This is a genomic window from Hymenobacter gummosus (genome assembly GCF_003970915.1).
Taxonomy (GTDB): Bacteria; Bacteroidota; Bacteroidia; order Cytophagales; family Hymenobacteraceae; genus Solirubrum; species Solirubrum gummosum.
The window spans coordinates 170128-222410 of record NZ_RXOF01000009.1; the positions used below are offsets into that span (position 1 = coordinate 170128).

Here is a 52283-nt window from a genome sequence, read left to right on the forward strand (position 1 = left end):
CAGGCTCTTTTTCTTCTCGTACTTCACGCCGTTGCGGGCCGCAATGCGCTTGTCGTTTTTCTTGGCCTTGCGCGAGGCTTTGCGCAGGGTGCGGCGCCGCTTGTAGTTGCCGCCGTGCGGGCGGCGAATCAGCTGCGCCACGCCGAGGACACTTTCGGCCCCGGGCGGCTGTAGCAGGGCATCTGAGGCAGCTTCAGCATCGGGCAGCAGCAGGCTGAAGCAAAAGAACAGAAGTAAAAGCCGGACCATACGCTGTGACGAAAAAGGGGTGACAGAAAAGATGAGTAGGCATCTGAATAATAAATAAAAAATATATTTAATGCAATTGTGTATTGGTTAAATTCATTTTTGCTTCCTCCAGTGCTATTGTCGAGCAGCTGGGGCTGACAACTGAAGCACGCCTGCCGTCAACGCGCGGACGCCCGGCCCGGCGCCCGCGAGGAACTGCCAGACCGGGCGCCGGAAGAAAACGGAGGAGCAAGAGGCTGGCGGCTACTGCCCCGCCGGCCCGACGGCGGGCTGCTGAGCCTGGAGCCGGGCTACCTGCTGCTTGAGCACGAGCAGGTCGGCGTGGTCGGCCTGCAGGGCGCTGTTCTGGTGGCGCAGCTGCTCAATCTGCCGCTGCTGCTCTTTCAGGGCCTCGATGAGCACGGGCGCGAGCTGGGCGTAGTTGACGGCCTTGTAGCCCTGCGCGTCGGTGCTGACCAGCTCGGGAAATACCGTTTCTACTTCCTGCGCCAGCAGGCCAATCTGCTCCCCCTGGGGCAGGTTCAGGGCCGGGTACTGGGCGTGGCGGAAGGTGTAGCGCACCCCGCGCAGGGCCTGCACCCGCGCCAGCGCCCCGCCCAGCGGCCGGATTTGCTCTTTCAGGCGCTGGTCGGAAGTCGTGTTGACGGCGCCCACGCAGCGGATGGCCCCGTTCACATCCAGCTTGAAGCCGGGCGTGGTGGTGCCGATGCCCACGTTGCCGCTGCTGCTGGCGTACAGGGCCTGCGAGCCGGCCCCCACCCGGTACGCCACCGAAAAGGCCATATCGTAATTCGAGCTGGAGAATCCGTCGCGCCACTCCTGCCCGCCGCTGTACGGATTGCTGGTGGAGAGCTGCAGCGGGCACTGGCCGCTCAGGTCGAACAGGAAGGTGTACGTACCGGCGGCTACGGTCAGCGGCGTGCTGAGCGCCACGGCAAATTCGCCGGTGTTGTTGGCCGGCAGCGTAAAGCTCTGGGTGTAGAGCTGGGTGCCAGCGGTGCCATTGCCCTGGTACACGCGCAGCGTCCCGGTCAGGGCGTTGTTGGCGTAGGGCTGGAAGCCAATGCTGGTAAGGGCGCCGGCGCTGGGCATGGTGAACGACTGCCCCAGTCGGGTGCCGCTGGTGGCCACACCGGTGTAGGGCTGACTGATCAGCTCCAGCGTGCCGGCGGTGCTGCCTACCAGGAAGTCGCCGTTGACGGTGAGCGTGTTGCCGGGCGCGGCGGTGCCCACGCCGAGGCGGCCGCTGGCGTCGTCCCAGAACAGCTTGCCGGTATTCTGGGCCAGCGTCGAGCCGTTGCTGAACAGCACCGCGCCGCTGCTCAGGCTGGGCAGGGTAAACTTATTGCTGAAGGCCGTGTAGTCGGCCGCGCTGAGCACGCCGGGCTGGCTGCCGCTGGCCGTGGCCACGGTGAGCGGACTGGCGCTGGTGCCGCTGCCGCTGAGCGGGCTGCTGGCCGTGAGGCCCGCGGCGGCCGTGCTGGCGGTGGTTTGCTTGGTGCCGTCGGGGAAGATCAGGCCGCTGCCGCCGCCGCTGAGCAGCACGTTGCCGGCCACTTCCAGCCGCTGGCCGGGCGCCGTGGTACCGATGCCCACGTTGCCGGTGCTGCTGGCGTACAGGGCCTGCACCGAAGCGGCCTGGTAGCTGACGGCAAAGGTGAGGTCGTAAGCGGGGTACGGGTACCCGTCGGCAACCAGGCGGCCGCCGGCGTAGGAATTGGTGCTGGTGCCGTAGAAGTTGCACTGCGAGCCGAATTCGAACTGGAACGTGTAGCTGCCCGCCGCTACCGCCAGCGGCGTCGTCAGCGTTACCACGTAGTCGCCGTTGTGGTTGTTGGGCACCGATACGCTCTGGGTGTGCAGCGGGGTAGCACTGGTGCCGTCGCCCGGGTAGATGCGCAGCGTACCGCCCGTGGGGGCAGTGCCGTAGGGCTGAAACGCAACGCTGGTAATGGAGGCCGCGCCGGGCATGGTGAAGGACTGGCCGACGCGGTTGCTGCCCATGGCGGCGCTTTTAGTGGCCTGGCTGATCTGGCCGCCGCCGGCAGTAGTGGCCACTTTGAAGTCGCCGTTGACGTCGAGCCTGGCCGCGGGCGTGGTGGTGCCGATGCCCACGTTCTGGGCCTGCGCGCCGACGGACGCGCCGAGCAGGCCGCCCAGCAACAGGGCGGTTAATCGGGGAAAGAAGTTGTTCATAGCGTGAGAAAAGGTGGAGCGGAGGGGGCGGTAGAGCCCGGCACAAAGGAACCGGCCCCCCGCGGCTTTTCTATCCCATGATCGGGTGAGCCGCCGGGGCTTCGCGGGGCCTTTTTATGCGCATTTGATGCGAGGCGGGTCTAGGCGTCCGGCTCGGCAAGCCGCCGGAGCCGCCGCCGGGTCGGTTGCGGGCACCGGCTGCCCCGGCTCCTGGCATGGGCGCCGCAGCCAGGTACGGAACGCACGCCGTCATCCGGTTTTTTTTCGCCGGAATGCTACGGGCTGGCAAATATGCAATGCCGGGCAAGCAACGGGTGAAGAAGGACTTACGACTATACGAATGTTTTCGTGGATGCCAGTCGGGCTTCCACTTTCCAACCACTTCCAACCCTTTTTGCCCAACGCTATGAAAACGCTCATCATTTCCGCTTCCCGCCTCCTGCTGCTGGCCGCCGGGCTCGGCCTGGGTGCCAGCCAGCCGGCCGCCGCCCAATCGGCCGCCCGCCCTCAGCCCGTGTGCGTCGACCAGGTAGGCCCGTTTTCCTACTTGGTGCGGGTCAGCAACCCCTCGCGCGTCTGGAGCTACATTCAACTCACCAACCCGAAAACCAATCAGACTTTCTTCCAGCGCTACAGCAAAGGCCACACGTTCGGCAACCGCCTGAACGTACAGAACCTGCCCGACGGCGAGTATGCCTTTCAGGTAAAAGTGGGCAAGGACGTGTACAACTACACCCTGGACATCCACTCCACGCACGACCGTACCGCCCGGCTGGGGATGGTGACGACCATGGCGCTGGCCTCGAGCAGCCAGCAACGCAAGCCCTGAAGCAACTGCCAAACAGACTCCGAACACACCGCGGCCCGGTAGCACATTGCGCTACCGGGCCGCGGTGTGTTCGGGCAGGCGGGGCTTACAGGGCCGCCGTGAGGGCCGCGGTCTTGGGCAGGCGCACTTTGATGGTGCGGATGGCCACCGGCTGCCCGGCCGCGGCTACTTCCATAGTGTAGCGGTAGGTCTGCGCGCCCACGGTCATGGTAAGGGCGTAACGACCGGCCGGCAAGTCGCGGAAGTTGAAGCGGTGGCCGTAGGCCTCGGCCGCAAATGCCTCGTCGAACAGGGGCTGACCGTTGGACAGCCGCACCACCTGCACCCGGCCGCTAAGCCGGGCGGGGTTGTCGATGCGGACGCGGATGTTCTCGTGGTCGAGGGCCTGCACCGATGCTGGCGGTTCGGCGGGGGCGGCAGTGGCAGTCAGCGGGGCGGCCAGGGCAGCCAAGAGAGAAGCGGGGGCAAGCAAGCGTTTCATAGCAGTGTTGGGAAAAAAGGTAGACGGAAAGGCAACTGCCTCCCAGACGCCACCGCCCGGGCCAAGGGTTGCCTGGCAGCTCAGGGCCGCTGGCGGCCGGGGTGTACGGTTTCGGGCAGGGGCGTCTGGGAGGCCTCAAGCTACCGCCAAGCCGCGTGCCGGAATCGTAGTCGTTTGACTTGCAATCAATTGCGTGCTTGGCGGCCGATGGGCGTTGCTGAAAACCTGTCCGCAAGCGGACGATTGTCCATTTGCGGACTGTAGACCCGGCCAAAACCGCCACCCGAAGGGCGTTGCCACCCCGGCCCGCGGCCCGGCCACTGGTAGTTGCCTGCCCAAACCGGCAGTTGCCGCCGAAACGAAAAAAATATTAGCGCCGAGCAATTATTAAAAACCGCTCGGAAAGCCCGGAAATGAGGTTTTGGTATGCTTTTGCGAAGACGTCACATAATTATGTGAGGGGGGCTCAGGCAACGGTTGAAGCCGGATTTGCGCCTAGTGGTCAGAAGCGCCGCTCAGCTAATCCGGCCGGTCGGTACGCTTTCATCACCCACTCTTTTTCTGCCCACGCTATGAAAACCCTTCGTCAACAAGCCCCCCGTTTCGTCCTGCTGGCCGCCTTCGCCGCCCTCGGCTTCACTGCTCCGGCTCAGGCCGCTACCCCCGCCGAAAATGGCCAGCCGGTCTGCGTCGATAAAGTAGCCGATTTCACTTACCTCGTGCGGGTGAGCAACCCCGCCCAGCGCCGCGCCCGCCTGCAAGTAGTGCGCATCAGCGACGGGGCCGTGCTGCACGAGGAAAGCAGCCGCAAGCCTTCGTTCGGCGAGAAACTCAACGTAAAGCAGTTGCCCGACGGGGACTACGCGCTGGTAGTGGAGCTCAACAACACGACCCACCGCTACCCCATCAACCTGCGCACCACCGTGCAGCGCAACACCATGGTGAGCCTGGCCACGCCGGAAGTCCGCTAGGGTCGTCTGCCCCCAATGAAAAGCCCGGCCCCCGTCAGCTGACGGAGGCCGGGCTTTCATTTGGACGACGCCGGCCGTTAGTTGCGCACGGGCGGGTCCACGGTGATGACGCCCTTGCGGCGCGGCGCCTTCTTGCGCTCCAGGCGGGCTTTGCGGCGGGCCCGGCGCAGGCGGCGGCGGCGGCCGTAGCGCTTGTAGCGCGGGCGCGGCACTTTCTGCGCGACGGTCAGCGTGGTGGCGGGGGCGGTGGCTTCGGCTTCTGCCGCGAGCGTGGCCGCTTCACCGTCGAGTACGGCCAGGCAGATGCCAAGCCAAAGGAGGAAAACTCTGAGCATAGAAAAAAGTAAAAAACTCGGCTGTGAGCGTGCTTGGAGTGTGTTTTGTCATGGGAATAATCCCATAACGCTAGCATACTCGGTACAAAGTAAGCGCTCCGCCGCGAGAAACCCATCTAAGAAGTGCAACGGCGGAGCGGTTGGCCGCCAGCATCTTAGTTTTGGCCCTTGAGCCCGGCCGCGGGCCCACTCATTCACCGAGTCTATTTGTTCTTTCCCCGCCGCATGCATCCCTGGCCCGATATCGACTCCCTGCGCGCGGGTACGGCGCGGCAGCAGCAAGCCTACGCCGCCCTGCAACAGCTGCAGTTGCTGCCCCTGCTGCGCGACTTCGGCCCGGTGCTGGCCGGTACCATTCCGCTGGCCGTCGACGTGGCCGGTAGTGACCTGGACGTAATTTGTGAGGTGGGGCCGGCGCAGCAGGCGCGGTTTCGGGCGCTGCTGCTGGCGCACTGCGGGCAGTATCCTGGCTTCCGGTGGCAGCAGCTGGCGGTGCGCGGGCAGGCCTCGGTGCTGTGCAGCTTTCGAGCCGCCGGCTTCGACTGGGAAATCTTCGGGCAAGCCCAGCCGGCGGCCCGGCAGTACGCGGTGCGGCACCTGGCCGTGGAGCACCGCGTGCTCCAGCTCGGCGGCGAGGCGTGGCGCCGGGCCGTGCAGCAGCTCAAGCAGCAAGGCCTGAAAACCGAGCCCGCCTTCGCGCAGCTGCTGCAGCTCGGCGGCGACGCGTACGAAGCCCTGCTGGAGCTGGAAACCTGGCCCGACGAGCAGCTGCGGGCCCGCATGGCCGCCGCCCGGCTGTAGGGCTCCGGCCGCGCGTACTCCGGTGGCGGCCGGGCCTGGCGCGGGCAGCCGCGGGTATGCTACTTTATATAGAGCAGCAGCGGCTGGGGGCTGCGGGCAATGTAGCGGCCAAGCACTTTCAGGAAGGCCGGGTTGACGGTGGGGCAGCCCTGGCTGCGGCAGATGGGCCCGAGTTGGGGCTCGGCGGGCACGCAGCCGTGGCCGTGCAGCACAATGTTGCGCTCGAAGATGCGGCTGTTGCTGGGCTGCAGCCCCACCAGCTTGTAGGCCCGCCCGAAAGTGCCGGTGTAGGCGTAGCTGACCTTGACCAGCCCCCGCGAGCTGCAGTGCGAGTCGACCACGTTGGAGTAGATGACGCGGCCCTGTTCGTCGGTGCGGCCGCTGCAGCACAGGCCCTGGTCCAGAATGCGCCGGCGCTTCAGATCGAGCACGAAAAAGCGGGGCTGACCCGAGGGGCGCGTCAGATCGAGGTAAAAGGCAGTGCGGCGGTTGTACGGGCCCTTGGCGTAGGGCTTGAGCTGGTCTACGTAGCGCCCCACGGGCGGCGGCTCGGGCGCCCCCACGGGACTGGTGTAATCGGTATAGCAGCCGGCCAGGGCCAGCAGGCCGAGGGCGGACAGCCCCTGCCGGGGCCGAATCGGAAAACGCATACAATCAAAGCGTAAGAGCCCGCAAGATGCGCGGCGACGGGCAGGAATCCTACCCCGCCTGCGCCCCCAGCCAAGCTTCGGCCTCGGCCTCGGTTTCGAAGGAGCGGTACACCAGCGGCAGGCCCTGCACGTGGGTCGTCACGTAGGCCGTGGCCAGGCGGGTGAGTACGTCGCGGGCCACCACCACGGCCCCGAAGCGGTACCCGGCTTCCTGCACGGCCCGGGGCAGCCATTGCTCGGCTATCCAGCGCTGCTCCTCCACGCTGAAGGGCAGCATCACCTGCTGATTGATGAGCACGCGCCCCCAGCCGCGGCGGCGCAGCACCTCGGCCAGGTGCGTAAACACCACCTGCGTGTCGCCGAAGGTGCGGGGGGCGGCTTTCCAGTACAGGTGCACAAAGCCCGCGGCGTCCTCGCTCAGGCGGGCAGCGGCGTTTTCAAAGTAGGGGACAGATGAAGGCGGCATCAGAAGCGCGAAGGTAGGCAGCGCGGCGGCTTGCGCGCATCGGTAACCTGGGCGGAGCCGCGGCCCCGGGCTGTAGGCACCGGGCGGGGCTGGCAAACAGGGCGTTTGGGCACTGGGTAGCCCGGTCGTCGCGGTAGCGGGTATCCTGGCAGAAAGCGGCTTACTGCTGGCCTTGCAGGTTTTCGGGCGTGGTGGGGACTTCCACGTTAGGCGTCTGCGGGAAGGCCAGAAAGTGCGTGACGCGGGGCGGCTCGGGGCCGCGGTGGAAGCGCCGCACCTGGGCCTGCACCGCCAGGTCGTCGCGGGTGAAGCGGTGGTGCTGGCGCACATGCTCGCCCCAGGTGGCCACGTAGAAAAACTCGGTCAGGGCCTCGGGGCGCAGCACATCGGTAAAGACGCCGGCGCGCAGGGCGCCGTCGCGCAGGCGCAGGCGGGTAAGCTGGGCCACGGCCTGACGGAAGGCGGGCTGGTCGGCCAGGGCCACCTGGTACTCCACCATCACCACCACCGGCCCGTCGTCGGGGTCGATGCTGCTGGCCGCCTCGGGGGCCTGCCAGTTGTTGGCCGGGGCCAGGTCGAGGTTGTCGGCGGGGCGCATGGGGAACGGCAGGGCCAGCAGCATGCTCAGGCCGGCCCAGGCCGCCGCGCCCAGCAGCGCCGGCACCAGCCCGATCCGGTCGGCCAGCTCGCCCCACACCACGCTGCCCAGCGCCAGCCCGGCCTGAAACACCAGCATGTACATGCTCACCACCCGGGCCTGCACCCACTTGGGCACGTGCAGCTGCACCGAGGTGCTGAACGAGGTCATGGCCATCAGCCAGGCCACCCCGGAGAGGAACATCACCGGGAACAGCCAGTACTCCGAGGGCACCAGGGCCAGGCTCACGTTGGTGCCCACAAATACCAGCGTGCCCAGCAGGGCGCGCTGGTTGAAGTTGAGCCGGTGCCCGATGCGCCCGATCAGGAAAGCGCCCGTAATGGCCCCGGCGCCCAGCCACGACAGCAGCACGCCGTAGGAGCCGGAGCTCAGGCCCAGCCGCCGGGCCGCCACCACCGAGAGCAGGGCCCACATGGCCGAGGCCCCGAACGAGAAGGCGAAGGTGCGCACCAGCACCGCGTAGATGGCCGGGGAGTAGCGCACGTAGCGCAGCCCCGCCCGCAGGGCCCCGGTAAAGTTTTCGGCCGGGCCGCTGCTGGTTTCCGTTACGCGCCGCCAGCGGTATACCACCACCCAGGTGCCCACGAAGGAGAGGCCGTTGAGCAAAAACACGTAGCCCGGCGAGTAGTAGGCAATAATGAGCCCGCCCACGGCCGGCCCGATGGCCCGGGCAATGTTGTTGCTGACCCCGTTCAGGGTAATGGCGAAGGGTAGCACCGGCCGCGGCACCAGCTCCGTCGGAATCGTCTGCCACACCGGGGCATTCAGCGCCGCCCCGATGCCGAGCAGAAACGTGAAACCCAGCACGCCCAGGGCCGATACCTGCCCGCTGAGCGTGAGGCCGCCCAGCGCGAAGGCCACCACGCCCATAAAGCCCTGGGTGAAGAGCAGCATGCGGCGGCGGTCAATCAGGTCGCCGAGGGCGCCGGCGGGCATGCTCAGCAGGAAAGCGGGCAGGGAGGTAGCCGTTTGCATCAGGGCCACCAGCAGGGCCGAGGTGGTGAGCGTGGTGACCAGCCACACGCCGGCCACGTTTTGCATCCAGGTGCCCACGTTCGATACCACCGAGGCCAGCCAGATGGTGCGAAACAAGGAGTAGGTGAGGGGCGTCCAGAGCTTAACCGGGGCATCGGCCGGCACGGAGGCAGCGGAGGTGGTACTCATAGAGGGCAGGCCGCGGGCGCCGCAGGCAGTAGGGCGCGCCGTGCTGCCTACGAGCTACCCGCCGGGCGGGGTTGCTGAGGAGCTAACCCGCAGGCCCCGCCCGCGGTTTGGCCGGGCAGGCAATGATTTCATAATTAGGCCCCGATGGACCCGGCCGCTAGTTTTGGCCTCCGGGTTGCCCCAGCGGCCTGCTTGCCCATGCGTCTGCTTGCCCTGCCCGCCTTGCTGCTGACTTTGCTCACGACTGCGCCCGCGCGGGCCCAGACGGCCCCGCGCCCGGTGCTCAGCGGCCGGGTGGTCAACAGCGCCCGGCAGCCCCTGGCCGGCGTGAGCGTGCTGGTGCAGGGCAGCACCCTGGGCACCAGCACCAACTCCGACGGCCTGTTTCTGCTCGAAAACCTGCCCGCCGGCCCGCACACCCTGCGCTTCGACCTCAGCGGCTTCGTCATCACCGACGTGGCCGTGACGGATACCACCCGCCAGCCCCTGCAGGTGCGCCTGGTATCCACGCGGCCGCCGGTACGCAGCCGCCCGCGCCGCAACTAACGGCTGCGAGGGAGAGGCGTAGCCTTTGGTCACCAGGTAGTTAACGCGCCGCCCGGCATTCTGTTGCAAATAGCCGGCCGCCTTAAGCCGGCAGCTCCAGCAGCAGCAGCAGCGCGTCGTTGCTGAGGGCTTCTACTTCGATTTCGGCCGCGTCCCACAGGGCCAGCCCGTCTTTTTCGTGCAGCAGCCGGCCCTCGGCCTCGAAAGCCCCGGCCAGCACGAAGGCCACCACCTGCGCCCCCGGCTGCGGCCGGTACACGGCCTCGTGGCGGCCGGCAAAGCGGCCGAGGCTCAGGCCCAAGGGCCAGCCGGCGCTTAGCGGCACGAGCGGAGCCAGTTGGTTGGCCAGGGCCGCGGGCTCGAAGCTGAAAAGTGGCGTCGGCGCGGCCGGCGCGTCGGCGTCGGCGCGCAGCCACAGGTGCAGAAAGCTGATAACGTCCCCGGCGTACGGATTCCGAAAGCTCAGCGGCTGCCCGGCGGCCACCGGCAGTACGCGCACTTCGCCCACGTCGGTGGTGGTGGGCACGCCGCTGCCCAGGCGGGCCTGCACGGCGCCGGTAATGGGCAGCAGCAGCACGTACCCCGCCGATTCGGCCGTCAAAGTCACCTGCTGGCCGCCGGCCAGCAGCTCCTCGTTCAGGGCCAGCAGGCGGCCCACTGGCCCGCGGTCCGGGTGCTGGTAGGCCCCGAAGCTCAGGGTGCAGTGGCGCCGGAACTGCGCGCTTTCGACGAGGCCGCGCTGGTCAGCCAGAAAAATCTTGCCCGGAATCAGCGTGCTCATGGTCAGTCGGCTGTTTGCAGGGAGTGAATAATCAGGTAGGGCTGCAGCTGAAACATATTGGTCAGCAGCTCCGGGCCGCTGGCCTGGGCGTCCGACACGAGCAGGTAGGAGCCTACCGTGTCGTGCCAGCGCAGCGGCTCGGAGTAGAAATTCACCGCCACCTGGTGCCGCGACTTGTCCAGCACGTCGGAGTTGATGATTTCAAACTGAAACTTGGAGAAGCGCAGGAAGTGCCGGCCCAGGTTGTCGAGGATGTCGGGCACCAGCCCGTTGAGCTGCTGCAGATACCCGCGCACCGCCGCGCTGACCAGAAAATGCAGCTGCTCGGCCCCCGGCGCGTGCTGCAAGAGCTGCCCGAAGGTGCGGTACTTCTTTTCCTGGTTGAAATACTGGGCTTGCATCCGAAACTCCTGGTAGGTATCCTCAAACACCAGCTTGTCCCACGGATGCGCGGAGCCGGCGTCGATAACCTTGCGGTAGCAGAGCGTGATAAGGCGAGACATGAGGTGACTGAGTGATTGAGTGACTGAGTGATTGTCAGAACGAGCTTCACTCATTCACTCAATCACTCAGTCACCGCTTACGCCGGTACGCCGAACGTGATGGACAGCTCGAAGCCGCTGGTGGTGTTGCCGGTCACGGTGGCCAGCTCCAGGCTCACCCCGTCGCTGAACACGTTGTCGGAGCTGTTGGAGGTGTAGCCCGTCATGCCCTTGCTGTAGCCATTGACGGCGGCCACGGCCGAGCCGGTGCCCTCGGGGAAGGCAATCTGGGTGACTTTCAACGACTGCCCACTGGCCGAGTAGATGTGCACGTGGATGTGGGTGGCGCGGCCCGAGTACCAGCCCGGGAAAATGCTGGTGAAGGTGACCTGCCCGTTGCTGTTGGTGGTTTGCCGTCCGCGCAGGAAGTGCAACGCCTGGTAGTTGGTCGACTGCATGCCGGTGCCGCCGTACTCGGAGTAGTTGCCGTCCCGGTCGCAGTGCCAGATATCCACCAGCGCGCCGGCCAGGGCCGCGCAGCTGTTGTTGGTGTTGGTGACGTTGATTTTCACCGTCAGCGGGTAGCCGGTGCGGCCGTCGGTGATGTCGGAGCGCACGTACGAGGCCGGGGCTTTCGTGGGGAAGGGGCCTTCGGTTTCGGTGGGCGCCACTGCGCAGCTGCCCGAGCCCGTGGTGCCGGTGCCCGTGCTGCCGGTGGAGGGCGTCACCTCTTCCGACTCCTTGCCGCAGGCCGTGAGCAGTGCCGGCGCCGATACCGCGCCTACCAGTAAGCTTTTCAGGAAGTGCTTTCTTTCCATGGTCGTGGGGAGTAATAGGGTGAGTGACTGATTTGCTAAGCCGAAGTTGGACTTATTCGTTCTGCTTGGCAGTCCACAATCGACGTTCGGCCCCTCCCGCTCGACGGATGTCCGGCTTCTGCCGCGCCCGGCCGGTTCGCGGTGTTAGTTCCGGCCGCGCAGCCGGTTAGTCGGTAAAATCAGCCTGATTTGGCCCAAGGCGGCGGCGGACGTACCCCTGGCAGGCAGCAGTAGCCGCGGGGCGGCTACCCCGAACAGGCGCCACAGTCTGCCCTCTGGCCCGTTCTGAGGTGCCGGCGCCGGTGAAGTCAGGTTGGGTTGTATTGGTATTATTCCGGCGAATAGAACGAAGAAGGCGGGCCCGGGGGGGCTTATGGTCCCGGCAGCGAGGGGGCCCGTCGGCACATGCCGGGCGCTGGTCGATTAAGGACCCGTTTCCGCTGCCGGCCGCCGCACCTTTGCTGCTGCCAAGCCCCAGCCGTTGACCGTTACGAGGGGCGACTTTGTTGTTTCACCTTCAGTTCGACAATCCATGAAACCCTGCCTGCTTTTCCTCGGCGACCTTGGTGGTGGCGAGATTATGCTCATCCTGGTCGTCATTCTCGTGTTCTTCGGGGCCAAGCGCATTCCGGAGCTGGCCCGCGGCCTGGGCACGGGCATCCGCGAGTTCAAGGATGCCTCCCGCGAGATTCGCAGCGAAATCGAAAACGCCGGCCTGCCCGCTTCGGCCGCCCCTGGCAGCCACCCGGCGGCCTACGCCCCTGCGTCGGCTCCGGCCCCGCTGGTGCAGCTCCCGTTTGGGGGCCCCGAGGCAGCCCGCCCGGCCGGGCCCGCCGCCTAAGCCCGGGCAGCCCGGCCGGGGCCCGAAAACAACTCAGCCCCCGCGGTACCAGAGGCCGCGGGGGCTGTTTTTATATCCCTGTAGGACGCGCTACTCAATCACCAAGTCGTACTTGCCGAGCAGCCCCGGCAGCCCGTCCAGGGCGAAGCGCGCCTTGGTCAGCACGTTCTGCTCCGGGTCGAGGTGCAGGCCGGTGGCCGTGCGCAAATCGGCGCCGCCGAGCCGGGTTTGCTGGAAAACGGCCCCGTCGAGCGTGCAGCCGGCAAAGCTGGCGCCCGTCAGATCGGCGCCGGTGAAGTCGGCTCCGCTGAGGGTGCACCGTTCAAAGCGGGTGCCCGCCAGGGGCTTGCCCGCAAAGGAAGCGTAGTCGAGCTGGCAATCCTCAAACTGCACTTCCAGCAGAAAGTCGCGGCAGGCGGCCAGCGGCAGGCCCGTCAGCTTGCAGCCCACGAAAGTCACGTGCTGCAGGGCGGTGCCGGTCAGCGAGGCCAGGGCCAAGTTGCAGCGCTCGAAGCGGCAGTCGGTGAAGCGCCGCCGGTCCAGCCGGGCGCCGGCAAAGTCGCAGCCGACGAAGTGCTGCAGCTCCAGCTCGGCTTCGGCCATCAGCAGCTCGGCGGCGGTCCAACGCTCGTGGACGTGGTCGGCGGGAAAAACGAGGGTGCGGGGCCGGGCGGAGGTGGGACGACGGGACTTCATAGGCAAAGAAAAAGGACCAGAGCGCGCGTGCGCAGCCCCGGCCCGAACAGGCAGCCCGTCACTCACGCGGGCCGCTGTCAAGATGTTAGTACTGGGCGCTGGCTACGGGGGCGTCGCCGGCTACTTCCTGCAGGTTGCGCAGGCCCTTCTCAAAGTCGGAGCCCACGAAATGGTCCATCAGCAGGCCCATGTAGCGGCTAAGCGGGTTGTAGCCCATATCCGATTCCATCACCCAGCTGATGCGGGTGCCGTGGCCGGCTGGTTCCAGCTGGTAGGAGCAGGTGGCGGTGCCTTCCTCCATGAAGTTCATTTCCGCGTCGATGCGGCGGGCGGGCACGCTGCCGGTGATGGTGAAGGAGCCGTTGCCCACGTCGCTATCCGCGCTGGTCCAGGCGTAGCGGGCGCCCACACCGGCCGCCGGCCCGGAGTAGGTCAGCTGCATCTGCGGGTCGAGCCGGTGCCAGGGCGACCATTTCTCCCAGTTCTTCAGGGTATTGATTTGCTCAAACACCGTGCTCGGCGTCGCATTGATAACCCCGCTGCGCTCTACGCGCACCCGGCGCGGTAGCAACTGCGACACGAGCGACAATACTACCACCAGCGTGAGCAGGCCCAGCCCGGTTTTCTTCAGCGTTTTCATGGTTTCGACCAGCGTTATCTATGCTGGCACGAATATAGAATTTGCTAATAATTTTGGCAATAAATACTAATAAAAATATCGGACGCGAGTTGCTCAAATGAAAGCCCGGGAAGCAGCTAACCTTGCAGATGGCTATTGAGTTACCGCTTTCGGAGCTACTCCGGCCGTTCGGCTTTGGAGGCGGGGTACTGCGGATTCATACCGGCCAGGGCGTCGCGCAGGGCAGCGGCCACGAAGTAGGCCTTGTACCAGTTCTGGTCGGCCGGCACAATGTGCCAGGGGCAGGCGGCGGGGCTGCAGTGCTCGAATACGTCCTCGTACACGGCGCGGTACTGGGGCCACTGCCGGGCTTTTTCCTCGTCGCCGGCCTCGTATTTCCAGTGCTTGGTAGCATCCTGCACGCGCTCCAGCAGCCGCGCCCGCTGCTCCTCTTCCGAGACGTGCAGGTAGAATTTCAGCACCGTGGTGCCCGCCTCGCGCAGCAGCTGCTCGAAGTCGTTGATGCGGGCGAAGCGGCGGCGCGCCTCGGTGGCATTTACCAGGCCCAGCACCCGGGTGATGAGCACGTCCTCGTAGTGCGAGCGGTTGAACACGTGAATCATGCCCTTGGCCGGCGTGCGGGCGTGAATGCGCCACAGAAAGTCGTGGGCCAGCTCGTCCTTGCTCGGTTCCTTGAAGGAATGCACCGCCACGCCCTGCGGGTTCAGGCCGCTGAACACTTTACGAATGAGCCCGTCCTTGCCGCTGGCGTCCATGCCCTGCAGCACCACCAGCACGCTGCGGCGGTTTTCGGCGTAGAGGCGCATCTGCCAGTCTACCAGCTCGTTCTTGATGCGCTCCAGCTGGCGCAGCGTATCGTCTTTGTGGAAGTCGGCGGGGGCGCGGGTCGGCAGCTTCGTCAGGTCGAAAGCGGGGGTAGCCATAAGCAGGGGCAGCAACGGTTCAGTGGCTGTACGCACCCGGGCCCCAAAGAGCTGCCGGGCGGCCCGCCCGGCCGTTGCGGACCACGTTTGCCCCGCTTCAGCGCTGCGCTACCAGCCAGCGCACGGCTTCGCCCTCGTCGGTGAACTGGTTGACGGAGCAGTTGCTGCCGTGGGTATAGGGCAGGGCCGGCAGCGAGTCGTCCTGCACGTGGTCGGCCTGGTGCGGGCCGATGAGGAAGGCCAGGTAGGTGTGCCCGTGCAGGTGCTGCCGCAGCGTGGGGTAAAACACCTCCGTGAGCCAGTGCACGTCGCGGGCATCGACTTCCACGCGGCGGCGCGCGTCGATGAGCCAGCGGCGGCAGGTGTCGCAGCCGGTGGCGAAACGCAGCATTTCCTGGTAGCCGGCGCGCAGCTCGCCGGAGTTGACGGGCCGCGTCCAGCGGGCTGCCACCAGCCCCAAATCGGAGCGGTGCTGGAGCAGCAGGTAGTCGGCGGAAAGCACGGGTAATGCCATACGCAGCACAATTCAGCAGGTGGAACACAAAACAGCGGCAGCCGAAAATACGGTGGCGGCGGCGCAAGTGTTCGGCGGGGCCGGCGGCGGTAGCGGCTAAGGGTGCCCGATGCGGCCCTACGCACAGCGGCCCCGCCGCATCCTAACCGAATGCCGCGGGGCGCCAAGATACGAGCAATACAAAGACGGGAAATACGGCTTCGCTAACGAATTGAGCTGGGGTAATGTAATGGCGGGGCACTTATTCCACGTGGTGCTTCTGGTTGAAGGCCTTCACCGCGTCGGATTTTTCGTTGGCCTTTGTCACAATCAGAATAACGGGGCGCGGGTTCGGCTCCGAGGCGCTGGCGAAGGAGCGGGCCTGCTCGCCCTTGAACACGCGCATGCTGCTGATGTCGCCGGGGTTGAGCTGCTCCGCGGCGGCTTTGCTGATGGGCTGGCCGTCGAGGTAGTACTGAGCCTGGTCCATCCCGCCGGCCGGGCTGCTGGCCTGGTCCCGGGCCCCCGGCCGGTTCGTCATGACGATAACCGTGCCCTTGCGGCCGGCCTCGCCGAATTTCTTGACTGGCCCGTCGCCCACGGCAAAGCCGGTGATGACGCTGGGCGGCAGGGCCCGCAGCTGTTCGGCGGTGGCGGGCTGCTGGTCAATGAGCACCAGCCGGCCACCGATTTCCTCGTCGCTGAGGCCTTTGCCGTCGAGCAGCTTCCGGTACATGGCTTCGGTGCTGGTCTTGTGCTTTTCCAGCGTGGCCGGGTCGCCAATCTGGATGCCGTACTTGGTTTTCAGCTCCTGCACGGCGGGCGTATTAACGCCGGCTTTGGTGAAGGCAAACATCAGCCCGTCGTCGAGGCGGCTGCCGTAGTCGCGGCGCAGGGCTTCGAGGTCGGCGCGCTGCCCGGGCTTGTTGCCCTTGTAGATGTGCATGGTGAGCAGGTTGCTTTCCTGGGCAAACACCTCGGCTTCGGTGGCGGGGCGCCCGTCGAGCAGGTAGGTCAGCTTGTCGAGGCCGCGGGCGGCGGCCGTGGCATTGGGGCGGGGCTGCGGCGTCTCGGTGGCCTTAGGGGTTGCGCAGGCGGCAGCCAGCAGCAGCAGCAGGCCCAGGCCGGCGGCGTAGCGCGTCAGCTGCCGGGGCGAGGACTCGGGGGTATTCATCATTTGAATGCGGTTTTTGAGGGTGATAAAAGAAAACGGAGTGGTAAAGGCAGGGGCCGCCCCGAGCGTGCTCAGGCGCAGCAGGCTGTACTGGTAGGTTTTGGCGGGCAGCTCACTTTCGCGCAGCACGGCCGCGTCGGCAATGAATTCGAGGTTTTCCTGCACGGCCCGCAGCCACAGCCAGGCGGCCGGACTTGCCCAGGCCAGCGCCCGGTGCAGGTGCGCCAGCAGGGTATCGAGGCTGTGCAGCTGGCGCACGTGCACCCGCTCGTGCAGCAAGATGGCCGGCAGCTCGTCGGCCGCGTGCCGCGCCGGATTCAGGTAGATGTGCCGCCCGAAGGAGAACGGGCTGACTGGCGCCTGTACTGCCCGGAACGCGGCCCCGGGCTGGCGCACCGGCCGGGAGGCGCGGTGCAGGCGCCAGAGCGCGGCGGCCTGCACCAGCAGCAGCCCCAGCATCAGCGCCGCGCCCGCGCCGTAGGCCAGCAGCCACCAGGTTTCGGCCGAAAGGGCGGCGGAGGGGGCTGGGGCGGCGCCCGCGGCGCCCTCCTGCAGCAGCGGCAGCAGGTTCAGCCGCCGGGCTGCGGCCGCCGGGGCAGCGCGCAAACTCAGGGCGCTCAGGTCGAGGGCGGGGTAGAGGGCGGCCAGGGCCAGGCTGCCCAGCAGGTAGAAGCGGTTGAGCCGGTGAAACGTGAGCCGGCGCAAGGCCAGGTAATACACGCCCAGCAGCAGCAACAGCGCCAGTTGCATCTGGGCCAGGTAAAGCAACGGGGCCGGTATCATGACTGTGGCTTGTGCTGGTCGGGCCCGTCCTCAATCATGCGCACGATTTCCTTGAGCTCCTCGGCGCTGATTTTCTGCTCCTTGGCGAAGAAGGACACCAGCTCTTTGTAGGAGTTCTTGAAATAGTCGCCCACCAGGCTGCTCACGAAGCGGCGGCGGTAGTCCTGCTCGGCAATGAGCGGGGTGAAGCGGAAAGTGTTGCCCAGCTTCTCGCCCTGCAGGTAGCCCTTGCGCTCCAGGTTGCGCACCGTGGAGGCCAGCGTGGTGTAGGGCGGCCGCGGCTCGGGCAGTTGCTCCAGCACGTCCTTGATAAAGCCGCCGCCTAGCTGCCAGAAGGCCCGCATGGCCTCTTCCTCGGGTTGAGTAAGTCGTTCCATATTCAGCTTATTACGATTTGTTCGTAATTCTACGAAAGTTTCGTAACAAGGAATGCGCCGGGGCGAAATATTTTTTTGTATAAATAAAAAAAGCCCTTTTACGCTGCGTAGAGTGACTTTCTAACACGTCCTCCTTCATCTGGCGTACGGCGCCGCCGAACCGAAGGTCGACGTAGTCAAGGACCTTCCTCGACCTCGCACTGCCGTTGCCAACAAAGCTCAGACGCTGCGGTAAGAACGACGAAAGCGCAGCCACCAAACGACCGGGCGTTGGTGGCTGTGCTTGATGTTGGTGCATCGGCTTAAAAGCGTCGGCACTTCGTAAGGAGCGGCGGTGCGGGGTGCGAGGAAGGTCCTTCGCTTTGCTCAGGATGACGTTCTTTTTTGTCGCCCGCCAACCCGGTTTACCAGATTTTGGCCCGCTCGCCCTCGGCGCGCACCATTTTCTGGCCGGGCTGGCAGCCAAAGGCCTGGTAGAACTCCGGCATGTTCATCAGCGGGCCGATGGTGCGGTACTGCCCGGGGGAGTGCGGGTCGGTCAGAATCTGCTGACGCAGGGCTTCGGGGCGGATGTTGGTGCGGCGCAGCTGGGCCCAGGCCAGGAAGAAGCGCTGCTCGGGCGTGAAGCCGTCGATTTTGGGGCGCGGTTTGTCGCCGTAGGTTTTCTGCAGCTGCTTCTGCAGGGCCCCGTACACGATGGTCAGCCCGGCGAAGTCGGCCAGGTTTTCGCCCATGGTCAGCTTGCCGTTCACGTGCACCGAGTCGAGGGGCGAGAAGGCGTCGTACTGGGTGCCCACGATGGCGGCGCGGCGGTTAAACTCGTCGTTGTCCTCCTTGGTCCACCAGTCGCGCAGGTTGCCGGCGGCGTCGTACTGCCGGCCCTGGTCGTCGAAGCCGTGGGTCATTTCGTGCCCCATCACCCCGCCGATGGCCCCGTAGTTGACCGCGTCGTCGGCGTCGGGGTTGAAGAACGGGGGCTGCAGGTAGCCGGCCGGGAAGACGATTTCGTTCATCGGCGGGTTGTAGTAGGCATTCACCGTGGGCGGCGTCATGCCCCACTCGTTGCGGTCGATGGGCTGGCCGAGGTGGCGCAGGTTGTCGCGCGTTTCCCAGGCGCGGGCGGCTAGCAGGTTGGTCAGGTAGGAGCCGCGGGTGATGACGAGCTGGGAGTAGTCCTTCCACACGTCCGGGTAGCCGATTTTGACGCGCAGGGCATTCAGCTTTTTCAGTGCCTCCTCCTTGGTGGCCGGGCTCATCCAGGTGTTCGAGCGGATGTGGTCGGCCATCGACTCCTTCACGTTGGCCACCATTTCCAGGGCCTTGGCCTTGGCCCGGGGCGAGAAGGCCTTGTCGACGTACAGCTGCCCGAAGGCCTCGCCCAGGTAGGCGTCGGTGGCGGCCAGCATGCGTTTCCAGCGCACCTGCTGGGTTTTGGCCCCGCCCAGCACCTGCTGAAAGCGGAAGGCCTCGTCGACGTAGGCTTTGGGCAGCGCCCCGCTCACCGAGCGCACCAAGTGCCAGCGCAGATAGGTTTTCTGGTCGGCCAGCGGCTCGGCTTTCACCAGCTTGTTCAGCTCGTCGAAGAAAGCCGGCTGGCCCACCACCAGCTCCTGGGCCGCGCCGAGCTGCATGGCAGCCAGCAGGCGGGGCAAATCGAGGGCGGGGTAGCGCTTGGCGGCGGCGGCCACCGTCATCTTATTATAGTTGCTCTGCGGGTCGCGCAGCTCCACGGGCGTGCGGGAGGCCTTGGCCAGGCGCATTTCCAGGCGCTCCACCACGGCGGCGTTCTGCTGGGCCGTGGCCTCGTTGTCGCCCAGCTGCCCGAAGGTATTGCGCAGGTAGGTGCGGTAGGCCTCGCGGATGCGCTTGCTCCGCTCGTCGTCCTTGAGGTAATAGTCGCGGTTGGGCAAGGTCAGCCCGCCCTGGTTCAGCCCCACCACGTACTGGGTGGAGTTCTTCTCGTCCACGTCGACGCCGATGCGGAAGTAGGCGCCGGTCTGCAGGATTTTCTGGCGGGCCAGGCCGACGATGAGCCCGGTTTTGTCCTTGATCAGCAACAGGCGCTCCAGCTCGGGCCGGAGCGGGCGCAGGCCGTCCCGCTCAATGGCCACCGTGTCCATGGCCGTGGCATAGAAGTCACCGACTTTCTGGGCGTTCGAGCCCATGGTCGCGCCGGTGTTGGCCGCGGCGGCTTCCAGAATGCTGCGCATCAGCGCCTGGTTGCGGTCCTGCAGCAGGTTGCGCGGCCCCCAGCTGGAGGCGTAGCTCGGAATGGGGTTGGCCTTAAGCCAGGCGCCGCCCGCAAACTGGAAAAAGTCCTCGCAGGGCGACACCGAACGGTCAATATCAGCCACATCGATGCTGAGGCCGCGGACTTCGGGCGCGGCGGCCGGGGGCGGCGTGGCAGCGGCCGGGGTGGTGCTGGCGGTGCTGGCCGGCGTGGTGGAGGCGCAGCCGGCCAGCGCCAGCAGGCCCGCCGCGGCGGCCAGGCGCGGCAGCAGAATCGACGTTTTCATAGCGTCTGAAGGGGAATGGAGTGAGAAGGGAAGGACTTGAAAGACCCCCGGCCCGGCGCTGGGGCTGCACCGGGCGGGCGGCTGCCCGAAGCTAGCCCCGCCGCCGTAATTCGGGCCGTAGCTCATCCATTCGTGCTACGGTCCTGTTATCTTGCAATGAACTCGGCCCGCGCTCCTCACATGAAACAAGCTCTATTTCTTGCCTCGCTGCTGCTACTGGGCGCTGCTCCCCTCCAGGCCCAGACGCCGCCCGCTCCGGTTGCCGCCGCGCCGGCCAACGTGGAAGCGGATTTTCTGAAAGTGGCCAATGCCGCCGCCAGCCTGATGAAGCGGCTGATGGCCCTGCCCGCCACCGCCACCGCCGAGGCCCCGCTGCTGCGCGAGTGCAACGCCCTGTGCCAGCGGGGCCGCCTCGTCACGCCGGCCTATGCCCAGTGGCTGCGCAGCCTCTCCAAGGACGAGCTGCAAACGGCCGTGCAGCACCTGCGCGCCAGCGCCTTTGTGCAGTACTTCGGCCCCCTGCAGTACGACCCCAAGTTCGAAGCCCGCTACAAAGCCAGCCCCGCCGCCGCCGATATGATGCTGGCCCTGCTCAACGCGTTGGACTTCGAGCGGCAGTAGGTTTTTGAATGGGGAAGGAGGAAAGAAGAACGTCATCCTGAGCAACGCGAAGGACCTTCCTCGAACCTTGCACCGCCGCTGATGCCACTGTGCAGACGTTAATCAGCACCAACTGACAAGCGCAGCCACTACCATTTTCGGTTAGTGGCTGCGCTTGTTACTACCCGCTGTGAAATAGCGTCTGCGCATTGGCATCAGCATTGGTGCAGGGTGGGAGGAGGGTCCCTCGCGTTGCCCAGGATGACGTTCTTCCTCCTTCCTCATTCCTCCTTCTTCATTTAATTAAGCCTTAGCGGCTGCCCCGCGGCTTGGCCCGCTCGTACTGATTGGGCCAGGGCACCTCGGTGCCCAGCTCCTGGGCGGCGTGCAGCGGGAAGTACGGGTCGCGCAGCAGCTCCCGGGCCAGCAGAATCAGATCGGCCTGGCCGTCGGCGAGGATGGTTTCGGCCTGCTGGGCGTCGGTGATGAGGCCCACGGCGCCGGTGGGCAGGCCGGTTTCCTGCCGGATGCGGGCGGCAAACTCCACCTGGTAGCCGGGCCCGACGGGAATCGGGGCCTTGGGCACGTTGCCGCCGGTGGAGCAGTCGATGAGGTCGACGCCGCGGCGCTGCAGCTGCCGCGCCAGCGCCACCGAGTCGTCGGCCGACCAGCCGCCCTCGGTCCAGTCGGTAGCGGAGATGCGCACCAGCAGCGGCAGCTCGGCCGGCAGGGCGGCGCGCACCGCCTCGGTGACCTCGAGCAGCAGGCGAATACGGTTCTCGAACGAGCCGCCGTACTCGTCGGTGCGCTCATTGCTCAGCGGCGAGAGAAACTCGTGCAGCAGGTAGCCGTGGGCGGCGTGGATTTCGATGACCTCGTAGCCCGCCTGCACGGCGCGCCGGGTGGCGGCTTCAAAATTGGCTACGACCCGCCGGATACCGGCCGCGTCGAGGGCCTGCGGGGCGGTTTCGGCAGGGGCGAAGGGCTGGGCGCTGGGCGCCACGGTGGGCCAGCCGCCGGGCGCCGTGGGCGGAATTTCGGCGCCGCCCTTCCAGGGGCTCTGGTGGCTGGCCTTGCGGCCGGCGTGGGCCAGCTGAATGCCCGCTACCGCACCCTGGGCCTTGATAAAATCGGTGATGCGCCGCAGAAAGGGCAGGTGTTCGTCCTGCCAGATGCCCAGGTCGTCGGGGGTGATGCGGCCTTCGGGGGCCACGGCGGTAGCCTCCTGAATGACGAGGGCCGCCCCGCCCACGGCCCGGCTGCCCAGGTGCACCAGGTGCCAGTCGTTGGCGAAGCCGTCCTGGGCCGAGTACATGCACATGGGCGAAACGACGAGGCGGTTTTTGAGGGTGACGCCGCGCAAAGTCAGCGGCGTGAACAGATGAGCCATAACGGAAACGGGTAAGTCCCGGCATACGCAGCCGGGCCGGCCGCTGATACGGCCGGGCTACCTGCCCAACCGCCGGCGCCCCGCATGGTTCAGGCCGCGGCCGCTCCTGGTTACCTGCAGGCGCCCCGCCCGCCGCGGCCCGAGCAAGGCCGACTGCGTATACTCGCGGGCCGCTTTATCCCCTTTACCATTGCCCATGCGCACCGTCAAGCAGCAGCACCGCGCCGTCAGCGCCCCCATTGCCGATCTGGTAACCTACCGCGCCCTGCCCACCGAGTCCGTCGAGCACCTCGACCCGTTTCTGTTTTTGAACCACCACGGCCCACAGACCTATAAGCCTAATAACCGCGGCCTGCCCTTCGGCCCGCACCCGCACCGCGGCTTCGAAACGGTGACGTTCATCCTGGAGGGTGACATCATGCACGAGGACACCGGCGGGCACCAGAGTATCATCAACGCCGGCGGCATTCAGTGGATGACGGCCGGGCGCGGGCTTATCCACGCCGAAGTGTCGTCGCCGGAGTTCAAGCGTACGGGCGGCCCGCTCGAAATTCTGCAGCTCTGGGTGAACCTGCCCGCCAAGGACAAGCTCACCGAACCGCGATACATCGGCCTGCAGGCCCCCGACATTCCCACCGTCAGCCTCGACGAAGGCCGCGTGCGTATCCACGCCGTGTCGGGCGAGTGGGCCGGGCAGCGCGGCGCCGTGCAGCCCCTGGCCGATATTCAGCTGGCTACCATCGACTTTCAGGCCGGCGGCCAGCTCACGCTGCCCATTCCGGCCGCGCACACCATCTTCTTCTACACCATCCGCGGCCGGCTGCGCGTCAACGGCGAGGAAACCGAGGCGCTGCGGCTGACCGAGTTCAACCACGACGGCGACAAGCTGCACATCGAAGCCTTGACCGACGCGGTGCTGCTGCTGGGACACGCCCAGCCCTTCCTCGAGCCCATCGTGGCCTACGGCCCCTTCGTGATGAACACCGCCGCCGAAATTCAGCAGGCCTACCAGGACTACCAGGCTGGCAAGTTCGGCCAGTGGCGGGGCTAGGGGCGGATTCCGCGCTTCAATAAAAAAGGCCGCTGCAGTGAGTTGCAGCGGCCTTTTTCGTGGTTTGTTCAGGCCAGTAGCCAGGCAATGGCCTCGGCCTCGTCGTCGAAATTGCAGTAGCTGATCTGGTGGCGCACCGGCACCGTCACGGCCGCCGAGGCGTGGCGGGCAGCCGCGTCGTGGGGCAGCAGCACGGCCCGGCGGCGGTAGTTGCCCGGCCCGATGGCGCGCGGGTACCAGTGCTCCTGAATCCACTGCTGCTCGGCCGCCGAAAAGGGCACCATGTAGCGCTGGTCGGCCAGGATGCGGCCGTGCTGGGTTTCAATCAGCCAGGCCAGCGTCTGCTCCATGATTTCGCGCCGCTCGACCACGTCGTACCCGTTGGGACGCCAGATAAGCCGCAGAAAGCCCCGGGCATCGTCGACCAATCGGGCGGCCCGGTTCTCAAAGTAAGTGGACTGCTGCGCCATAACGTATACCATATCCAGTGAAATTCGGTGGGCAAAACCGGCCGCCGCAACGCCCCCCGCGCCGGCGGCCCCGCAGCAGGCTGCGCGGCGGTGCTCGTCAAAAAACACAATTTTCGGTGAAATGGTTTGCTATTGGCCAGCGGGCTTTCAGCCATAAAGAGGCCTTACAAGCGTTAGCACGGCACTTTTATAGTAACGTTGCTAGGAAAATAACAATTTATTTCGCTGATAATATTACCATTTTATCTTCCCGATTTGGTAAACTTGTAGAATCGTCCGGTGCTCTGCCGGGCGGGCAACGGACTGCATAACTACATCTACCAACAAGTCGGGGCGTGAGGAAGTGGATTACCCTGGTAGGGGCCTGGTTATTGACGACGCTGACGGCCGCCACGGCCCAGACGACGGGCATTGCCGCGCCGCAGCTGGCCGGCTGCGACGCGGCCGTGCAGGAGTTTATGCAGCGCTGGGACATTCCGGGCGCCTCGGTGGCCATCAGCAAGGACGGCCGCCTGGTGTACGAGCGGGGCTTCGGCTACGCCGATTTGGCCCGCACCGAGCCCATGCGCCCGGCCCACTTGCTGCGCGTGGCCAGCGTGTCGAAGCCCGTTACGGCGGTGGCCATCCTGAAGCTGGCCGAACAAGGCCGCGTGGCACTCAATCACCGCGTCTTCGGCCCCGAGGGCTATTTGCAGAGCGCGTATTACCTCGACGTCATTCAGGATAAGCGCATCTACGACATTACGGTGCGCCAGCTGCTGGAGCACACCGGCGGCTGGAACCGCAACGCGGGCGTGGACAACCTCTCCAGCTCCGACCCCATCGATTTTCCGCTGCACGTGGCCCGGACCATGCAGGCCTCGAACCCCGTGGCCGATACCACCCTGCTGCGCTTCGTGCTCAGCCGGGGGCTGAACTTTGCGCCCGGCAGCCGCTTCGCCTACTCCAACATGGGCTACCTGGTGCTGGGCAAAATCATCGAGCAGGTGACGGGCCGGCCCTACGCCGCCTGGGTGCAGGACAATATCTTCCGCCCCGCCGACATCCTCGAAGCTCACCTGGGGCGCAACCTGCTGACCGACAAGCAGGAGCGCGAAGCCGAGTACTTCAGCAAGCGGGTGAGCGAGTCGTGCTACGGCACCGGGCAGAAGGTGGCCATGCCCTACGGCGGCTGGAACCTGGAAGCCATGGGCGCCCACGGCGGCTGGCTGTTCTCGGCCCGCGACCTGGTGCGCTTCATGCTGGCCGTCGACGGCAACCCCTCGCGCCCGGACCTGCTCACGGCCACCAGCATCGACACCATGACGACCTCCGACGAGCCCAACCGCCGCTACGCCAAGGGCTGGCTCGTCAACAAGGACCGCAGCACCTGGTGGCACACCGGCTCCCTCGACGGCACGGCCAGCTGCGTGGTGCGCACCGCCGCCGGCTACACCTGGGCCATCTTGCTGAATGGCCGCGCCGTGCCCAACCGCTTCTGGCACGACCTGGAAGAGCTAGGCTGGGACTGCCTGCGCGCCGCCGACAACCGCTGGCCCGCCTACGATTTGTTTGCGCCCGCTCAAAACGCCAGCCGGCTGCAAGCCAAGACCCTGAGCCCCACCGCCGCCCGCCTGAGCTGGCGCAACGGCTCCGGCACCGACCGCCTGCTCATCCTGCAGGAGCAGGCACCCGTGACTGAGTTGCCCCAGGACGGCACCAACTACGTGGCCGCCACCAGCTTCGGGCAGGGCGCCAGCCTGGGCCGGGCCGCCGTGGTAGCCGCCGGCCCCGACAGCCTCGTGACCGTGCGCGACCTGCTGCCCGGCCGCACCTATTTTGCCCGCCTCGTGGAGTACCGCCAGGACACCATCACCGGCCAGCACCCCGTCTACGCCCTCGACGGCAACCCGGTGCTGGAGTTTCGCACGCCGGCTCAGCCGCAGGTGGTGGCCAAGGCTACCAAGCCGGCCAAGCGCGGCAAAACCACCCGCCACACCGCCAGTACCCGCCGGCGCAGCCCCAAGCCCACTGCCCCGGCCGCGGTCAAAGTCGACGCCAAAGCCGTGGTTCCGGCAGCTTCCAACGGGGAGCGGCCCGCGGCTCAGTCTTACTGGGCCCGGCTGTGGTCGGCTGGGCTGAGCCTGCTGAAATAATTCGGGATATTATTTTCAGATTCTGAGCAGCTTGCGCGGATATCTTGTTTTTAGCGGATAGATTTGTATTCCGTTAAGACCAGTTGCCCGCATGAGTCGGTTTCCGGAAGAAGTTTGGCACCTCTTGCGCGAGGCTGGTTGGTACGAAGGCCGCAGCCTCAACGCCAGCTCCCTGGCCCTGGCCAACGCCGCGGCGGGTTTTCCTTGGTCGGCCGCGGCTGACGACTTCCTGCGCGAATTTGGCGGCCTGCTGCTGCGCTTTCTGCGGCTCGACGGCAGCATCAGCAACCTCAACCTGAACGTGCCCGCGGCCCTGGCTAACCCGCGGCTGGTGCAGGGGCGGCAGGAGCTATACCAGCGCCTCGGCCCGGCTACCCTGACTGTCATCGGCATAGCCTACGACGAAGACCTGCTGCTGCTGATGGACGAGCGGGGCCGCGTCTACGGCAGTGGCTGCGACGACTGCCTGTACTTAGTCGGCCCCGACGGGCCCGCCGCCATTGCCGCCGTTTGCCTGGATATGCCGTTTCAGCAGCTCTGAGCCAGGCGTTTCAGCGCTGGTTGGGTCAGAGTTTAGTCCAGCCGCTTCTCGTAGCAGAAGAACCGCAGGCCGGGCCGGAAAGCCAGCGTGATTTCGCCCGCAAACCGGTAGCCCAGCTTCGGAAACAGCCGCTGGGTGGCCTGGTTCTCGGAGTTGGTATCGACGCGCAGGGAGCAAAGGCCCCGCGCCCGCGCCAGCTGCTCGGCCTGCTCCAGCAGGGCTGCCGCCACGCCCCGGCCCTGCACCCGCGGGTCGACGGCCAGGCGGTGCGTGACGATGGCGGTTTCAGTGGCGTCCCAGTCGGCCTGGGCATACTCGGCGTCCTGGTCGGTGGTGAGGGCGGCCAGCCCGGCCACGGCGCCGTCCGCCTCGGCCACCCAGAGCTGCTGCCGGGCAATATCTTGGGCAAATACCTGCTCGTTGGGGTAGTCGGCTTCCCACTGAAAATTGCCGGCGGCCTGCATCAGCGGCACCACCCGGCGCACGATGTCCATGATGGCGGGTAAGTCAGCAGTGGTAGCCGGGCGCACGAGAAGCATAGCAGAAGCGGGAAAGATGAAGCGCAAAGCTACTCCGCCAGCACTTGCTCGGGCGCGGGCGTTTCGGTGGGGCGCCGCAGGTGCGCCGAGCTGCTGAGTGAGCGGGCCGCCAACCAGGCGCTGATGACGGTGAGCACCGCCGCCAGCAGAAACGGCGCGCCGGGGAAGTACACCGGGGCCTTGGGACCGGTAAAGTAGGAAAACAGGTTGGTCATCAGCGGCGGGCCCACGATGGAGGTGGCGCTGACCAGGCTGGTGAGGCCGCCCTGCAGCTCGCCCTGCTCGTTGGCCGGCACCTGGGCCGAAATCAGCCCCTGAATGGCCGGCCCGGCAATGCCGCCCAGGCAGTAGGGCACCGAAAACAGGAACATCAGCCAGCCCTGGTTGGCGAATGCGAATAGCAGAAAGCCCAGGGCGTAGAGCAGCATGCCCACGTACACCGAGCGTTCCGAGCCCAGGCGCGGGTTGATGTAGCGAATCAGCAGGCCCTGCACCACGGCCACCAGCGCCCCAATGACGGCCAGGGAGCGGCCCACCCAGGCCTCGTTCCAGTGGAATTTCTCCATGGTGTAGTACGACCAAGTGCTCTGCGTGGCGTGGGCCGCCACGTAGATGAAAATCAGGGAGCCGACCAGCCCGAAAATAACCGGGTAGCGCTGCAGCTGCCGCAGGGAGCCCACCGGGTTGGCCCGCCGCAGTTCGAAGGGCCGGCGGTGCGCCGCGTCCAGCGACTCGGGCAGCACGAAGAAGCCGTACAGCCAGTTGACGAAGGTGAGCAGCGCCGCTACCATAAACGGCACCCGCGGCGCCCAGCGGGTCACGTCCAGCGCGGTGCCCGTCAGCTGCCCGGCCCAGCCCAGCAGCTGCGGCGCCCAGCCCGCCAGCTCCCCGCCAATGGCCGGCCCGATGATGAAGCCTAGGCCAAACGCCGCGCCCACCATGCCGAAGTTCTGGGCCCGTTTCTCGGGCGGGCTCACGTCGGCAATGTAGGCGGTGGCGGTGGTCATGCTGGCCCCGGTGATGCCCGCCAGCAGCCGGCCCACAAACAGCCAGGCCATGGTGGGCGCAAACACCAGCAGCAGGTAATCGAGCCCGAAGCCGAACAGGGAGAACAGCAGCACCGGCCGGCGGCCGTACCGGTCACTGAGGTTGCCGAGCACCGGCGAAAACAGGAACTGCATCACCGCGAAGGCAAATACCAGCCAGCCGCCGTAGCGGGCCGCGTCGCTGATGGTGCCGCCGGTCAGCTGCCGTATCAGATCGGGCACTACCGGGATGATGATACCAAACCCGATGACGTCGATGAGCAGGGTGACGAAGATGAAGCCCAGGTCGGCCTGGCGGGGTTCTTTGCTCATAGCTCAGAAAGGGTTAGGGCACGGGTCGGCAAGTAAATACTAATAATTTTATAAAGCAATTTGCTAATAAAATTAGTTGTCGCCGCCGCTCGCCCGCTGCTCCTGCAGCCAGGCCAGGGCGGTGGCTTCGTCGGTGAAGCGCTGCATGAGGGCCGCGCGGCCCTCGAAGTACACCAGCGGCGGAATCTGCTTGTCGGCGGGCACGGCGTCGGTGAGCTGCACGGGCGCGACGAGGTAGGCCAGGTAGGCGCGGCCGCCCAGGTGCTGGCCCAGGCGCGGCACGAAATCGTTGAGCAGCCAGGGCGTAATGGCCACTTCGATGTTGAGGCGGCGGCGGGCATCGAGCAGCCAGTAGCGGCAGCCCCGGGCCACGGCCTCTTCCAGCAGGGCGGGGTAGCTGGCGTACAGCTCGCCCTCACTGACGATTCGCTGCCAGCGGCCCACCAGTAAGTCAAGCTCGGGGCGGTAGGAAATCTGCAGAAAGTCGGGGAGGGGCATGGCGGGCAATAATCAGGGCCTAAAAATACGGGCGTCGACGGGGGCAGGTGCCAAAATCCGCGGGCTTTCCCAAAGTGGGGCGATAGGGGTGTTGGTTTTGGCCGGCCCAGGACGCTATTTGCCGTCCTATTCCTGCAAACACACCTTCCCGAACAATGCTACAAGGATTGCGCACCATCGTTTACCCCGTCCGCGACCTGGCCCGTGCCCGGCAGTGGTACACCCAGGTACTGGGCCAGCCGCCCTACTTCGACGAACCGTTTTACGTGGGCTTCAGCGTGGGGGGCTACGAGCTGGGCCTCGACCCGAACGGACCCGCCGCCGGAGCGGGCGGCCCCGTCACCTACTGGGGCGTGGCCGACGCCGCCAGTGCCTATATCCGCCTGCTGGAGCTAGGCGCCCAGCCCCACGAAGCCGTGCACGATGTGGGCGGCGGTATCCTGCTCGGCTCCGTGCACGACCCGTTTGGCAATGCCTTTGGCATCATCCAGAACCCGCATTTTCAGCTGCCGGCCTGATCGAGTAGCAAGCTGACGAGCCTTCGGCCGCTGCACCAAATGCAGCGGCCGTTTTTTATGGCCGGTAACCGGGTTGCCGACCGCAAATCTTCTTCGGTCGCGGGAGCCTTTCGGGCGTCTGACTGTTAGCTGTATAGCAGCGCTTAGCGGACGAGTCGGCTCCTGCTAAGGGTCGTGTCTACTGCCAGACTGGCGCTTTAGCTCCGCCCGGAAACGGCTGTATTCGGCCAATTTGGCAAGCTGGATTGTCTGGGACTACTCAATTCGGGTTGGTACAGCGTTTGCAATTAGCCCCGTGCAAGACAGATTGAGGACCAACACCATGAAGCTCATAAGCCAAGAATTCCTGCACAACATCGCCCCGCAACTCGACCTGCTGAATACGCTGGGCGGGGGCGTGGCGCAGCCGCAGGTGCGCGTGCACAAGCGCGAACAGGGCGTGGTCATCCGGGTGTCGGCGCCCAGCGTGCGGCCCGAGACTTTCCACGTCGTATTGAACAACAACCGTCTGGACGTATTCGCCGAATACCGTCACGCGGCCGAGGATAAGCTGGTGGCTCCGCTGTTCGTGCAGAGCTTCGAGCTGCCCGAAGAGCTGGACGTGACGCGCATCGACGCCGTGCACGAAAACGACGAGCTGCGGGTGCGTATTCCGTACCAGGACCCCAGCAACCGCCAGCGCGAAATCAACATCCGCCGCCGCTAGGATTCCCGGGCTTCGGCCCCTTTTCATACATAACGTCGGGACCGACCGATACCTGTCATGGTTTCACCGCCACTGTGCCCCCGCGCAGTGGCTTTTTTGTTTAAATGGCTAAATGGTTCGATGGCTAAATGGCTGGTCGTTCAAGAACAATCAACCATTTAGCAATCCAGCCATTTAGCCATTCCTTCAATCAAACAACGGCCAGAGCAGCAGGAACATGACTACCAACGACAGGAGAAACCAGCGCATAATCTGGCCGCGGTAGTGGCGGGGCAGCTGGTTGCTGAGCGTCAATAGAGCTACCACCACCAGCGTCAGGTGGCCCAGCAGGAACACGGTCGTTTTCACCCAGTTGCGCACGATGGTGTTTTCGGGCTGCATCTGGTTTTGCTCGCCCAGGCCGGAGGTAAGCCAGCTGAGCAGGAAATACGCCACCGTTTCGAAGACGATAAAGCCGGCGAGGCCGAGCAGGAAAACCCGGGGACCAGAAGGTTCGGTGCGGACGTCGGCCATAGCAGCAAGGATTAGCAGCGGCAAAATACCGGTTTGTGGGCAACGGTCGGCAGCCTTGAGTATCAAAGAGCTGCGACCCGGCGCGGCTGGTGCCGTGGGTAGCGGGGCAAACGGCTACTGGCACTGGGCAGGGTAGGGCCACGCGTCCGGCGGCTAATGGCGCGGCGCGGTGGGCACGAGTTAGGTGACGGCGGGCGTTATCTTCGCTGTTCGACCACTCTTCCAGCTTGCGTATGGCCCGCGTCCGCCGAGTTTCTGCTGCTCCCGCTGCCCGGCGTCCGGCGCCGCGGCGCCGGACGCCGGGCAGCGGGGCGCGCGCAGTGCTGTGGCTGCTGTTGCTGACGCTGGTGGGCGGGGCAGTGTTTTACGGCTACTACCGCCGGCAAATCAACCGCTACGCCCGGCGGACCTGGGCCGCTTACGTGGCCCCGCGCCTGACGGGCCGCGAGAAAACGCCGCTGCTCGACGGCTACACCGTGCACGGCATCGACGTGTCGTCGTACCAGGGCAGCATCGACTGGGAAGAGGTGGCGCGGCACCGGGTGCGCTTTGCCTTCATCAAGGCCACGGAGGGCGTGAGCCTGCGCGACAAGCGGTTCGGCCGCAACTGGCGCGGGGCCAAGCGGGCCGGCATCTGCCGCGGGGCCTACCACTTCTTTCAGCCCAACTACGACGGCACCGAGCAGGCCAACCTGTTTGTGCGCACCGCCGACATCGGCCCCGGCGACCTGCCGCCGGTGCTCGACGTGGAAGCGCCCGAGTTTCACGACGTGGCCGTGATGCGCCAGCACATCCGCACCTGGCTGCGGCTGGTGGAGCGGCACTACGGCGTGCGGCCCATTCTGTACTCCAACTACAGCTTCTACCGCCGCTACCTGGCCGGGCACTTCGACAAGTACCCGCTCTGGCTGGCCCACTACGAGGTGGAGCGCCCCACGCTGCCCCGCGACAAGTGGATTATCTGGCAGCACTCCGACGAGGCCTACGTGCCCGGTATCCGCGGGGCGGTGGATTTCAACGTATACCAGGGCAATCTGCAACAGCTGTTGGCGCTGCGGATTCCGCCCGCGGCTGCCAAAGCCCCCAAACAGCCCTAACCCGCTGCCTATGCCCCAGACGCTTTTTCGCCGCTTGCTGACCACTACCGCTTGGCGCGGGCTGCTGCTCGGCCTGAGCACCGCTGGCCTGGCCGCCTGCGCCGGCGGGGCCTACACCGAAACCGGCAAGGCCTCGTACTACGCCGACAAATTCAACGGCCGCAAAACCGCTAGCGGCGTGCCCTACCGGCCCGGCCTGCGCACCGCCGCCCACAACACCCTGCCCTTTGGCACAGTGGTGCGCGTGACCAACACCACCAACGGCCGCTCGGTGAAAGTGACGGTGAATGACCGCGGCCCGCACGTGAAAGGCCGCATCATCGACCTCTCCAAGAAAGCCGCCCGCAAAATCGGCGTCGACAAGGCCGGCGTGGCGCCCGTCAAAATCAAGGTGGTCCGCAAAGGGGCGGGCCGCTGATGCACTTCAATTCTGCCCTCCCATGCGCATCCGCAAAAAAGTAAAATGGACGCTCCCGCCGGCCACCACCAGCCGGTTTGTCACGCTGGGCCAGTTCGTGAAAGCCGCCGAGCAGCAGCACTGGTCCGAAACCGAAATTCAGTTCGTCATCGACGAGGTGGTGGAAGCCAAGGACGACGAGGAAGCCCGCCTCATCCTGCAGGATTACACGGGGTAAATTGTTAAATGGCTGAATGGTTAACTGGTTGATTATTCTTGAACGACCAGCCAGTTAGCCATCGAACCATCAAGCCATTTAAAACAAAAAGCCCGCGGCGTACGGCCGCGGGCTTTTTCATTGGCGCAGAAAGCGGGGCAACCCGGCGGCTGCCACCCTTTACTACCGGCCTTTCTTCTTGTTTTTGCCTTTGGGGTCCATCTTGGCGGCTTTGGCCAGGCTGTCCTGCTCGGCCTTCATGCGGGCGGTCATCAGGCGGCCGCTCGGCGACATATAGTCGCCGTTCTGCAGCTGGGCGGTGGTGCCGTCGGCCATGATAACCACGCCGTCGGGCTGCACTTTCACGCCGCTGGGCAGGGTGGCCAGGGCCGTGACGGGCATGGTGTGGCCGTTCTCGGTGTGCATCACTTTGCCATCCGTCATCATGAAACCATCCTTTACGCCGGCATTGCGCATCACGGGGCGCTGGGGCGCTACTGCCTTACGCGGGGCGGGGCGCGTTTGGGCTTGGGCGGCCACGCCCAGAGTGAGCAGGCCGAGGGTCAGAAGAGTCGAGAAAAACTTCATGGGAGAATGGTGAGTAAAAAGGGTAAGTGAGGAAAGATACGGCAAAGGTGGAATATCGGTCGAATGCAACCGACTGCCGCTGCGCCGCACTTGGCAAGAAACGGACCAATCCTCGATTTCGTTCATCAACCCGCCGCAAAAACATGACTACCAAAGCCTCAGACGACATTTATCACCAATTCAAGAACGACGTGAACATGACCGCGTCGGAGCTGGAGAAATGGCTAAAGACGGAAGAATCCAAATCCGTCGGGCAGGATAGCGGCGACGGGGAAAGCATCGGCCACCAGTCGGGCCGCCGCATCATCGATATTCTGCACAAGAAAAAAGCCGATATCAGCGCCGCCGACGAAGAGCACATGCACAAGGTGCACAGCTACGTGAGCCGCCACTCCGCCCAGGGCCCGCACGATAAGAAGGACGTGGAAACCTCGCGCTGGCGCTACTCGCTGATGAACTGGGGCCACGACCCGCTGAAGAAATGAATGGCTGAATGGCCGAATGGTTAAATGGTTGATTGTTCTTACTTGCACCAGGCAGAAGGGCCAGCCATTTAGCCATTCCGCCATTTGACAATTCGCCCAATGGACTACAAAGACTATTACAAGATTCTGGGGGTGGACAAGACGGCCACCAAGGACCAGATCAAGAAGGCTTACCGCAAGCTGGCCCGGCAGTATCACCCCGACGTGAACCCCAACGACGCGGAGGCGGAGCGCAAGTTCAAGGAAGTGAACGAGGCCAACGAGGTGCTCAGCGACGACGAGAAGCGCCAGAAGTACGACCAGCTCGGCGCCGACTGGCAGCGCTACCAGCAGGCCGGCGGCCGCGGCGGTTTCGGCGGGCAGGGCGGCTTCGACTGGTCGCAGTACGCCGGGCAGGGTGGCCGCGGCGGTTTCGAGGGCTTTGGCGGCGGAGGCTTCGGCGACGCCGACTTTTCCGACTTCTTCAGCTCCATCTTCGGGGGCATGGGCGGCCCGGGCGGCGGCGCCCGCAGCAGCCGGCCCGCCGCCGGCCAGGACTACCAGGCCGACATGGAGCTGACGCTGGAGGAAGCCTACCACGGCGGGCCGCGCACCGTCAACGTCAACGGCAAAAGCCTGCGCCTGACCATCAAGCCGGGCGTGGAGGACGGGCAGACCATCCGGCTGCGCGACCAGGGCGCCCCCGGCCGCAACGGCGGGCCCAACGGCTCCTTGCTCATCACCTTCCGCCTGCGCCCCGACGGCCGCTACGTGCGCACCGGCTCCGACCTGACCATGGACGTGCCCGTGAGCCTGTTCAAGGCCTTGCTGGGCGGCGAGCAGGTGGTCGAGACGCTGGGCGGGCCGGTGCGCATCAAGCTCAAGCCCGAAACGGCCAACAACACCCGCCTGCGCCTGCGCGGCAAAGGCTTCCCGGTGTACGGGCAGCCCGGCCAGCATGGCGACCTGTACCTGCGCCTGCAGGTGGAGCTGCCCCAGCACCTGACCGACAAAGAGAAAGACCTGCTGCGCCAACTGGCCGAGCTGCGTGGCGAAACCGTAGCCGCGCCTTCCGCCTAACAACCCGCTGCCACAACCATGCCCCACTACATCACGCTCACTTTCCGCGACTGCGCCGCCACCTACGGCCTGAGCGAAGCCGCCCTGCACGAGCTGGCCGACCTGGGCTGGCTGCGCCTCAGTGCCGAAGCCCAGCAGCCCGAGCCGCTCATCGAGGACGAAGCCGACCACCTGGCCCGCCTCGCCCGCCTGCACCACGAGCTGCACCTCGCCCCCGAAGGCATCGACTTGATTCTGACCATGCGCCGCCGCGTGCAGCAACTGCAGTACGAGCTGACGCGCCAGGCCGCCCGCGCCGCTCAGCTCGAAGCCTGGATTCGGCGCCACCCGGCCACGGACGCGGAATAAGGAGAAGATGGATTTCGACGATTCGAATGATTTCGAGCTGGACGAGCCCCGGCGGCTGCGCGAAGCGTCCTTGCGGGCCGCGGCCCGCAGCCTCACCATACTCACCCAGGCCCTGGTGGTCAGTATCACCGACGACGAACTGCTGCTCGGGCCCTTGATGCTGGAAAACGCCTATATCGCCGAAGCCAAGCTGCGCGGCGCGCGGGCCTTCACCAACTATGGCCAACTCATGGAACAGGCCGTGCTGGTAAAGCTGGCCGTGCAGAGCCTGCAGGCCCAAACCGCTGTACTGCGCGAATTGGAGGCCGCCCAGCCGGAGCACATTCGGGCCATACGCGACGAAATAGAGCAGTTCCGGCAGCAGTTTGCCGACTGGGTTAGGGGCTTCGACCCCGCTACCAACGACTACGACGACGGCTGGGGCCTGTTTCCACCCCTGATTCCGCCGGCTAAAGAGTAGGGTAAGAGGGTATGGGGGTAGGAGGGTGTGAGTTGTCAGAACGATAACTCACACCCTCTTACCCTAAGGCTAATGTCCGTTCACCAGCAGGGCCAGACCGGCGCCCAGGATGGTAGCCAGCAGCTTGCGCACGTTAATCTTGTGCTCGGGGCTGACTTCGAACAGAATGGTGGTGGACACGTGCAGGAAGTTGCCGCTCACCAGGCCCAGTAGCGCCGGGTACCAGCCGCCGTGTTGCTCCGGGTTGACGCCGGTGTAGTGGCTGGCCAGCACGCCCAACGGGGCGGCGGCGGCGAAGAGCGTCAGCCAGGGCAGTGCCTTGTTGAAGGAGCCGAGGCGCGTCACCAGCACGGCCACCAGCGCAAAGGCAGCCGGAATGTGGTGCAGGGCCACGCCCGTCAGCACCGCGTAGAAACCGCCGGGCACCTCGCCGTGCGGGTTCTGCACCAGGATGCTGCCCTCCAGGAAAGCGTGCAGCGTGAGGGAGCCCAGCAGCAGAAAGGGCACGCCCGCGTGGGCGTGCTCGGCGTGCACGTGCTGGTGGCCGTGCTCCACGCCCTGCGAAAACAGCTCCAGCACCAGTTGCCCGAAAAAGCCCGCCAGCACGAAGTACCCCACGCGGTGCGCCGAGGTATCCAGCGCCAGCGCCTCGGGCAGCAGGTGGGTAAGCGTGAGCGTGACCAGGTAGGCCCCGCTGAAGGCCAGCAGGGGCCGCAGCCAGGTGGTATGGGCCGTCGGGACGAAGCGGGTGAGCCAGCCGGCCCCCAGCACCGCCCCAAACAGCAGCAGTAGAGCTACGAGCATGGGACTACAAACCCGGCCGGCCCCGTTTAGGTTTGGGCCGGCGGCGGGCTTATTTCTTGAGGATAAAAATCATGCGGGGGCTTTCCTCCTCCACGTACGGGCGCAGGTCGTAGTCGCCCAGCACCTCGCCCAGCCGCAGCCCGGCCAGGTAGAAGTACTCCCGAAACCGCTCTATGCTCAGGGCGCGCACCCGTTCCTGAAAATGCTGCGCCTGCCCCTCCCGGTCCACAAACCGAATGTCCTTCACGACGAAGTCCCGGTCGAGGTGACGGTGCAGCTCAAAGGTGATGCCGTCGACCTCCTTGGTTTCGTGCGCCACCAGCTCCCCGATGGTCCGGTCGGTGTTCATGAAGTCGATAACCAGCTTGCCCCCGTACTGCAGCGCGTCGGCGGCGTTGCGCAGGGCTACCACGTTTTCGGCTTCTTCGTCGAAGTAGCCGAAGGAAGTGAACAGGTTCAGGATGAAGTCGAACCGGCCGTAGGGCAGCGGGGCGCGCATGTCGTGCACGTGGAAGTGCAGCCGCTCGTTTTCGTGCTGCCGGGCCGCGTCGATGCTTTCCGGCGACAAGTCGATGCCCGTCACGTCGAAGCCCTGCGCGTTCAGGTAAATGGCGTGGCGGCCCCGGCCGCAGGCCAGGTCCAGCAGCCGCTCCTTGGGCTTGGGGTGCAGGCGACGCAGCAGGTTGTCGAGGAAGAAGCGCGCCTCGTCCTGGTCGCGGTTGTGGTAGAGCAGGTGGTAGTACGGCGAATCGAACCACGTACTAAACCATTCCGGCGAGTGAGCGGAAGACGGCAGCATAGGTTTGGCGGGGCAACAGGCGTAGTAGGGGCGGGGCAGAACCGCAAGTAAGCAGAAAACCACCGTCGGCCCCCACACCTGACGCGGGCGCCCCGGCGCAGCGGCTGGCTGGGGGCCAGCCCCGTGCCGGGGCGCGCGGGCAGCTGAGAAACCGGTCGGCCCGGTGCCTACTCGTGCGTTTTGCCGTCGTGGTCGTTGTTCAGGTCGTGCTGGGTGGCGCCTTCAGCGGCGGCTTCCTCCGCGTTGGCCGAGGTCGACTGCTCCGCCGACGGCTTGTCGGGTTGGCCTTCGGCGGCCTTGAAGGTCTGCGGCACGGCGTGGTTCTGGCTGGCGGGCTCGGCTACCGCGCCGCCTTTGTGCTGGCTGGGCGCGTCGGTGGCCAGGTCGAAGTTGTCCGACTCGCGGGTGCCGGGCGGCACCGAGTCCACGGATACTTTCTTGTCGTCGCGCCAGTCGGAGGGCTCGGCGCTGCACGAGGCCAGGGCCAGCGTAGCCACGGCGGCCAGGCCCAGAACGAGTTTGTTGGAGGTCATATCAGGAAAGCGAAGAAGTTTCTCGAATGCGAAGTACGGACAAAACCGCGGTTTAGGCGGCCTTGGGCGCGTCATTGGTCCCGGCAGCGGCGGCTGGCAGCAGGTTTTTGCGGCGCAGCAGGTTCTCGAACATGGTTAAGTCCTTGGGCGCGTTGAAGATGCGCGTGGGCACGTGGATGAACACCGGCACCCACATCAGCTTGCTCAGCCACAGGCGCCAGGTGGGCAGCTGCCCGGTCAGGTCGGGCTGGCGCATGTCGAGGAAGTAGGCGTCCTTGTCGCGGCGCACCCGCTCGATGTGGCTCCACTCCATGCCGCGGGGCTGGTCCTTCTCGTTGGCGCGCATCAGGATGTAGCGCGGGTCGAATTCGTAGCTCACGCGCTCAAACAGCACCTTCGACTCGCCCATCTGCGTGACGCCCGTTACCTGGGCCGAGCGCAGCAGCACGAACAGCAGGGCCACCACGAAGGCCCCCGCAATCCACCACCACGAAAAGCTGATCAGCGCCGGCAACGACAGTACCACCAGCGGAATCAGGGCCTGCCACCAGTCGCGCTTCCAGATTTGCGTCAGCGCCATGCGGGTGTAGGTGTCCTTGTCGAGCTGGTACTTCTTGGTGCGCACGGCCAGCGGCGAAGGCTGCGGCTGCTGGACGAACTGACGACCCGCGCCACCGCGGGAAATGGGAGGTTGCATGGTGGTTATGAATGGCTAAATGGCTTAACTGTTAAATGGCTGGTCGTTCAAGCGTCAGAACAATCAACCATTTAGCCATTTGGCAATTTGACAATCTTAAAACGCTTTCAGGCTCAAATCCAGAATGTTGGCGGAGTGCGTGAGGGCGCCGACGGAAATGTAGTCGACGCCGGTTTCGGCTACTTCGCGGATGGTGTGCTCGGTGATGCCGCCCGACGCCTCGGCGGGGAAGCGCCCGTCGATGATGGTCAGGGCCTCGCGCATGGTGTCGGGCTTCATGTTGTCGAGCATGATGCGGTCCACGCCGCCGGCCTCCGCCGCCTGCCGGACTTCCTCCAGCGTGCGGGTTTCGATGACGATGGGCAACTGCCGCCCGAGCTGCTGCAGGTACCGCTGCGTGGCCTCGATGGCGGGCTTGATGCCGCCGGCGTAGTCCACGTGGTTGTCCTTGAGCATGATCATGTCGAACAGGCCGAAGCGGTGGTTCACGCCGCCGCCGATGAGCACGGCCCACTTCTCGCAGAGGCGGAAATTGGGCGTGGTCTTGCGGGTGTCGAGCAGCTTGGCCCGGGTGCCGGTCAGCAGGTTGGTCAGGTTGGCCGTTTTGGTGGCAATGCCGCTCATGCGCTGCATGCAGTTGAGCACCAGGCGCTCGGCCGTGAGGATGCTGCGGGCTGGGCCTTCCACCGTCAGGGCCACGTCGCCGTGCTTCACGCGGCTGCCGTCGGGCAGCAGCACCGTCACCGTCAAGGCCGGATCGACCTGGTGAAAAATCAGCTCGGCCAGCTGCACGCCGGCCAGCACGCCCTCATCTTTTACCAGCAGGCGGGCCTGCTTGCGGGCCTCGGCGGGCACGCCGGCCAGGGACGAATGGTCGCCGTCGCCCACGTCTTCGGCCAGAGCTGCTTGGATAAAGCCCTGCAGGGCTTCGGGCGTCAGGTACGGGGCGGGAAAGGACGAATTTTGCACGGGTGCAAAAATAGGAAAAGGCCCCGACTTAAAGTCGGGACCTAGACCGAAGGAAGGAGGCGGAAACAAAAGAAAAAGTAGCGGTTCAGCTCATCTACTCGTGGTTAAAATCGATGGTGTCGATCTGCTGACCGCCCTGCACGGGCTTCAGCTTGATGTAGACGCGGTAGCTGCCGCTCTTGCCGGCGTAGCGCCCGATGGCATACTTGATGCCGCCGGTGGAGGAGCCCTGGTGCACCAGCTCGAAGGTGGCGGGGGAGTTCTTGGCGAAGAAATCCTTCAGCACAAACTCGGCCTGGGTAGCGCTGTAGCTCTGCTTTTCGCCGTCGAAGCCAATCTCCACCGCACCGCCAAAGTACTGGGAGACAGCCCGGGACGAGCCGTTTTGCATGGCCGAGCGCACCGCCGCGAACGGGTCGCTTTGGGCATGGACCGCCGGGGCCAGCAGGGCCAGGCTCAGCACGGTCAGCGCTCGGAGTAATAATCGTTTCATGGGTACGCGGGGTTGCAGCGGGCGTGTAGCCAAAATTATGCCAATCCAGTACGGAAAGCCCGCGGCGGCGGTTCGGAGCCAACGCGTCCAAAATAGTAAATCAGGGCCGGTTTCGCAGCACGCTAGCCCCTATCTTTGCGAGCATGAATAAACCGGTACTGTTGGTAATCCTTGATGGGTGGGGTTTGGGCACCAACCCGGCCGTGTCGGCCATTGCCGCCGCCAAGACTCCCTTCGTGGATTCGCTTTTCCAGCGCTTCCCGAACAGCCGCCTGCAGGCTTCGGGCGAAGCCGTGGGCCTGCCCGACGGGCAGATGGGCAACTCCGAGGTTGGCCACATGAACCTGGGCGCCGGCCGCGTGGTGTACCAGGATCTGGTGCGCATCAACAAGGCCGTGCGGGAGCGGAAGCTCGGCACCGTGCCCGCGCTCAAGCAGGCCTTTGAGTACCTGCGCCAGAACCCGGACAAGAACCTGCACCTGATGGGCCTGCTTTCGGACGGCGGCGTGCACTCCCACATCGAGCACCTGAAGGCCCTGTGCACCCTGGCCCACGACGAGGACGTGCACCGCGTATTCATCCACGCCTTCACCGACGGCCGCGACACCGACCCCAAGGCCGGCGTGCGCTACGTCAACGACCTGGAGCAGCACCTGCAGCACGGGGCCAGCGGCAAGATTGCCTCCATCGTGGGGCGCTACTACGCCATGGACCGCGACAACCGCTGGGAGCGGGTGCAGGTGGCCTACGACTTGCTGGTCAACGGCAAGGGGCAGCGCTGCACCAACCTCATCGGGGCCATGCTGGACTCCTATAAGGCCGGCGTGACCGACGAATTCCTCAAGCCGCTGGTGAAAACCGGCTCCGACGACCAGCCGCTGGCTACCATCAAGGACGGCGACGTGGTCATCTGCTTTAACTTCCGCACCGACCGCGGCCGCGAAATCACGCAGGCGCTGACCCAGCAGGACTTCCATGCCTTTAATATGCACCGGCTGAACCTGCACTACCTCACCATGACCAACTACGACGCGACGTTCGTGGGGGTGCAGCCGATTTTCGACAAGGACAACCTGGAGCACACGCTCGGGCAGGTGCTGGCCGAAAACGGGAAAAAGCAGATACGTATTGCCGAAACCGAGAAGTACCCGCACGTGACGTTCTTCTTCTCGGGCGGCCGCGAAGCCGAGTTCGAGGGCGAAAAACGCATCCTGCGCAACTCACCCAAGGTGGCCACCTACGATTTGCAGCCCGAAATGAGTGCCTACGAGCTGCGCGACGCGCTGGTGCCCGAGCTGCAGCAGCGCACGGCCGACTTCGTGGTGCTGAACTTCGCCAACCCCGACATGGTGGGCCACACCGGCGTGTTTGAGGCCGCCGTGAAGGCCGTGGAAGCCGTGGACGAGTGCGCCAACGCCGTGGTTTCGGCGGCGCTGGAAGCGGGTTACGCCAGCATCATCATTGCCGACCACGGCAACGCCGACATCATGGTAAACGAGGACGGCACGCCCAACACGGCCCATACCACCAACCTGGTGCCCTGCATCCTGGCCGACAACGACTACCAGGGCAAGCTGGCCGACGGTAAGCTGGGCGACATTGCCCCCACCGTGCTGGCCTTGATGGGCATTCCGCAGCCCGCCGAAATGACCGGCGAATCCCTGCTGCGCCCCGCCAATGCGTAAGCTCGCCGGGCTCCGGCTCCACGCAGCGGCGCTGATTCTGCTCCTCGGGGGCGGAGTTGGCGCCGCTTGCTCGTCGGGCGACGCCGGGGAGCGGCCCGCCCGGCGCCCGGCCGGCTACTTCGACGCGCCCGCCCTGCTCGACGCGCAGGTGCGGCAGCTAGAGCAGCAGCGCCCGGTGCTGGAAAAGCAGGTGCGCCTGCGCGACGGGAAGCAGGAAACGGTGCGCCTCTCCCTGCCCGATTGGGCCGACGAGCTGCAGCTGTTCTACCAGGCCGACATCAACAAGCCCGCCCTGCGCGGCGCTTACGAGGTGCAGACCACCGACTCGGCCGGCCTGACGCGCCGCGTGTACCGCCGCCACACTGAGGTAGACCACCCCGTGACGGAGCTGACCGTGCTGCAAAGCGGCCCGACGGTGCGGGAGCTGCGCGCTACCGTAGACCAAGCCAATCCGCTGTTCTTCTCCGGCAAGCGCCTGCACCTGCGCTTCGGCCCCGATGGCGCGCTGAGCAGCTACGAAGTGCTGGGCCGGCAGAAGCTGGTGGGCTTCGATACCACGCGCTACGTGGCGCGCGGGCGGGTAGTGCGGTAAACCCGCCCTCAACGGCCGCTGCGGTGCTCCAGCAACTCCTGACCGGGGCGTATTCCGTCCTTAGTTACTACCTGCTGCTGCTGGGGCTGCTTGGTTTGTATGCGTGGCGGCGCCCCGCGTCCGGCCGTCGGCTGCTGAGCGGCCTCAATCTGCTGACGGCTGCGGCCGGGCTGCTGAGCCTGGTAAGCTGGGGGTATGAGCTGTGGAGTGGCTGGCACGGTCAGGATGAGTTTGAGCAGTACGCCCTCCTCAACCGGGCGACCGGGCCTTATTGGTGGGCCTACTGGGGGATGCTGCTGCCCTACCTCGGCAGCCAAGGCTTCTGGTGGCCTGGGCCGCGCCGCAGTTGGTGCTGGTCGGTGGGCTACGCGCTGGGGGGGCTGCTGCTGCCGGTGCTGGAACGGCTGCTCGTGGTGCTGACGGGCATGCACCGGGACTACCTGCCGTCCAGCTGGGCTATGTTCACGCCCGGCATGTCGCTGCAGTGGGCTTTGGGCCTGCTGGCCTTGGGGCTACTGCTGGGGCTGCGGCCGTGGCGGCGCCAAACGCCCTGATGCGACGCTAATCCCAATAAGGCTCCAGCTTGATAGACTTGATGGAGTCGGCGGCGAAGGTGACCAGGATGGATTCCATGCCTTCTTCCGCATCGAAGAGCCGCAGGCCGTTGGGGCAGCACGTGGGTTTCGCCTGCTCCCGGGCGGCGCGGACCCGGCTGGCAAGCCGTCGGGCATACGGCGGCGCAAAGTCGGTGAGGTAACCAGCCGTCAATAAATCCTTGCCGGGCGCCCGGTACAAGGTGAAGCGGTTGGGCCCGTGCGCCAACTCCACCAGCGTATCAACCTGGGTTTCGTCGTGGTGGTTGACGGTAGGACGGCGGCTGATGATGCGGGCCCCTTGCTGCACCAGAGCGGCCACGCTCAGCGGCTGACCGGTGGCGTGCCGGAAATAAGCGTAAAACGATACCTCCTCCGGGGCTACCTCGACGGTATCCGGGCCGGGCGGGGTGGCCGGGGGGCGGACGGCCGGCGGTGCAGGTGCTACCCGGGCTGTATCGGGACGGGCGCGGCCTTGCTTACCGGCCTCGTCAGCCGACGATTGGCAGGCTGCGCAGGTGCCGCCTACCGCTGCTAGTAGGCAACTCAGGCGGACGAATTGCTGGTAAATCGAGGACATAGTGGCTGCGTAGCGCAACTGAATTTACACGCCCAGCAGCGTCAGCACCAGCCAGCGGCGGCCACCGTCGTTGCGGTGCTCCCCGAGGTAGATGCCTTGCCAGGTGCCCAGGTTCAGCTCGCCGTTGGTTACGGGCACCGTCACGCTGCTGCCGAGCATGGCGGCTTTCAGGTGGGCGGGCATGTCGTCGGGGCCTTCCAGGGTGTGGCGGAAGTAGGCGGCGTTTTCGGGCGCGGCGCGGTTGAAGAACTGCTCGAAGTCGTGGCGCACCGTGGGGTCGGCGTTTTCGTTGATGCAGAGGCTGGCCGAGGTGTGCTGAATGAACACGTGCAGCGTGCCCGCTTTCACCTGCTCCAGCTCCGGCAGCTCGGCCGTCACGAGGTCGGTAATAAGGTGGAAGCCCCGGCGCACGGCCGGCAGGCGCATTTTCTTCTGAACGCAAATCATGCGGTGAGACGGTGAGATGGTGAAATAGTGAAATGGTGAGTTGACGTGCAGGTGGCCCGACTGGCGCGCAAAGCTGCGCAAAACCGCAACCTTCAGCCCCAAACCGGGCTACGCTATTTCACCATTTCACCATTTCACCATTTCACCATTTCACCACTTACGGGTTCACCCGCTCGTAGGCACCGGGGTCGGGGGTGGCGGCGCTGCGGGGCAGGTTGCGCAGGTCGTTGGCCAGGCCGGGCAGCGGCACGGCGCGGTTGCTGGCCGGGCTGAGCGTGTCGAGGCGGAAGTCGAAGCGGCCCGCGGCGTTTTCCGGGGTGCGGCGGAATTTGGGGTTGGTGTTCAGTAGGTTGCCATTGCGGCCTAGACCGGGCTTGCCGCCGGCATCAGCCGCCGCCTGGTACTCCTTGGTGCGCAGCACGCTGTTGCGCACCGTTATCTGACTGAGGTAATTGGCGCTGTTGTTGAAGAACAGCTCGTCCTCGTTGGCGCCCCACACGATGCTATTTTCGATGCTGATGGTGGGCGCAATGCGGCGCGGGGGCGTCTGCACGGGCTGGCCGTCGGAGAAGGTGAGCGAGGAAGTGGGGCGGCGCACCTGGCCGGGCAGCAGGTAGTTGGCCACGGTGCAGTACTGCAGGTTGTAGGTGCCGCCCTGGAAGCCGCCCACGGCGTATTCGCCGCAGCCCGTAAACAGGCAATTGCGCACGTCGAAGTCGCCGGAGAAGCTCAGGATGCCGCCGCCGTCGAAGCTCTGCCCGCCGCTGGCGAAGGTGAGGCCCGCGCCGGAAATGTAGCGGAACGAGGTATTCTCAACGGTGATTTTGGGGAAGGGGCGCTGGCCGTCCCAGTTGTAAATCAGCAGGCCGTAGGAGGCATTTTTGATGTCGCAGTAGCGCACCACGTTGCTGCGGCTGCTGCCTGCGGTAAACTGGATGCCGCCCCACTGGCCCGGAATGTTGTCGTAGAACTCCTCGCGCCGGTCGCCCTGGAAACGCACGATGCGCCGGTCGTCGGGCTTCACCTCGTCGGTGGGCTGCAGGGTGGGGTTCACCAGCAGCTGGCCCTGCACCGCCAGCAGGGCGCCCGCGTGGCAGTACACCTGCGTGCCCTCCTCGATGGTGAGCGAGCAGCCCGGCGGCACGTTCACCAGGCCGTAAAGGACGTGGGGCTTATCGTTGCGCCACACCGCGTTGCAGGGCAGCTGCTCGTCGATGTGGAAATACGCGTTCTGCCCGTAAGCCAGCAGCAGCACCCGCTGGTCGTTGCCGTTGGTGCGGAACAGCAGCTGGTCCTCGGTCAGGAAGGGCTTGTTGTCGGGCTGGCTGTTGACGCTGAGCGTGGCCTTCACCAGCACTAGCAGACTGTCCCGGCCGCGGATGGTCAGGTTCTGGCGCGCCGCCCCGGAGTCGCCGTCGATGATGAGCTTGTAGGGCTGCCCGTAGGAGCCCGCCAGGCGGATTTCGTCCACCTTCACCGCCCGCTTGTTGCGGTTGTACACCCACAGGCGCTTGCTCACGGTGCGCGTCTGCACGAATACCGTGTCGAACATCACCGTGTCGGTTGAAAACTCCAGCTTGGCGCTGCCGTCGGTGGTGACGAGTTCTTCCTTCGGCTCGCAGCCGGGCAGCACCACGGTGGTGGCCAGCATGGCGAAGAGCAACAGCAGCGGGAAAAGGTAGCGCACGGGGCTAAATGGTTAAATGGCTCAATGGTCAAATGGTTGATTGTTCAACGTTAGCAGAACGACCAGCCATTTAGCCATTCAGCCATTTAACCATTTCAAAAGACAAACCTACGCGTCAGGCGCTTAACGACGGACATGCGGCGGAAAGTGCCGGCCGATTTAGCCGGCAGGCGGCAGCTGACCGGAGGTTAGGGGCTGCCGAACCCAGGCGCGGGCGGCGTCGGGGTTGTCGAAATATTGGGCGTCGGGGCGGTTGGTGTGGCCGGCTTCGTTGGCCAGCTGTACGACGGCGGCCAGGGCCTGCTGGCCGGCGGGGTTGAGGGGCTTGATAATAGCCACTTTATCGAGCTTGAGCCGCACGTAGCGCGGGTACCAGTGGTCGGCCAGCCAGCGCATGTCGGCCGGCTCGGGCACGGGCACGGTGCGAAAGTCCGACAGCCAGGCGCGGGTCTGGTACTGCTCGGCCAGCAACAAGGCCTGCCAGTAGCCCTGCCGGAATTCGGCGGGTGGCACCTGCTCAGTGAGCCACTGCAAATCCAGTAGGCGGTGCCGGGGCTCGTATTTGATGCGTAAATATGCGGTTTCGTAAAGTGTAATCATGTACTAACACGGATTGCTAACAAATTTCGTCCCAAAACGGGAAAGTGCCAGCGCTTGTTGTGTCAAAAAAAGAAACGCCGCAACCGGGAAGGTTGCGGCGTTCTAACGCTCGGCGGCGGATTTTTAGTTAGCGCGGCAGCTCGCCCACCATGTCTTCGGGGCGCAGCCACTCGTCGAACTGCTCCTCGGTGAGGTAGCCCAGCTGCAGGGCCGTTTCCTTCAGCGTCGAGCCGTTTTTGTGGGCCGTCTGCGCAATTTCGGCGGCCTTGTAGTAGCCGATGTGCGGGTTCAGGGCCGTTACCAGCATCAGGCTGGACTGCACGTGCTTGCGAATGTTGTCCTCCAGCGGGCGGATGCCCACGGCGCACTTGTCGTTGAAGGCCACGCACACGTCGCCGATCAGGCGGGCCGAGTGCAGGAAGTTGTAAATCATGACGGGCTTGAACACGTTCAGCTCGAAGTGCCCGTTCATGCCGCCGATGTTGATGGCCACGTCGTTGCCCATCACCTGGGCGGCCACCATGGTCATGGCTTCCGACTGCGTGGGGTTCACCTTGCCGGGCATGATGCTGGAGCCGGGCTCGTTGTCGGGGATGAACAGCTCGCCGATGCCCGCGCGCGGGCCCGAAGCCAGCAGGCGGATGTCGTTGGCAATTTTCATCAGCGAGGCGGCCACCGTCTTGAGCGCGCCGTGGGCTTCCACGATGGCGTCGTGGGCGGCCAGGGCCTCAAACTTGTTTTCGGCCGTGATGAAGGGCAGGCCGGTGAGCTGGGCAATGTGCCGGGCCACGTTCTCCGAGTAGCCGGCAGGCGTGTTGATGCCCGTGCCCACGGCGGTACCGCCCAGGGCCAGCTCCGAGAGGTGGGCCAGCGTGTTCTTGATGGCGCGCAGGCCGTGGTCGAGCTGCGAGGCGTAGCCCGAGAATTCCTGGCCCACGGTCAGCGGGGTGGCGTCCATCAGGTGGGTGCGGCCGATCTTGACGATGTGCATGTACTCCTTGGACTTGGCGGCCAGGGTGTCGCGCAGCTTCTCGATGCCCGGAATCGTCACCTCCACCAGGATTTTGTAGGCCGCAATGTGCATGGCCGTGGGGAAGGTGTCGTTCGACGACTGCGACTTGTTCACGTCGTCGTTGGGGGCCAGGGCCTTCTTCTCGTCGAGCAGGTTGCCGCCCTGCAGCACGTGGCCGCGGTAGGCAATGACCTCGTTCACGTTCATGTTCGACTGCGTGCCCGAGCCCGTCTGCCACACCACCAAGGGAAACTGGTCGTCGAGCTTGCCTTCGAGGATTTCATCGGCCACGCGGCCGATCAGCTCGGCTTTTTCGGCCGGCAAAATGCCCGCTTCCTGGTTGGTCAGCGCGGCGGCTTTCTTCAGGTAGGCGAAGGCGCGGATGATTTCCTTGGGCATCCGGTTGATGTCCTGGGCAATCGGGAAGTTCTCGATGGAGCGTTGGGTTTGGGCGCCCCAGTAGGCGTCGGCAGGGACCTGCACGGTGCCCATGGTGTCTTTTTCGGTGCGGAACTGCATCAGCTACGGAAGACTCTCGGTGAAACGAAGGGAATTGCGCGGGCAAAGGTAGCAGAGCCGGCCAAAGCAGCCCAGGATAAAACATTGTCGTTCGGTAAACTGGGTTAGCGCCGAACCCCCTTGCTCCAATGAGTGCTAACCTGGTTTACCAACCAGAAAAAGCGGCTGTCGAAGTCATTAGTAACTCTATTTACCAGCCTCGGATGGGCCAATCGCTGCACCCGTTGATTGAATTGCCGCCGCGCGGGGCAGGCCCGAAGCCAGCAGTTGGAAAATAGCCGAGTTGATGCAGGAACGGCTAAGAGCTTCAACGGCCCAGGTACCCCGGGAAAAGGATCGGTCTGGTTCGGCCGTGGGCTGGTGGGCTGCGTACATAATTCCTGCCTATTGTTTCACCAAAGCCCCCGGCCATGAGCACCATCAAGAAAGTCATCGAAGTGTTGGCCTCGTCCGACAAAAGCTTTGAGGATGCCCTGCAGCGCGCCCTCGCCGAAGCCAGCACCACCGTCAAGGGCATCAAGTCCATCTACATCAAGGACCAGAGCTGCAAGGTGCAGGACAACAAAATCGTGGAGTACCGCATCACGGCCAAGATTTCCTTTGAAGTGATGCACCGCTGGGAACCGACGCACACTGCATCGGCGGCTGCGGACGCCACGGAAGGCCACCCCGGCGGCAGCGCCACCTCACCCGAAAACGGCGGGGGCTACAGCGGCTAAGCAGACTCGTGTCTGACGGCCAAATCAGAACGGCCCTATTTTTAGAACGTCATTCCGAGCGAAGCCGAGGAATCTCGCGTGTTTAGCCGGATAGTAATTTTCTCGTTGAACGAGTTGAATGCTATCGGACATCAGCACGCGAGACTCCTCGGCTTCGCTCGGAATGACGTTCCGCTTTTCACCGAAATCCAGCTCTACCGGAACGGCACGTCGAGGCGTACCGTCTGGGCGGCGCGGCGGCCGCCTACGATGCCGGGGCGCCAGCTCGGGCCTTCGCAGACGAGACGGATGGCTTCGGCGTCCAGGTCCTCGTTGAGGCCGCGCACCACCTGAATGTTGTGCACCGAGCCGTCGGCTTCCACGGTAAACTTCAGCTTCACGGTGCCGTCGGTGCGGGGCAGGCCCTCGGGGCGCTTCTGCTCCCGGATGAGGTAGGTGCGGAAAGCCGGGTAGCCGCCGTTGGGGAAGGGCGCCAGGGCCGGGGCCGGCGGTAATTCTGATTTACGCTTGCTGCTTTCCTCGCGCAGGGGCGGCTGGGCAGCGGCCGGGGCCACCGTGGCGGGGCTGTCGGCCACCAGGGCCGCGCGGCCGGGCGCCGCGGCTACCTCCACCGTACGGGCGGCTACCTTGGCCTTGCTCTCCGGCTCCGGGCTGGGTTTGGCCAGCGCAGGGGCGGCTACTGGCGGGGCGGCGGCCACCTCCACGGCCACGCCGGTGCCAGCCGCCGGCAGTTCTTCGGCCGCGGCATCAGCGGCGGTTTCGGTGGCGACGTTGGCGGCGACAGTCACCGGGCGGCGAGGGCTGCGGCGGGTCCGGCTGCGGGTGGGGGCCGCGGCATAATCGGCCGGTGGGCGAGAGGTAGCGGCAGGGGGCGCGGCGGCCACATCGGAAAGCTCGGCCTCCGAGGCTACGGGGGCGAGAGTAGAATCAGCAGCCGGGGCGGTAGCGGCGGCGGGGGCGGGCTGGGTGGCCGGGGCCGCGGCGGGGCGGCTGCGTACGACGGCGGTGTTCTGGGCCGGTTGCTGCCACTGCCACAGGCCCACGAAGGCCAGCAGCAGCACGGCGGCCGCGGCGGCCATCCACCAGGCGCCGCCGCGGGGGGCGGTGGCGGGCTCGGCCTCCACGCGGGCGTGCAGGCGCTGGCGCAGCTCGGCCAGGGAGGCGGGGCTGGTGGCCTGGGGCTCGGCCTGCTGGTAGCCCTCGAGGGCATCGGCGCAGAGGGCGCAGTCGAGGGTATGGTTTTCGACGCGGCGCCGCTCGGCGGGCGTGAGGGTGCCGGCCGCGTACTGCCGCAGCACCGCCGCGGGCAAGTGCGCGGCGGCCGGAGCCTGGGGCGAGAAGTGCGGGTCAGCGGGCGACATGGCGGGTGAGGGAGAGTTTGAGGTTGCGCTTCCCGTTCTGGAGGTAGCTTTTCACCTGTTTGAGGTCGTAGCCGGTGGCGTCGGCAATTTCCTGGTAGGACTGCTGCTGGCGGTAAAACAAGTCCAGGCAGCGCTGCTGCTCCGGGGGCAGGCGGGCCATGGCCGCTTCGAGCTGCTGCAAATGCTCTTCGGTGGGGAAGTCGTCGTCGTCATTGCCTACCAGATGCAGCGTGCCGTCGGATTCCACACCGGCCGCGCCGGGCAGGGTAAATTCCACGGTATCAGGGGCCGATTTGCGGCGGCGCAGCTCCATCAGGCAGTGGTTGCGGGCGGTGGTGTGCAGCCAGCTGCTGAGGTGCTGCACCTCGTGGCGGCGCAAATCCACCACCAGCTTCTCGAAAATCTGCATCACTGCGTCCTTGGCGTCGTCTTCCGCGCGCAGGTAGCGCAGGCACACGCCGTAGACGAGGTGGAAATACGGTTCGTAGAGCCGGCCCAGGTCCTGCACGTCGCCGTGCTCCCGGTAGCGCGCCAGCAGCTCCGCCTCGGTGGGCGCAGCAGCAGCGGCAGACTTGGAGCGGCGGAACAGGGAGAACATGCGGGCGGGGGCTTGGGAAGCTAAAGATACGGAGCCGGGCGGGCTGGGGCGCCAAGTGGGCGGCTACGGCTGCACCAGCAGCTGCCGGCCCGGCCCGGTAGCCGTGCCGCCCTGCTCGTAGCGCAGCCAGTACACCCCGGCGGCCAGCCCGGTCAGCTGTAGCTCTACCTGCCCGCTCGGGGCCGCCGGCACTGGCACGAGGCGCACCCGCCGGCCCAGCGCATCAAACAGCTGCACCGTGGCCGGGGCCGTGCCGGCCGCCCGGCGGTAGGGCACGCGCACGGCGGCGGTGGCGGGGTTGGGGTAGGGCTGGCCCAGCCCGGCAGCTGCATCAGCCGCTGGCCGGGGCGTGGCCGCCGTGACGATGGCCGGCAGCCCGCGCAAACTCAGCCGGGCGGCGTAGGGCGCCTGCACGCTGGCCCCGCCCGGACCGGCCGAACACAGACCCAGTACGTAGGCGGCGCTGTCGCCGTCGGCCAGCAGCTGGAAGGCGGCCATGCGGTTGCAGATGGTGCTGCGAAACTCGTGGCGCTGCAGCAGCTGGCCGGTGGCCCCGTCCAGGCGCAACAGGTAGAAGGGGCGGTCCTCGGTGACGGGTGTGCCTTCGTAGTAGCACAGCACCAGCACGGAGCCGTAGGCCAGTTCTACGGCGTTGCCGTAGCGGGCTGCGGCGCCCGAGGTGCGCGGTGGTCCGTAACGCTCCACCCGCGTCCAGACCGGACGCAGTTGCGCGTCCACCTTCACCGCGAGCGGGATGTTGGGTCGGTTCACGGAGTCGAGGCCGATGGTGCACAGGTAGCCCCCGTCCGTGAGTTGAAGGATGTTGTCGGCAAATGTACCGGTAACGGCTATGTTGCGCCCCACGCCAGGAGGAGCAATACGCCGCCCTTGCACCGAGTCTCCGCTCTGGGTCAATTCTAACAGCTTTATCTGGATACGTCCGCTGCCCAGGTCGGCCGTAATACCATATAGCAGCAAGTTGCCTTGCCGGGTGCGCTGCATGTCCAGGATGAAGTCAGTGCCGCTCCAGCCATAGTTGCGCTGCCAGAGCGGGGCGCCGGCCGTGTCCACTTTCAGCACCACGTTACGGCGGCGGTTGCCTGGGGCAAAGCTGTAGATGCTCAGGAAATGAGCATCGGCGGTCGAGACCAAGCCCGTCGGGCCTTCCTGGTAACCTGGGTGCAGGTCGTAGCGCCGCTGCCAGCGCAGGGTCATGTCGGAGCGGTAGCGGCGCAGCGTCGCGTCCTGGGTATCGGAACTTGGTTCGCCGTAGGCATAGATGTACCCGCCCGCCGGCCCCGGGCCAGGAATACCCGGAGCCAGGTTATACACGCGCTGCAAGGTCGTAGTCGTATCCAATTGCCGATTGAGAAACACCGCCCGGCCGAAAAAGCCCGGCATCTGCGGGTGGCGCTTGAACAGCGCGGTCAACACCTGATTCTGCGGCGTCAGCACGCTGCGCCCGAAGGCATAAATGCTGTTGGGGTAGATTCTGTCGCGCACCAACCGCTGCGCCGTGACCGGCCAGCTCAGCAGCAGGAGCAGGACCAAGAGGAGAGCAGGACGCATAGGATAAGATGCTAATAGAAAGGTGAGACAGGGCGACGCCGGCAGCTCGGACAAGATAGTCGGCCTTTTTTAAGATGCGGGGTCCGTGGGCTGCTATAGCTACACGACCAGTCCCGTCTTTTTCATCCGAACCCGACTGCCGGAGACGCAACCGGCCGTGAAAATCACCCGGCGGCGCATCTTTTTCACCCGCAGTCGACTGCGCGGCACCCGACGCCGCGTGATTTTCACCCGCGCTGCCGTGAAAATCACGCGGCCGGCCGTGGCGGATACGCGGCCGGCCATGAAAATCACGCGGCCGGGCATAAAAATCATCCGGCCACGCTATTCGGCAGGGGGGAGGGGGTATCCCGGCATACCCCCCTCCCCCTGCCGAATAGACCCGGCGCATTTTTTTATACCCCCCGTGTGGAATCCCCGGCGGCCCCGCATCCAACAGGCACCTATCACCTCAAACCGCCTGTGCTGATGCGTACCGTATTGCTTTCCTGCCTGCTCGGGGCCGCCGCGGTGGCCGCTACCCAAAGTAGCTCCCTGAACTTGGCCGCCACCGCCGGCCAGTACCTGCGCGCCGCCGAGCGCGACACGCTGGCCGTGACGGGCCGCATCACCGACCGCGCCACCGGCCAGGGCATTGCGGGCGCCACCGTCCTGCTGAAGGGCACCAGCGTCGGCGTCAGCACCGAGGCCGACGGCTCTTTCTCGCTCTCGTTTCCGGCCAATGTGCGGAAGGGCACGCTGGTGGTAAGCGCCGTGGGCTACGTGCGGCAGGAAGTAACCGTACGCCGCGGCCAGCAGCTGAACCTCGCCCTGGTGGCCGATACCAAGACGATGAGCGAAGTGGTAGTGACCGGCAAGGCCGGCCGCCCCGCCAAAGCCAAGCGCGCCGACGAGGCCAAGCACGCCGACTACGAAATGGTGGAAGCCCTGCCCAACATGGCCGCGCCCAGCGCCGCCCCGCTGATGGGCCGCGTAGCCGGCGTAGCGGTGACGCCCGGCTACTTCCCGGCGCAGCCAGAAAACCGCGAATCCTACGCGCACAAGGCCGAAAACGGCTTTCAGCTGGTGAGCAAGGCCCCGTTGAGCACCTTTAGCATCGACGTGGACGCGGCCTCCTACTCGAACGTGCGCCGCTTCCTGCTGCAACAGGGCCAGCTGCCGCCGGTGGATGCCGTGCGCACCGAGG

Annotated in this window: 63 protein-coding genes (2 of these 63 only partly in view); 24 read left to right on the forward strand and 39 right to left on the reverse strand. The window is 65.7% G+C overall.

Annotated elements, in window-relative coordinates:
• Together EJV47_RS16315 and EJV47_RS16320 are read right to left on the reverse strand one after the other, a co-directional pair.
• A protein-coding gene (locus EJV47_RS16315; protein WP_126694239.1) for a hypothetical protein crosses the window boundary here: on the reverse strand, positions 1-249 show its 5' portion. Its footprint begins 84 nt before the window's first position; 249 of the gene's 333 nt are visible here — the first part of the coding sequence; the start codon lies at positions 247-249; its stop codon lies off the left edge, out of view.
• A gap of 243 nt (positions 250-492) precedes the next feature.
• Positions 493-2445 (reverse strand): tail fiber domain-containing protein, encoded by a 1953-nt coding sequence (locus EJV47_RS16320; RefSeq protein ID WP_126694240.1) that lies wholly within the window; start codon positions 2443-2445, stop codon positions 493-495.
• A 406-nt stretch (positions 2446-2851) separates the two neighbouring features.
• On the opposite strand from EJV47_RS16320, the gene EJV47_RS16325 reads away from it, so the two are divergent.
• The gene (locus EJV47_RS16325) at positions 2852-3274 is read left to right on the forward strand and encodes a hypothetical protein (protein ID WP_126694241.1); all 423 of its coding nucleotides are present in this window, start codon (positions 2852-2854) and stop codon (positions 3272-3274) included.
• A gap of 85 nt (positions 3275-3359) precedes the next feature.
• Here EJV47_RS16325 and EJV47_RS16330 read toward each other — a convergent pair whose 3' ends face one another.
• Positions 3360-3755 carry a hypothetical protein gene (locus tag EJV47_RS16330; RefSeq protein WP_126694242.1) on the reverse strand — a complete coding sequence of 132 codons (396 nt, stop codon included), beginning with the start codon at positions 3753-3755 and terminating at the stop codon, positions 3360-3362.
• Positions 3756-4327: 572 nt separating this feature from the next.
• On the opposite strand from EJV47_RS16330, the gene EJV47_RS16335 reads away from it, so the two are divergent.
• Positions 4328-4726, forward strand: a complete 399-nt coding sequence (locus EJV47_RS16335; RefSeq protein WP_126694243.1) for a hypothetical protein — start codon at positions 4328-4330, stop codon at positions 4724-4726.
• Positions 4727-4803: 77 nt separating this feature from the next.
• Here EJV47_RS16335 and EJV47_RS16340 read toward each other — a convergent pair whose 3' ends face one another.
• Positions 4804-5061, reverse strand: coding sequence for a hypothetical protein (locus EJV47_RS16340; protein WP_126694244.1), 258 nt, complete (start codon positions 5059-5061; stop codon positions 4804-4806).
• 225 nt (positions 5062-5286) lie between these two features.
• On the opposite strand from EJV47_RS16340, the gene EJV47_RS16345 reads away from it, so the two are divergent.
• Positions 5287-5862 carry a DUF4269 domain-containing protein gene (locus EJV47_RS16345; protein ID WP_126694245.1) on the forward strand — a complete coding sequence of 192 codons (576 nt, stop codon included), beginning with the start codon at positions 5287-5289 and terminating at the stop codon, positions 5860-5862.
• Positions 5863-5921: 59 nt separating this feature from the next.
• Here the strand turns inward: EJV47_RS16345 and EJV47_RS16350 are convergent, their stop codons facing one another.
• From EJV47_RS16350 to EJV47_RS16360, 3 genes are all read right to left on the reverse strand, one after another.
• On the reverse strand, positions 5922-6512 hold the full coding sequence (locus tag EJV47_RS16350; protein ID WP_126694246.1) for a murein L,D-transpeptidase catalytic domain-containing protein: 591 nt from the start codon (positions 6510-6512) through the stop codon (positions 5922-5924).
• Between the two features lie 49 nt (positions 6513-6561).
• The gene (locus EJV47_RS16355) at positions 6562-6978 is read right to left on the reverse strand and encodes a hypothetical protein (protein ID WP_126694247.1); all 417 of its coding nucleotides are present in this window, start codon (positions 6976-6978) and stop codon (positions 6562-6564) included.
• Positions 6979-7138: 160 nt separating this feature from the next.
• The gene (locus EJV47_RS16360) at positions 7139-8800 is read right to left on the reverse strand and encodes an MFS transporter (protein WP_126694248.1); all 1662 of its coding nucleotides are present in this window, start codon (positions 8798-8800) and stop codon (positions 7139-7141) included.
• 198 nt (positions 8801-8998) lie between these two features.
• On the opposite strand from EJV47_RS16360, the gene EJV47_RS16365 reads away from it, so the two are divergent.
• The gene (locus tag EJV47_RS16365) at positions 8999-9346 is read left to right on the forward strand and encodes a carboxypeptidase-like regulatory domain-containing protein (RefSeq protein ID WP_165903790.1); all 348 of its coding nucleotides are present in this window, start codon (positions 8999-9001) and stop codon (positions 9344-9346) included.
• An 82-nt stretch (positions 9347-9428) separates the two neighbouring features.
• Here EJV47_RS16365 and EJV47_RS16370 read toward each other — a convergent pair whose 3' ends face one another.
• From EJV47_RS16370 to EJV47_RS16380, 3 genes are all read right to left on the reverse strand, one after another.
• Positions 9429-10127, reverse strand: a complete 699-nt coding sequence (locus tag EJV47_RS16370) for a pirin family protein (RefSeq protein WP_126694250.1) — start codon at positions 10125-10127, stop codon at positions 9429-9431.
• A gap of 2 nt (positions 10128-10129) precedes the next feature.
• Entirely contained in the window at positions 10130-10630 is a 501-nt protein-coding gene (locus EJV47_RS16375) for a hypothetical protein (RefSeq protein ID WP_126694251.1), read from the reverse strand.
• 77 nt (positions 10631-10707) lie between these two features.
• The gene (locus EJV47_RS16380) at positions 10708-11427 is read right to left on the reverse strand and encodes a dioxygenase family protein (protein WP_126694252.1); all 720 of its coding nucleotides are present in this window, start codon (positions 11425-11427) and stop codon (positions 10708-10710) included.
• 532 nt (positions 11428-11959) lie between these two features.
• Between EJV47_RS16380 and EJV47_RS29150 the strand changes: the two genes are divergently transcribed.
• Positions 11960-12268 (forward strand): Sec-independent protein translocase subunit TatA/TatB, encoded by a 309-nt coding sequence (locus tag EJV47_RS29150; RefSeq protein WP_126694253.1) that lies wholly within the window; start codon positions 11960-11962, stop codon positions 12266-12268.
• A 90-nt stretch (positions 12269-12358) separates the two neighbouring features.
• Here the strand turns inward: EJV47_RS29150 and EJV47_RS16390 are convergent, their stop codons facing one another.
• The 7 genes from EJV47_RS16390 to EJV47_RS16420 form a co-directional block, all read right to left on the reverse strand.
• Complete coding sequence (locus tag EJV47_RS16390) at positions 12359-12964, reverse strand: pentapeptide repeat-containing protein (protein WP_126694254.1); 606 nt, start codon at positions 12962-12964, stop codon at positions 12359-12361.
• A gap of 85 nt (positions 12965-13049) precedes the next feature.
• Entirely contained in the window at positions 13050-13604 is a 555-nt protein-coding gene (locus tag EJV47_RS16395) for an SRPBCC family protein (protein WP_126694255.1), read from the reverse strand.
• A gap of 155 nt (positions 13605-13759) precedes the next feature.
• Positions 13760-14527, reverse strand: coding sequence for a PPK2 family polyphosphate kinase (locus tag EJV47_RS16400; RefSeq protein ID WP_126694256.1), 768 nt, complete (start codon positions 14525-14527; stop codon positions 13760-13762).
• Between the two features lie 97 nt (positions 14528-14624).
• Positions 14625-15029, reverse strand: a complete 405-nt coding sequence (locus EJV47_RS16405) for a hypothetical protein (protein ID WP_165903791.1) — start codon at positions 15027-15029, stop codon at positions 14625-14627.
• A gap of 253 nt (positions 15030-15282) precedes the next feature.
• Positions 15283-16977, reverse strand: a complete 1695-nt coding sequence (locus tag EJV47_RS16410; protein WP_126694258.1) for a M56 family metallopeptidase — start codon at positions 16975-16977, stop codon at positions 15283-15285.
• Complete coding sequence (locus tag EJV47_RS16415) at positions 16974-17354, reverse strand: BlaI/MecI/CopY family transcriptional regulator (protein ID WP_126694259.1); 381 nt, start codon at positions 17352-17354, stop codon at positions 16974-16976. Before EJV47_RS16415 ends, EJV47_RS16410 begins: the two co-directional genes overlap by 4 nt.
• A 404-nt stretch (positions 17355-17758) precedes the next feature.
• Positions 17759-19870 carry a M13 family metallopeptidase gene (locus EJV47_RS16420; protein ID WP_126694260.1) on the reverse strand — a complete coding sequence of 704 codons (2112 nt, stop codon included), beginning with the start codon at positions 19868-19870 and terminating at the stop codon, positions 17759-17761.
• A 180-nt stretch (positions 19871-20050) separates the two neighbouring features.
• On the opposite strand from EJV47_RS16420, the gene EJV47_RS16425 reads away from it, so the two are divergent.
• Positions 20051-20491 (forward strand): hypothetical protein, encoded by a 441-nt coding sequence (locus EJV47_RS16425; protein WP_126694261.1) that lies wholly within the window; start codon positions 20051-20053, stop codon positions 20489-20491.
• Positions 20492-20780: 289 nt separating this feature from the next.
• On the opposite strand, the gene EJV47_RS16430 is transcribed toward EJV47_RS16425, so the two are convergent.
• Positions 20781-21860: an NADH:flavin oxidoreductase/NADH oxidase gene (locus EJV47_RS16430; protein WP_126694262.1), complete on the reverse strand. Its 1080-nt coding sequence runs from the start codon at positions 21858-21860 to the stop codon at positions 20781-20783.
• 196 nt (positions 21861-22056) lie between these two features.
• Between EJV47_RS16430 and EJV47_RS16435 the strand changes: the two genes are divergently transcribed.
• On the forward strand, positions 22057-22911 hold the full coding sequence (locus EJV47_RS16435; protein ID WP_126694263.1) for a pirin family protein: 855 nt from the start codon (positions 22057-22059) through the stop codon (positions 22909-22911).
• Positions 22912-22979: 68 nt separating this feature from the next.
• On the opposite strand, the gene EJV47_RS16440 is transcribed toward EJV47_RS16435, so the two are convergent.
• Complete coding sequence (locus EJV47_RS16440) at positions 22980-23393, reverse strand: hypothetical protein (RefSeq protein WP_126694264.1); 414 nt, start codon at positions 23391-23393, stop codon at positions 22980-22982.
• A gap of 323 nt (positions 23394-23716) precedes the next feature.
• Here EJV47_RS16440 and EJV47_RS16445 point away from each other — a divergent pair, with 323 nt between their 5' ends.
• A complete protein-coding gene (locus tag EJV47_RS16445) occupies positions 23717-25516 on the forward strand; it encodes a serine hydrolase domain-containing protein (RefSeq protein WP_126694265.1) in 1800 nt (599 codons plus the stop codon).
• A gap of 91 nt (positions 25517-25607) precedes the next feature.
• Positions 25608-26057 (forward strand): SUKH-3 domain-containing protein, encoded by a 450-nt coding sequence (locus EJV47_RS16450; RefSeq protein WP_126694266.1) that lies wholly within the window; start codon positions 25608-25610, stop codon positions 26055-26057.
• 32 nt (positions 26058-26089) lie between these two features.
• On the opposite strand, the gene EJV47_RS16455 is transcribed toward EJV47_RS16450, so the two are convergent.
• The 3 genes from EJV47_RS16455 to EJV47_RS16465 all read right to left on the reverse strand — a co-directional run bounded on the left by EJV47_RS16455 (position 26090) and on the right by EJV47_RS16465 (position 28452).
• Positions 26090-26596: a GNAT family N-acetyltransferase gene (locus tag EJV47_RS16455; RefSeq protein WP_126694267.1), complete on the reverse strand. Its 507-nt coding sequence runs from the start codon at positions 26594-26596 to the stop codon at positions 26090-26092.
• 29 nt (positions 26597-26625) lie between these two features.
• The gene (locus tag EJV47_RS16460; protein ID WP_126694268.1) at positions 26626-27954 is read right to left on the reverse strand and encodes a TCR/Tet family MFS transporter; all 1329 of its coding nucleotides are present in this window, start codon (positions 27952-27954) and stop codon (positions 26626-26628) included.
• Positions 27955-28026: 72 nt separating this feature from the next.
• Positions 28027-28452 carry a hypothetical protein gene (locus EJV47_RS16465; protein WP_126694269.1) on the reverse strand — a complete coding sequence of 142 codons (426 nt, stop codon included), beginning with the start codon at positions 28450-28452 and terminating at the stop codon, positions 28027-28029.
• Between the two features lie 155 nt (positions 28453-28607).
• On the opposite strand from EJV47_RS16465, the gene EJV47_RS16470 reads away from it, so the two are divergent.
• Both EJV47_RS16470 and EJV47_RS16475 read left to right on the forward strand, forming a co-directional pair.
• Positions 28608-28970: a VOC family protein gene (locus EJV47_RS16470; RefSeq protein WP_126694270.1), complete on the forward strand. Its 363-nt coding sequence runs from the start codon at positions 28608-28610 to the stop codon at positions 28968-28970.
• 322 nt (positions 28971-29292) lie between these two features.
• Positions 29293-29676 carry an Hsp20/alpha crystallin family protein gene (locus EJV47_RS16475; protein WP_126694271.1) on the forward strand — a complete coding sequence of 128 codons (384 nt, stop codon included), beginning with the start codon at positions 29293-29295 and terminating at the stop codon, positions 29674-29676.
• Between the two features lie 186 nt (positions 29677-29862).
• On the opposite strand, the gene EJV47_RS16480 is transcribed toward EJV47_RS16475, so the two are convergent.
• Positions 29863-30189, reverse strand: coding sequence for a hypothetical protein (locus EJV47_RS16480; RefSeq protein WP_126694272.1), 327 nt, complete (start codon positions 30187-30189; stop codon positions 29863-29865).
• 233 nt (positions 30190-30422) lie between these two features.
• On the opposite strand from EJV47_RS16480, the gene EJV47_RS16485 reads away from it, so the two are divergent.
• From EJV47_RS16485 to EJV47_RS16495, 3 genes are read left to right on the forward strand one after another with little or no spacing between them, the layout of a single operon-like run.
• A complete protein-coding gene (locus EJV47_RS16485; protein ID WP_126694273.1) occupies positions 30423-31286 on the forward strand; it encodes a glycoside hydrolase family 25 protein in 864 nt (287 codons plus the stop codon).
• A gap of 10 nt (positions 31287-31296) precedes the next feature.
• Positions 31297-31704, forward strand: a complete 408-nt coding sequence (locus EJV47_RS16490) for a septal ring lytic transglycosylase RlpA family protein (protein WP_126694274.1) — start codon at positions 31297-31299, stop codon at positions 31702-31704.
• A 22-nt stretch (positions 31705-31726) separates the two neighbouring features.
• Positions 31727-31921, forward strand: coding sequence for a hypothetical protein (locus EJV47_RS16495; protein WP_126694275.1), 195 nt, complete (start codon positions 31727-31729; stop codon positions 31919-31921).
• Positions 31922-32083: 162 nt separating this feature from the next.
• On the opposite strand, the gene EJV47_RS16500 is transcribed toward EJV47_RS16495, so the two are convergent.
• The gene (locus tag EJV47_RS16500) at positions 32084-32488 is read right to left on the reverse strand and encodes a DUF6799 domain-containing protein (protein WP_126694276.1); all 405 of its coding nucleotides are present in this window, start codon (positions 32486-32488) and stop codon (positions 32084-32086) included.
• Positions 32489-32631: 143 nt separating this feature from the next.
• Here EJV47_RS16500 and EJV47_RS16505 point away from each other — a divergent pair, with 143 nt between their 5' ends.
• The 4 genes from EJV47_RS16505 to EJV47_RS16520 all read left to right on the forward strand — a co-directional run bounded on the left by EJV47_RS16505 (position 32632) and on the right by EJV47_RS16520 (position 34840).
• Positions 32632-32973, forward strand: coding sequence for a DUF3140 domain-containing protein (locus EJV47_RS16505; RefSeq protein ID WP_126694277.1), 342 nt, complete (start codon positions 32632-32634; stop codon positions 32971-32973).
• A gap of 99 nt (positions 32974-33072) precedes the next feature.
• A complete protein-coding gene (locus tag EJV47_RS16510) occupies positions 33073-34032 on the forward strand; it encodes a DnaJ C-terminal domain-containing protein (protein WP_126694278.1) in 960 nt (319 codons plus the stop codon).
• 18 nt (positions 34033-34050) lie between these two features.
• Positions 34051-34380, forward strand: a complete 330-nt coding sequence (locus tag EJV47_RS16515) for a chaperone modulator CbpM (protein ID WP_126694279.1) — start codon at positions 34051-34053, stop codon at positions 34378-34380.
• A gap of 7 nt (positions 34381-34387) precedes the next feature.
• On the forward strand, positions 34388-34840 hold the full coding sequence (locus tag EJV47_RS16520) for a hypothetical protein (RefSeq protein WP_126694280.1): 453 nt from the start codon (positions 34388-34390) through the stop codon (positions 34838-34840).
• Positions 34841-34909: 69 nt separating this feature from the next.
• On the opposite strand, the gene EJV47_RS16525 is transcribed toward EJV47_RS16520, so the two are convergent.
• The 6 genes from EJV47_RS16525 to EJV47_RS16550 form a co-directional block, all read right to left on the reverse strand.
• Positions 34910-35644, reverse strand: coding sequence for a ZIP family metal transporter (locus EJV47_RS16525; protein ID WP_126694281.1), 735 nt, complete (start codon positions 35642-35644; stop codon positions 34910-34912).
• A 49-nt stretch (positions 35645-35693) separates the two neighbouring features.
• Complete coding sequence (locus EJV47_RS16530; RefSeq protein ID WP_126694282.1) at positions 35694-36443, reverse strand: class I SAM-dependent methyltransferase; 750 nt, start codon at positions 36441-36443, stop codon at positions 35694-35696.
• Between the two features lie 167 nt (positions 36444-36610).
• Positions 36611-36976: a hypothetical protein gene (locus EJV47_RS16535; protein ID WP_126694283.1), complete on the reverse strand. Its 366-nt coding sequence runs from the start codon at positions 36974-36976 to the stop codon at positions 36611-36613.
• 52 nt (positions 36977-37028) lie between these two features.
• Positions 37029-37673 carry a hypothetical protein gene (locus EJV47_RS16540; RefSeq protein WP_126694284.1) on the reverse strand — a complete coding sequence of 215 codons (645 nt, stop codon included), beginning with the start codon at positions 37671-37673 and terminating at the stop codon, positions 37029-37031.
• A gap of 96 nt (positions 37674-37769) precedes the next feature.
• Positions 37770-38642 carry a carboxylating nicotinate-nucleotide diphosphorylase gene (gene nadC / locus EJV47_RS16545; protein ID WP_126694285.1) on the reverse strand — a complete coding sequence of 291 codons (873 nt, stop codon included), beginning with the start codon at positions 38640-38642 and terminating at the stop codon, positions 37770-37772.
• Positions 38643-38736: 94 nt separating this feature from the next.
• Positions 38737-39135, reverse strand: coding sequence for a DUF4783 domain-containing protein (locus EJV47_RS16550; RefSeq protein ID WP_126694286.1), 399 nt, complete (start codon positions 39133-39135; stop codon positions 38737-38739).
• A gap of 143 nt (positions 39136-39278) precedes the next feature.
• Here EJV47_RS16550 and gpmI point away from each other — a divergent pair, with 143 nt between their 5' ends.
• The 3 genes from gpmI to EJV47_RS16565 are packed head-to-tail and all read left to right on the forward strand — an operon-like array spanning position 39279 to position 41966.
• Positions 39279-40820: a 2,3-bisphosphoglycerate-independent phosphoglycerate mutase gene (gpmI, locus tag EJV47_RS16555; protein WP_126694287.1), complete on the forward strand. Its 1542-nt coding sequence runs from the start codon at positions 39279-39281 to the stop codon at positions 40818-40820.
• Complete coding sequence (locus EJV47_RS16560; RefSeq protein WP_126694288.1) at positions 40813-41412, forward strand: hypothetical protein; 600 nt, start codon at positions 40813-40815, stop codon at positions 41410-41412. Before gpmI ends, EJV47_RS16560 begins: the two co-directional genes overlap by 8 nt.
• Positions 41413-41435: 23 nt before the next feature.
• Positions 41436-41966 carry a hypothetical protein gene (locus tag EJV47_RS16565; protein WP_126694289.1) on the forward strand — a complete coding sequence of 177 codons (531 nt, stop codon included), beginning with the start codon at positions 41436-41438 and terminating at the stop codon, positions 41964-41966.
• A 7-nt stretch (positions 41967-41973) separates the two neighbouring features.
• Here EJV47_RS16565 and EJV47_RS16570 read toward each other — a convergent pair whose 3' ends face one another.
• The 5 genes from EJV47_RS16570 to fumC form a co-directional block, all read right to left on the reverse strand.
• A complete protein-coding gene (locus EJV47_RS16570) occupies positions 41974-42585 on the reverse strand; it encodes a hypothetical protein (protein ID WP_126694290.1) in 612 nt (203 codons plus the stop codon).
• Between the two features lie 24 nt (positions 42586-42609).
• Positions 42610-43032 (reverse strand): secondary thiamine-phosphate synthase enzyme YjbQ, encoded by a 423-nt coding sequence (locus EJV47_RS16575; protein WP_126694291.1) that lies wholly within the window; start codon positions 43030-43032, stop codon positions 42610-42612.
• A gap of 157 nt (positions 43033-43189) precedes the next feature.
• Positions 43190-44719: a right-handed parallel beta-helix repeat-containing protein gene (locus EJV47_RS16580; protein WP_126694292.1), complete on the reverse strand. Its 1530-nt coding sequence runs from the start codon at positions 44717-44719 to the stop codon at positions 43190-43192.
• 159 nt (positions 44720-44878) lie between these two features.
• Positions 44879-45319: a hypothetical protein gene (locus EJV47_RS16585; protein WP_126694293.1), complete on the reverse strand. Its 441-nt coding sequence runs from the start codon at positions 45317-45319 to the stop codon at positions 44879-44881.
• Between the two features lie 127 nt (positions 45320-45446).
• Positions 45447-46850 carry a class II fumarate hydratase gene (gene fumC, locus EJV47_RS16590; RefSeq protein ID WP_126694294.1) on the reverse strand — a complete coding sequence of 468 codons (1404 nt, stop codon included), beginning with the start codon at positions 46848-46850 and terminating at the stop codon, positions 45447-45449.
• Positions 46851-46978: 128 nt separating this feature from the next.
• Here fumC and EJV47_RS28095 point away from each other — a divergent pair, with 128 nt between their 5' ends.
• Both EJV47_RS28095 and EJV47_RS16595 read left to right on the forward strand, forming a co-directional pair.
• Positions 46979-47128, forward strand: a complete 150-nt coding sequence (locus EJV47_RS28095) for a hypothetical protein (RefSeq protein ID WP_165903792.1) — start codon at positions 46979-46981, stop codon at positions 47126-47128.
• A gap of 132 nt (positions 47129-47260) precedes the next feature.
• A complete protein-coding gene (locus EJV47_RS16595) occupies positions 47261-47569 on the forward strand; it encodes a dodecin family protein (protein ID WP_126694295.1) in 309 nt (102 codons plus the stop codon).
• A gap of 194 nt (positions 47570-47763) precedes the next feature.
• Here the strand turns inward: EJV47_RS16595 and EJV47_RS16600 are convergent, their stop codons facing one another.
• From EJV47_RS16600 to EJV47_RS16615, 4 genes are all read right to left on the reverse strand, one after another.
• A complete protein-coding gene (locus EJV47_RS16600) occupies positions 47764-48930 on the reverse strand; it encodes an energy transducer TonB (RefSeq protein ID WP_126694296.1) in 1167 nt (388 codons plus the stop codon).
• Complete coding sequence (locus EJV47_RS16605; RefSeq protein WP_126694297.1) at positions 48917-49528, reverse strand: RNA polymerase sigma factor; 612 nt, start codon at positions 49526-49528, stop codon at positions 48917-48919. The genes EJV47_RS16600 and EJV47_RS16605 overlap by 14 nt, the downstream gene beginning before the upstream one ends.
• A gap of 63 nt (positions 49529-49591) precedes the next feature.
• On the reverse strand, positions 49592-51097 hold the full coding sequence (locus EJV47_RS16610) for a T9SS type A sorting domain-containing protein (RefSeq protein WP_126694298.1): 1506 nt from the start codon (positions 51095-51097) through the stop codon (positions 49592-49594).
• A 99-nt stretch (positions 51098-51196) separates the two neighbouring features.
• Positions 51197-51412: a hypothetical protein gene (locus EJV47_RS16615; RefSeq protein WP_126694299.1), complete on the reverse strand. Its 216-nt coding sequence runs from the start codon at positions 51410-51412 to the stop codon at positions 51197-51199.
• A 153-nt stretch (positions 51413-51565) separates the two neighbouring features.
• Between EJV47_RS16615 and EJV47_RS16620 the strand changes: the two genes are divergently transcribed.
• Positions 51566-52283: the beginning of a vWA domain-containing protein gene (locus EJV47_RS16620; RefSeq protein WP_126694300.1), read on the forward strand. Its footprint extends 1271 nt past the window's final position; 718 of the gene's 1989 nt are visible here — the first part of the coding sequence; the start codon lies at positions 51566-51568; the stop codon falls past the right edge of the window.

Coding starts and splice junctions, on each gene's coding strand:
- EJV47_RS16320 (WP_126694240.1), bottom strand. CDS start 2,445: ATGAACAACTTCTTTCCCCGATTAACCGCCCTGTTGCTGGGCGGCCTG.
- EJV47_RS16325 (WP_126694241.1), top strand. CDS start 2,852: ATGAAAACGCTCATCATTTCCGCTTCCCGCCTCCTGCTGCTGGCCGCC.
- EJV47_RS16330 (WP_126694242.1), bottom strand. CDS start 3,755: ATGAAACGCTTGCTTGCCCCCGCTTCTCTCTTGGCTGCCCTGGCCGCC.
- EJV47_RS16335 (WP_126694243.1), top strand. CDS start 4,328: ATGAAAACCCTTCGTCAACAAGCCCCCCGTTTCGTCCTGCTGGCCGCC.
- EJV47_RS16340 (WP_126694244.1), bottom strand. CDS start 5,061: ATGCTCAGAGTTTTCCTCCTTTGGCTTGGCATCTGCCTGGCCGTACTC.
- EJV47_RS16345 (WP_126694245.1), top strand. CDS start 5,287: ATGCATCCCTGGCCCGATATCGACTCCCTGCGCGCGGGTACGGCGCGG.
- EJV47_RS16350 (WP_126694246.1), bottom strand. CDS start 6,512: ATGCGTTTTCCGATTCGGCCCCGGCAGGGGCTGTCCGCCCTCGGCCTG.
- EJV47_RS16355 (WP_126694247.1), bottom strand. CDS start 6,978: ATGCCGCCTTCATCTGTCCCCTACTTTGAAAACGCCGCTGCCCGCCTG.
- EJV47_RS16360 (WP_126694248.1), bottom strand. CDS start 8,800: ATGAGTACCACCTCCGCTGCCTCCGTGCCGGCCGATGCCCCGGTTAAG.
- EJV47_RS16365 (WP_165903790.1), top strand. CDS start 8,999: ATGCGTCTGCTTGCCCTGCCCGCCTTGCTGCTGACTTTGCTCACGACT.
- EJV47_RS16370 (WP_126694250.1), bottom strand. CDS start 10,127: ATGAGCACGCTGATTCCGGGCAAGATTTTTCTGGCTGACCAGCGCGGC.
- EJV47_RS16375 (WP_126694251.1), bottom strand. CDS start 10,630: ATGTCTCGCCTTATCACGCTCTGCTACCGCAAGGTTATCGACGCCGGC.
- EJV47_RS16380 (WP_126694252.1), bottom strand. CDS start 11,427: ATGGAAAGAAAGCACTTCCTGAAAAGCTTACTGGTAGGCGCGGTATCG.
- EJV47_RS29150 (WP_126694253.1), top strand. CDS start 11,960: ATGAAACCCTGCCTGCTTTTCCTCGGCGACCTTGGTGGTGGCGAGATT.
- EJV47_RS16390 (WP_126694254.1), bottom strand. CDS start 12,964: ATGAAGTCCCGTCGTCCCACCTCCGCCCGGCCCCGCACCCTCGTTTTT.
- EJV47_RS16395 (WP_126694255.1), bottom strand. CDS start 13,604: ATGAAAACGCTGAAGAAAACCGGGCTGGGCCTGCTCACGCTGGTGGTA.
- EJV47_RS16400 (WP_126694256.1), bottom strand. CDS start 14,527: ATGGCTACCCCCGCTTTCGACCTGACGAAGCTGCCGACCCGCGCCCCC.
- EJV47_RS16410 (WP_126694258.1), bottom strand. CDS start 16,977: ATGATACCGGCCCCGTTGCTTTACCTGGCCCAGATGCAACTGGCGCTG.
- EJV47_RS16415 (WP_126694259.1), bottom strand. CDS start 17,354: ATGGAACGACTTACTCAACCCGAGGAAGAGGCCATGCGGGCCTTCTGG.
- EJV47_RS16420 (WP_126694260.1), bottom strand. CDS start 19,870: ATGAAAACGTCGATTCTGCTGCCGCGCCTGGCCGCCGCGGCGGGCCTG.
- EJV47_RS16425 (WP_126694261.1), top strand. CDS start 20,051: ATGAAACAAGCTCTATTTCTTGCCTCGCTGCTGCTACTGGGCGCTGCT.
- EJV47_RS16430 (WP_126694262.1), bottom strand. CDS start 21,860: ATGGCTCATCTGTTCACGCCGCTGACTTTGCGCGGCGTCACCCTCAAA.
- EJV47_RS16435 (WP_126694263.1), top strand. CDS start 22,057: ATGCGCACCGTCAAGCAGCAGCACCGCGCCGTCAGCGCCCCCATTGCC.
- EJV47_RS16440 (WP_126694264.1), bottom strand. CDS start 23,393: ATGGTATACGTTATGGCGCAGCAGTCCACTTACTTTGAGAACCGGGCC.
- EJV47_RS16450 (WP_126694266.1), top strand. CDS start 25,608: ATGAGTCGGTTTCCGGAAGAAGTTTGGCACCTCTTGCGCGAGGCTGGT.
- EJV47_RS16455 (WP_126694267.1), bottom strand. CDS start 26,596: ATGCTTCTCGTGCGCCCGGCTACCACTGCTGACTTACCCGCCATCATG.
- EJV47_RS16460 (WP_126694268.1), bottom strand. CDS start 27,954: ATGAGCAAAGAACCCCGCCAGGCCGACCTGGGCTTCATCTTCGTCACC.
- EJV47_RS16465 (WP_126694269.1), bottom strand. CDS start 28,452: ATGCCCCTCCCCGACTTTCTGCAGATTTCCTACCGCCCCGAGCTTGAC.
- EJV47_RS16470 (WP_126694270.1), top strand. CDS start 28,608: ATGCTACAAGGATTGCGCACCATCGTTTACCCCGTCCGCGACCTGGCC.
- EJV47_RS16475 (WP_126694271.1), top strand. CDS start 29,293: ATGAAGCTCATAAGCCAAGAATTCCTGCACAACATCGCCCCGCAACTC.
- EJV47_RS16480 (WP_126694272.1), bottom strand. CDS start 30,189: ATGGCCGACGTCCGCACCGAACCTTCTGGTCCCCGGGTTTTCCTGCTC.
- EJV47_RS16485 (WP_126694273.1), top strand. CDS start 30,423: ATGGCCCGCGTCCGCCGAGTTTCTGCTGCTCCCGCTGCCCGGCGTCCG.
- EJV47_RS16490 (WP_126694274.1), top strand. CDS start 31,297: ATGCCCCAGACGCTTTTTCGCCGCTTGCTGACCACTACCGCTTGGCGC.
- EJV47_RS16495 (WP_126694275.1), top strand. CDS start 31,727: ATGCGCATCCGCAAAAAAGTAAAATGGACGCTCCCGCCGGCCACCACC.
- EJV47_RS16500 (WP_126694276.1), bottom strand. CDS start 32,488: ATGAAGTTTTTCTCGACTCTTCTGACCCTCGGCCTGCTCACTCTGGGC.
- EJV47_RS16505 (WP_126694277.1), top strand. CDS start 32,632: ATGACTACCAAAGCCTCAGACGACATTTATCACCAATTCAAGAACGAC.
- EJV47_RS16510 (WP_126694278.1), top strand. CDS start 33,073: ATGGACTACAAAGACTATTACAAGATTCTGGGGGTGGACAAGACGGCC.
- EJV47_RS16515 (WP_126694279.1), top strand. CDS start 34,051: ATGCCCCACTACATCACGCTCACTTTCCGCGACTGCGCCGCCACCTAC.
- EJV47_RS16520 (WP_126694280.1), top strand. CDS start 34,388: ATGGATTTCGACGATTCGAATGATTTCGAGCTGGACGAGCCCCGGCGG.
- EJV47_RS16525 (WP_126694281.1), bottom strand. CDS start 35,644: ATGCTCGTAGCTCTACTGCTGCTGTTTGGGGCGGTGCTGGGGGCCGGC.
- EJV47_RS16530 (WP_126694282.1), bottom strand. CDS start 36,443: ATGCTGCCGTCTTCCGCTCACTCGCCGGAATGGTTTAGTACGTGGTTC.
- EJV47_RS16535 (WP_126694283.1), bottom strand. CDS start 36,976: ATGACCTCCAACAAACTCGTTCTGGGCCTGGCCGCCGTGGCTACGCTG.
- EJV47_RS16540 (WP_126694284.1), bottom strand. CDS start 37,673: ATGCAACCTCCCATTTCCCGCGGTGGCGCGGGTCGTCAGTTCGTCCAG.
- EJV47_RS16550 (WP_126694286.1), bottom strand. CDS start 39,135: ATGAAACGATTATTACTCCGAGCGCTGACCGTGCTGAGCCTGGCCCTG.
- gpmI (WP_126694287.1), top strand. CDS start 39,279: ATGAATAAACCGGTACTGTTGGTAATCCTTGATGGGTGGGGTTTGGGC.
- EJV47_RS16560 (WP_126694288.1), top strand. CDS start 40,813: ATGCGTAAGCTCGCCGGGCTCCGGCTCCACGCAGCGGCGCTGATTCTG.
- EJV47_RS16570 (WP_126694290.1), bottom strand. CDS start 42,585: ATGTCCTCGATTTACCAGCAATTCGTCCGCCTGAGTTGCCTACTAGCA.
- EJV47_RS16575 (WP_126694291.1), bottom strand. CDS start 43,032: ATGATTTGCGTTCAGAAGAAAATGCGCCTGCCGGCCGTGCGCCGGGGC.
- EJV47_RS16585 (WP_126694293.1), bottom strand. CDS start 45,319: ATGATTACACTTTACGAAACCGCATATTTACGCATCAAATACGAGCCC.
- fumC (WP_126694294.1), bottom strand. CDS start 46,850: ATGCAGTTCCGCACCGAAAAAGACACCATGGGCACCGTGCAGGTCCCT.
- EJV47_RS28095 (WP_165903792.1), top strand. CDS start 46,979: ATGAGTGCTAACCTGGTTTACCAACCAGAAAAAGCGGCTGTCGAAGTC.
- EJV47_RS16595 (WP_126694295.1), top strand. CDS start 47,261: ATGAGCACCATCAAGAAAGTCATCGAAGTGTTGGCCTCGTCCGACAAA.
- EJV47_RS16600 (WP_126694296.1), bottom strand. CDS start 48,930: ATGTCGCCCGCTGACCCGCACTTCTCGCCCCAGGCTCCGGCCGCCGCG.
- EJV47_RS16605 (WP_126694297.1), bottom strand. CDS start 49,528: ATGTTCTCCCTGTTCCGCCGCTCCAAGTCTGCCGCTGCTGCTGCGCCC.
- EJV47_RS16610 (WP_126694298.1), bottom strand. CDS start 51,097: ATGCGTCCTGCTCTCCTCTTGGTCCTGCTCCTGCTGCTGAGCTGGCCG.
- EJV47_RS16615 (WP_126694299.1), bottom strand. CDS start 51,412: ATGATTTTTATGCCCGGCCGCGTGATTTTCATGGCCGGCCGCGTATCC.